The organism is Streptomyces sp. NPDC001709 (assembly GCF_053596375.1).
In genome coordinates this window covers 1-55768 of the sequence record NZ_JBSFGB010000001.1, presented here as the reverse complement: position 1 = coordinate 55768, position 55768 = coordinate 1, and the positions used below count along the sequence as shown (strand labels likewise).

59 protein-coding genes, 1 rRNA gene and 1 pseudogene (1 of these 61 cut by a window edge) are annotated in these 55768 nt (G+C 70.2%); 41 read left to right on the top strand and 20 right to left on the bottom strand.

The window, feature by feature from the left end; all coding sequences use genetic code 11:
• From ACWC0C_RS00305 to ACWC0C_RS00290, 4 genes are all read left to right on the top strand, one after another.
• Nucleotides 1-899, top strand: the 3' portion of a protein-coding gene (locus tag ACWC0C_RS00305) for a hypothetical protein (protein WP_450860463.1). Its footprint begins 826 nt before the window's first position; only the last 899 of its 1725 coding nucleotides appear in the window; the start codon falls outside the window, past its left edge; it ends in the stop codon at nt 897-899.
• Between the two features lie 385 nt (nt 900-1284).
• The gene (locus tag ACWC0C_RS00300; protein WP_450860462.1) at nt 1285-2571 is read left to right on the top strand and encodes a zinc ribbon domain-containing protein; all 1287 of its coding nucleotides are present in this window, start codon (nt 1285-1287) and stop codon (nt 2569-2571) included.
• Nucleotides 2572-2586: 15 nt separating this feature from the next.
• Entirely contained in the window at nt 2587-2964 is a 378-nt protein-coding gene (locus tag ACWC0C_RS00295) for a hypothetical protein (RefSeq protein WP_450860460.1), read from the top strand.
• 73 nt (nt 2965-3037) lie between these two features.
• Nucleotides 3038-3400: a DsrE family protein gene (locus tag ACWC0C_RS00290; RefSeq protein WP_450860458.1), complete on the top strand. Its 363-nt coding sequence runs from the start codon at nt 3038-3040 to the stop codon at nt 3398-3400.
• A 4-nt stretch (nt 3401-3404) separates the two neighbouring features.
• On the opposite strand, the gene ACWC0C_RS00285 is transcribed toward ACWC0C_RS00290, so the two are convergent.
• Nucleotides 3405-3668 carry a DUF3099 domain-containing protein gene (locus ACWC0C_RS00285; protein ID WP_449197553.1) on the bottom strand — a complete coding sequence of 88 codons (264 nt, stop codon included), beginning with the start codon at nt 3666-3668 and terminating at the stop codon, nt 3405-3407.
• A 145-nt stretch (nt 3669-3813) separates the two neighbouring features.
• On the opposite strand from ACWC0C_RS00285, the gene ACWC0C_RS00280 reads away from it, so the two are divergent.
• The 5 genes from ACWC0C_RS00280 to ACWC0C_RS00260 all read left to right on the top strand — a co-directional run bounded on the left by ACWC0C_RS00280 (nt 3814) and on the right by ACWC0C_RS00260 (nt 7149).
• Complete coding sequence (locus ACWC0C_RS00280) at nt 3814-4557, top strand: LmeA family phospholipid-binding protein (RefSeq protein ID WP_450860456.1); 744 nt, start codon at nt 3814-3816, stop codon at nt 4555-4557.
• 197 nt (nt 4558-4754) lie between these two features.
• The gene (locus ACWC0C_RS00275; RefSeq protein WP_449197551.1) at nt 4755-4862 is read left to right on the top strand and encodes an Ms5788A family Cys-rich leader peptide; all 108 of its coding nucleotides are present in this window, start codon (nt 4755-4757) and stop codon (nt 4860-4862) included.
• A 122-nt stretch (nt 4863-4984) separates the two neighbouring features.
• Nucleotides 4985-5830, top strand: a complete 846-nt coding sequence (locus ACWC0C_RS00270; RefSeq protein ID WP_450860453.1) for a sulfurtransferase — start codon at nt 4985-4987, stop codon at nt 5828-5830.
• Nucleotides 5831-5860: 30 nt separating this feature from the next.
• Complete coding sequence (locus ACWC0C_RS00265) at nt 5861-6151, top strand: DUF1416 domain-containing protein (RefSeq protein WP_043502058.1); 291 nt, start codon at nt 5861-5863, stop codon at nt 6149-6151.
• 404 nt (nt 6152-6555) lie between these two features.
• A complete protein-coding gene (locus ACWC0C_RS00260) occupies nt 6556-7149 on the top strand; it encodes a hypothetical protein (protein ID WP_450860451.1) in 594 nt (197 codons plus the stop codon).
• A gap of 69 nt (nt 7150-7218) precedes the next feature.
• On the opposite strand, the gene ACWC0C_RS00255 is transcribed toward ACWC0C_RS00260, so the two are convergent.
• From ACWC0C_RS00255 to ACWC0C_RS00245, 3 genes are read right to left on the bottom strand one after another with little or no spacing between them, the layout of a single operon-like run.
• Nucleotides 7219-8445, bottom strand: coding sequence for a hypothetical protein (locus tag ACWC0C_RS00255; RefSeq protein ID WP_450860449.1), 1227 nt, complete (start codon nt 8443-8445; stop codon nt 7219-7221).
• Between the two features lies 1 nt (nt 8446).
• Nucleotides 8447-8701 (bottom strand): MoaD/ThiS family protein, encoded by a 255-nt coding sequence (locus ACWC0C_RS00250; protein WP_449197546.1) that lies wholly within the window; start codon nt 8699-8701, stop codon nt 8447-8449.
• A 47-nt stretch (nt 8702-8748) separates the two neighbouring features.
• Nucleotides 8749-9600, bottom strand: coding sequence for an alpha/beta hydrolase family protein (locus tag ACWC0C_RS00245; RefSeq protein WP_450860447.1), 852 nt, complete (start codon nt 9598-9600; stop codon nt 8749-8751).
• 180 nt (nt 9601-9780) lie between these two features.
• On the opposite strand from ACWC0C_RS00245, the gene ACWC0C_RS00240 reads away from it, so the two are divergent.
• The 6 genes from ACWC0C_RS00240 (at nt 9781) to ACWC0C_RS00215 (ending at nt 15392) form a co-directional block, all read left to right on the top strand.
• A complete protein-coding gene (locus ACWC0C_RS00240; protein WP_449197544.1) occupies nt 9781-10569 on the top strand; it encodes a response regulator transcription factor in 789 nt (262 codons plus the stop codon).
• A 116-nt stretch (nt 10570-10685) separates the two neighbouring features.
• Nucleotides 10686-11708, top strand: a complete 1023-nt coding sequence (locus tag ACWC0C_RS00235; protein WP_449197543.1) for a LacI family DNA-binding transcriptional regulator — start codon at nt 10686-10688, stop codon at nt 11706-11708.
• A gap of 132 nt (nt 11709-11840) precedes the next feature.
• A complete protein-coding gene (locus ACWC0C_RS00230; protein WP_450860445.1) occupies nt 11841-12836 on the top strand; it encodes a S1C family serine protease in 996 nt (331 codons plus the stop codon).
• Nucleotides 12837-12867: 31 nt separating this feature from the next.
• Nucleotides 12868-13110 carry a hypothetical protein gene (locus ACWC0C_RS00225; RefSeq protein WP_450860444.1) on the top strand — a complete coding sequence of 81 codons (243 nt, stop codon included), beginning with the start codon at nt 12868-12870 and terminating at the stop codon, nt 13108-13110.
• 84 nt (nt 13111-13194) lie between these two features.
• Nucleotides 13195-13929 (top strand): response regulator transcription factor, encoded by a 735-nt coding sequence (locus ACWC0C_RS00220; protein ID WP_055706594.1) that lies wholly within the window; start codon nt 13195-13197, stop codon nt 13927-13929.
• Nucleotides 13926-15392 carry a sensor histidine kinase gene (locus ACWC0C_RS00215; RefSeq protein WP_450860442.1) on the top strand — a complete coding sequence of 489 codons (1467 nt, stop codon included), beginning with the start codon at nt 13926-13928 and terminating at the stop codon, nt 15390-15392. The genes ACWC0C_RS00220 and ACWC0C_RS00215 overlap by 4 nt, the downstream gene beginning before the upstream one ends.
• A gap of 24 nt (nt 15393-15416) precedes the next feature.
• Here the strand turns inward: ACWC0C_RS00215 and ACWC0C_RS00210 are convergent, their stop codons facing one another.
• Complete coding sequence (locus tag ACWC0C_RS00210) at nt 15417-15905, bottom strand: MarR family winged helix-turn-helix transcriptional regulator (RefSeq protein ID WP_450860440.1); 489 nt, start codon at nt 15903-15905, stop codon at nt 15417-15419.
• Between the two features lie 107 nt (nt 15906-16012).
• Between ACWC0C_RS00210 and ACWC0C_RS00205 the strand changes: the two genes are divergently transcribed.
• The 11 genes from ACWC0C_RS00205 to ACWC0C_RS00155 all read left to right on the top strand — a co-directional run bounded on the left by ACWC0C_RS00205 (nt 16013) and on the right by ACWC0C_RS00155 (nt 27252).
• Complete coding sequence (locus tag ACWC0C_RS00205; RefSeq protein ID WP_450860439.1) at nt 16013-16903, top strand: NmrA/HSCARG family protein; 891 nt, start codon at nt 16013-16015, stop codon at nt 16901-16903.
• Nucleotides 16900-17382: a MarR family winged helix-turn-helix transcriptional regulator gene (locus ACWC0C_RS00200; protein ID WP_450860437.1), complete on the top strand. Its 483-nt coding sequence runs from the start codon at nt 16900-16902 to the stop codon at nt 17380-17382. Before ACWC0C_RS00205 ends, ACWC0C_RS00200 begins: the two co-directional genes overlap by 4 nt.
• Before the next feature lie 10 nt (nt 17383-17392).
• Complete coding sequence (locus ACWC0C_RS00195) at nt 17393-18658, top strand: ATP-binding protein (protein WP_450860435.1); 1266 nt, start codon at nt 17393-17395, stop codon at nt 18656-18658.
• Entirely contained in the window at nt 18655-19782 is a 1128-nt protein-coding gene (locus ACWC0C_RS00190; protein WP_450860434.1) for a tetratricopeptide repeat protein, read from the top strand. Before ACWC0C_RS00195 ends, ACWC0C_RS00190 begins: the two co-directional genes overlap by 4 nt.
• A gap of 131 nt (nt 19783-19913) precedes the next feature.
• Nucleotides 19914-20840, top strand: coding sequence for a mycothiol synthase (gene mshD / locus ACWC0C_RS00185; protein ID WP_450860432.1), 927 nt, complete (start codon nt 19914-19916; stop codon nt 20838-20840).
• 92 nt (nt 20841-20932) lie between these two features.
• Complete coding sequence (locus ACWC0C_RS00180) at nt 20933-21319, top strand: GntR family transcriptional regulator (protein ID WP_450860430.1); 387 nt, start codon at nt 20933-20935, stop codon at nt 21317-21319.
• A complete protein-coding gene (locus tag ACWC0C_RS00175; RefSeq protein ID WP_450860428.1) occupies nt 21316-22212 on the top strand; it encodes an ABC transporter ATP-binding protein in 897 nt (298 codons plus the stop codon). The genes ACWC0C_RS00180 and ACWC0C_RS00175 overlap by 4 nt, the downstream gene beginning before the upstream one ends.
• Complete coding sequence (locus ACWC0C_RS00170) at nt 22209-23216, top strand: ABC transporter permease (RefSeq protein ID WP_450860426.1); 1008 nt, start codon at nt 22209-22211, stop codon at nt 23214-23216. The genes ACWC0C_RS00175 and ACWC0C_RS00170 overlap by 4 nt, the downstream gene beginning before the upstream one ends.
• Nucleotides 23217-23353: 137 nt before the next feature.
• Nucleotides 23354-25711 (top strand): RNA degradosome polyphosphate kinase, encoded by a 2358-nt coding sequence (locus ACWC0C_RS00165; protein WP_450860424.1) that lies wholly within the window; start codon nt 23354-23356, stop codon nt 25709-25711.
• Complete coding sequence (locus ACWC0C_RS00160; RefSeq protein ID WP_450860422.1) at nt 25692-26804, top strand: CHAD domain-containing protein; 1113 nt, start codon at nt 25692-25694, stop codon at nt 26802-26804. The genes ACWC0C_RS00165 and ACWC0C_RS00160 overlap by 20 nt, the downstream gene beginning before the upstream one ends.
• Before the next feature lie 19 nt (nt 26805-26823).
• Nucleotides 26824-27252 carry an NUDIX hydrolase gene (locus ACWC0C_RS00155; RefSeq protein ID WP_450860421.1) on the top strand — a complete coding sequence of 143 codons (429 nt, stop codon included), beginning with the start codon at nt 26824-26826 and terminating at the stop codon, nt 27250-27252.
• A gap of 92 nt (nt 27253-27344) precedes the next feature.
• On the opposite strand, the gene ACWC0C_RS00150 is transcribed toward ACWC0C_RS00155, so the two are convergent.
• Together ACWC0C_RS00150 and ACWC0C_RS00145 are read right to left on the bottom strand one after the other, a co-directional pair.
• Nucleotides 27345-27674 carry a hypothetical protein gene (locus ACWC0C_RS00150; protein ID WP_449197527.1) on the bottom strand — a complete coding sequence of 110 codons (330 nt, stop codon included), beginning with the start codon at nt 27672-27674 and terminating at the stop codon, nt 27345-27347.
• 147 nt (nt 27675-27821) lie between these two features.
• A complete protein-coding gene (locus tag ACWC0C_RS00145) occupies nt 27822-28016 on the bottom strand; it encodes a hypothetical protein (RefSeq protein ID WP_449197526.1) in 195 nt (64 codons plus the stop codon).
• A gap of 143 nt (nt 28017-28159) precedes the next feature.
• On the opposite strand from ACWC0C_RS00145, the gene ACWC0C_RS00140 reads away from it, so the two are divergent.
• Both ACWC0C_RS00140 and ACWC0C_RS00135 read left to right on the top strand, forming a co-directional pair.
• Nucleotides 28160-29032, top strand: a complete 873-nt coding sequence (locus ACWC0C_RS00140) for a hypothetical protein (RefSeq protein WP_449197525.1) — start codon at nt 28160-28162, stop codon at nt 29030-29032.
• Between the two features lie 101 nt (nt 29033-29133).
• The gene (locus tag ACWC0C_RS00135) at nt 29134-29301 is read left to right on the top strand and encodes a hypothetical protein (RefSeq protein ID WP_449197700.1); all 168 of its coding nucleotides are present in this window, start codon (nt 29134-29136) and stop codon (nt 29299-29301) included.
• Nucleotides 29302-29304: 3 nt separating this feature from the next.
• On the opposite strand, the gene ACWC0C_RS00130 is transcribed toward ACWC0C_RS00135, so the two are convergent.
• Entirely contained in the window at nt 29305-29649 is a 345-nt protein-coding gene (locus ACWC0C_RS00130) for a metal-sensitive transcriptional regulator (protein WP_449197524.1), read from the bottom strand.
• 233 nt (nt 29650-29882) lie between these two features.
• Between ACWC0C_RS00130 and ACWC0C_RS00125 the strand changes: the two genes are divergently transcribed.
• Both ACWC0C_RS00125 and ACWC0C_RS00120 read left to right on the top strand, forming a co-directional pair.
• Nucleotides 29883-30503, top strand: a complete 621-nt coding sequence (locus ACWC0C_RS00125; protein ID WP_030941586.1) for a DUF47 domain-containing protein — start codon at nt 29883-29885, stop codon at nt 30501-30503.
• A gap of 7 nt (nt 30504-30510) precedes the next feature.
• Nucleotides 30511-31509, top strand: a complete 999-nt coding sequence (locus ACWC0C_RS00120; protein ID WP_449197523.1) for an anion permease — start codon at nt 30511-30513, stop codon at nt 31507-31509.
• A gap of 182 nt (nt 31510-31691) precedes the next feature.
• On the opposite strand, the gene pstB is transcribed toward ACWC0C_RS00120, so the two are convergent.
• The 4 genes from pstB to pstS all read right to left on the bottom strand — a co-directional run bounded on the left by pstB (nt 31692) and on the right by pstS (nt 35829).
• Nucleotides 31692-32468, bottom strand: a complete 777-nt coding sequence (pstB, locus tag ACWC0C_RS00115; protein WP_449197522.1) for a phosphate ABC transporter ATP-binding protein PstB — start codon at nt 32466-32468, stop codon at nt 31692-31694.
• A 49-nt stretch (nt 32469-32517) separates the two neighbouring features.
• Nucleotides 32518-33579: a phosphate ABC transporter permease PstA gene (gene pstA, locus ACWC0C_RS00110; protein WP_449197521.1), complete on the bottom strand. Its 1062-nt coding sequence runs from the start codon at nt 33577-33579 to the stop codon at nt 32518-32520.
• The gene (gene pstC, locus ACWC0C_RS00105; RefSeq protein WP_449197520.1) at nt 33576-34583 is read right to left on the bottom strand and encodes a phosphate ABC transporter permease subunit PstC; all 1008 of its coding nucleotides are present in this window, start codon (nt 34581-34583) and stop codon (nt 33576-33578) included. The genes pstA and pstC overlap by 4 nt, the downstream gene beginning before the upstream one ends.
• 115 nt (nt 34584-34698) lie before the next feature.
• Nucleotides 34699-35829 carry a phosphate ABC transporter substrate-binding protein PstS gene (gene pstS / locus ACWC0C_RS00100; protein WP_449197519.1) on the bottom strand — a complete coding sequence of 377 codons (1131 nt, stop codon included), beginning with the start codon at nt 35827-35829 and terminating at the stop codon, nt 34699-34701.
• A gap of 366 nt (nt 35830-36195) precedes the next feature.
• On the opposite strand from pstS, the gene ACWC0C_RS00095 reads away from it, so the two are divergent.
• Complete coding sequence (locus tag ACWC0C_RS00095; protein ID WP_450861114.1) at nt 36196-37752, top strand: FAD-binding oxidoreductase; 1557 nt, start codon at nt 36196-36198, stop codon at nt 37750-37752.
• Between the two features lie 102 nt (nt 37753-37854).
• Here ACWC0C_RS00095 and ACWC0C_RS00090 read toward each other — a convergent pair whose 3' ends face one another.
• From ACWC0C_RS00090 to ACWC0C_RS00065, 6 genes are all read right to left on the bottom strand, one after another.
• The gene (locus tag ACWC0C_RS00090; RefSeq protein WP_449197518.1) at nt 37855-38559 is read right to left on the bottom strand and encodes a phosphatase PAP2 family protein; all 705 of its coding nucleotides are present in this window, start codon (nt 38557-38559) and stop codon (nt 37855-37857) included.
• Nucleotides 38560-38732: 173 nt separating this feature from the next.
• Nucleotides 38733-39677, bottom strand: coding sequence for a C40 family peptidase (locus tag ACWC0C_RS00085; protein WP_450861112.1), 945 nt, complete (start codon nt 39675-39677; stop codon nt 38733-38735).
• Nucleotides 39678-39790: 113 nt separating this feature from the next.
• A complete protein-coding gene (locus ACWC0C_RS00080) occupies nt 39791-41512 on the bottom strand; it encodes a serine/threonine-protein kinase (RefSeq protein WP_450860416.1) in 1722 nt (573 codons plus the stop codon).
• Between the two features lie 46 nt (nt 41513-41558).
• Nucleotides 41559-42323 carry a trypsin-like serine peptidase gene (locus ACWC0C_RS00075; protein ID WP_450860414.1) on the bottom strand — a complete coding sequence of 255 codons (765 nt, stop codon included), beginning with the start codon at nt 42321-42323 and terminating at the stop codon, nt 41559-41561.
• 71 nt (nt 42324-42394) lie between these two features.
• On the bottom strand, nt 42395-42556 hold the full coding sequence (locus ACWC0C_RS00070; RefSeq protein ID WP_450860412.1) for a hypothetical protein: 162 nt from the start codon (nt 42554-42556) through the stop codon (nt 42395-42397).
• A gap of 473 nt (nt 42557-43029) precedes the next feature.
• Nucleotides 43030-43950, bottom strand: coding sequence for an oxidoreductase (locus ACWC0C_RS00065; RefSeq protein WP_450860410.1), 921 nt, complete (start codon nt 43948-43950; stop codon nt 43030-43032).
• Nucleotides 43951-44021: 71 nt separating this feature from the next.
• Here ACWC0C_RS00065 and ACWC0C_RS00060 point away from each other — a divergent pair, with 71 nt between their 5' ends.
• The 9 genes and pseudogenes from ACWC0C_RS00060 to ACWC0C_RS00020 all read left to right on the top strand — a co-directional run bounded on the left by ACWC0C_RS00060 (nt 44022) and on the right by ACWC0C_RS00020 (nt 54238).
• Nucleotides 44022-44627 carry a TetR/AcrR family transcriptional regulator gene (locus ACWC0C_RS00060; RefSeq protein WP_450861111.1) on the top strand — a complete coding sequence of 202 codons (606 nt, stop codon included), beginning with the start codon at nt 44022-44024 and terminating at the stop codon, nt 44625-44627.
• Nucleotides 44628-44872: 245 nt separating this feature from the next.
• Nucleotides 44873-46240, top strand: a complete 1368-nt coding sequence (locus ACWC0C_RS00055; RefSeq protein WP_450860408.1) for a S53 family peptidase — start codon at nt 44873-44875, stop codon at nt 46238-46240.
• 213 nt (nt 46241-46453) lie between these two features.
• A pseudogene (locus ACWC0C_RS00050) lies at nt 46454-46729 on the top strand (hypothetical protein); the annotation flags it as partial.
• A 379-nt stretch (nt 46730-47108) separates the two neighbouring features.
• Nucleotides 47109-47417, top strand: a complete 309-nt coding sequence (locus tag ACWC0C_RS00045) for a hypothetical protein (protein WP_014673544.1) — start codon at nt 47109-47111, stop codon at nt 47415-47417.
• 141 nt (nt 47418-47558) lie between these two features.
• A complete protein-coding gene (locus ACWC0C_RS00040; RefSeq protein ID WP_450860406.1) occupies nt 47559-48395 on the top strand; it encodes a hypothetical protein in 837 nt (278 codons plus the stop codon).
• Nucleotides 48385-49722: a hypothetical protein gene (locus tag ACWC0C_RS00035; RefSeq protein WP_449197511.1), complete on the top strand. Its 1338-nt coding sequence runs from the start codon at nt 48385-48387 to the stop codon at nt 49720-49722. The genes ACWC0C_RS00040 and ACWC0C_RS00035 overlap by 11 nt, the downstream gene beginning before the upstream one ends.
• Nucleotides 49719-51278: an SCO6880 family protein gene (locus ACWC0C_RS00030; RefSeq protein ID WP_449197510.1), complete on the top strand. Its 1560-nt coding sequence runs from the start codon at nt 49719-49721 to the stop codon at nt 51276-51278. Before ACWC0C_RS00035 ends, ACWC0C_RS00030 begins: the two co-directional genes overlap by 4 nt.
• A gap of 14 nt (nt 51279-51292) precedes the next feature.
• A complete protein-coding gene (locus ACWC0C_RS00025; RefSeq protein ID WP_450860404.1) occupies nt 51293-52705 on the top strand; it encodes an ATP-binding protein in 1413 nt (470 codons plus the stop codon).
• A gap of 12 nt (nt 52706-52717) precedes the next feature.
• On the top strand, nt 52718-54238 hold the full coding sequence (locus ACWC0C_RS00020; protein WP_450860402.1) for a type IV secretory system conjugative DNA transfer family protein: 1521 nt from the start codon (nt 52718-52720) through the stop codon (nt 54236-54238).
• A gap of 7 nt (nt 54239-54245) precedes the next feature.
• On the opposite strand, the gene ACWC0C_RS00015 is transcribed toward ACWC0C_RS00020, so the two are convergent.
• Nucleotides 54246-54812: a GNAT family N-acetyltransferase gene (locus ACWC0C_RS00015; RefSeq protein WP_449197507.1), complete on the bottom strand. Its 567-nt coding sequence runs from the start codon at nt 54810-54812 to the stop codon at nt 54246-54248.
• A 53-nt stretch (nt 54813-54865) separates the two neighbouring features.
• On the opposite strand from ACWC0C_RS00015, the gene ACWC0C_RS00010 reads away from it, so the two are divergent.
• Complete coding sequence (locus ACWC0C_RS00010; protein ID WP_450860400.1) at nt 54866-55417, top strand: cysteine hydrolase family protein; 552 nt, start codon at nt 54866-54868, stop codon at nt 55415-55417.
• 76 nt (nt 55418-55493) lie between these two features.
• On the opposite strand, the gene rrf is transcribed toward ACWC0C_RS00010, so the two are convergent.
• Nucleotides 55494-55610 (bottom strand): 5S ribosomal RNA (gene rrf, locus ACWC0C_RS00005).
• Between the last annotated feature and the right edge of the window lie 158 nt (nt 55611-55768).

Here is a 55768-nt window from a genome sequence, read left to right as displayed (position 1 = left end):
GGCCGACACCGACAGCCTGGGCCGAACAACTCACCACCGCCGCCGCCACGGCATCAACCGCCCCGCCCAAGAAGGCCGTTGGCAAACGGCCGGCTGGACCACCACCCCCGCCACGACCGAACCCGCCAGGGGCGAACCCGCCAGGGCCGAACCCGCCCCCTGCCAACGTCCAGGCGCTCAAGGTACTTGCCGCCGTCGCCACGCTCATCGTGATCGTCGTCGCGTTCGTGGCCGCGCACGCGCACAAGGACTCCAGTTCCGCGTCGAGCAGTTCACCGCAGCCCACTTACTCCCAGGACTACACCTACAGTCCGTCGCAGGACCCGGGCTACGACTCCTCCAGCAGCGACAGTGGCGGCAGCGGAAGCAGCGGCTACGACGGCGGAGTGACAACCGACCCCGGCACCACCCCGCCCAGCGCCGAGGACCTGGCGTTCAGCGAGGTCTCCACCGACGACTGCCTGAGCAACTACACCAACAAGGACACGGACTGGACGCCCTCCACGCCGTCGACGACCAGCTGCTACGACACCGGCGCCTACTTCCGTGTGACGTCGGTCGAGAAGTACGGGGGCTGCACCTCCGACGACATCACCTGGTACCACGACAACAACGACGGCTCCGAGACGAACCTCTGCCTGGACCGCAACTACGCGACCGGCCAGTGCATGTTCGCCCGTGCCGAGGGCCAGTCGCTCTCCATGTACTTCAATGCCGCCACGCCGTGCGAGGCGAACATCCCGAGCGACTACCAGTACACCGTCAAGCTCACGCAGGTGTACCCCGGCGGTGCGCCCGACGACGCCTGCGGCAACGACAAGCTCTGGAAACCGGACAACAGCAACGCCGTCCTCTGCGGGAGAGCCATCTACAAGCTCCACGGCCTGCCCGACATGTAGTACTCGACTCGGCGATAACGGGGGAGCCATGACGACTTCGGGTAAATGTCCCGGATGCGGGCAGGACACGGGAACATGGGCCACACGCTGCGGCGCGTGCGGAACGTCCCTGAACGCCCAAAGCGCGTCCGGAGCCGGGCAACCCGCCGCAGCGCCGCGACCATCCTCCGCGCCGACCACCTTCCCAGCACCTTCACCGCCGGCGTCCGGGGCCGCAGGGACCTCCACCTGGAGAGGCCCGCAGTCCGGTTCCCCTGCCTCCGCCTCCTCACCCCGGTGGGGCGGGGGCCAGGACGTCACCCGGTACCTGTGCGCGGCGGCGTACCTGAACCGCCAGTACGCCGAGCTGCTCATCAAGCAGGTATCCGCGGAACCCCACCTGGGCGTGGCACCGGCCCCGGCGTGCGACATCCCCGTGGTGCTCCACCACGCCTACCTGGCCAACGCACGACGCCACATACGCGATCTCCTGCTCGCTCTCCTGCTCGCGCTGACCCTGCTCTTCTACGCGGGAGTCCAGGACGCCGGGCTCACCCTGCTGGTCCTGTTCGTCGCCTGGGTGACGGTCCTGTCCTTCGAGTTCTCCACCCGGTACGGCAGGCACCTGCAGAGCCTGCGTCCGAACCGGTTCGACCCCGCGGCCGCGCCCCCCGCGCCCAACAGTGACATAGCGGCGCGCCTTCTCCAGATCGGCGCGTACGCCGGCGGGAACGTCACCGCGTACAGCGGCTACTCGCCCTTCATCGGGTACGGGATCCCGCTCGAGTCATGGTCCCTGGCGTTCGACGTCACCGCCCCGGGCCCGCAGGGTGGCACGCCGCAGGACGTGGACGTGACGGAGCTCTACGAGCACATCGCCCGGCGCCTCGGCACCCTGGCCCTGCCCTCCCTGGAGATCGAGGAACGGGTCTTCGTCGAAGGGGCGACCCTCATCGGGGACCCCCGCTTCCTCCCCGACCCGCTCGGCAGGCCCGTCCACCGGATCGGCCAGGGCCAGTTGAACGCGCTGAAGCGTGCGCCCGAGGAAGGCGCCCGCCCCTATCTGGCCGCGCATTCCACGGGGTGGGGCGGCCAACTGGTCACATCGCTGTTCCTGCGCTTCACCCGGTCCGACTCCAACCTGTGCGTGGAAGCGGTCCAGACGGTGCTGCCGCCCCTCGAGGACCGCTATCAGGTCATCGACACCCTCATGCCCCACCCGTCACTGCGGGAAGTGGGCGAGCTGCTGTCCGAGACACTGGTGAGCACCCCGTTCCTGATGCTGGCCTCCCCCATGCGCGCGGCCATCGGCTTCTCCCCCGACTTCGGGATCCGCAAGCGCGTGCGCAAGCAGAACGAGCGCATCACCGCACTGCGCCACTTCGACTACGGGGCACGCCTCGGCGTCCGTGAGCAGGCCGCGAAGTCGACTCATCACCGCCACTTCCAGAAGTCCGACAGCGGCATGGCGCTGAAAGTGATGGAAAAGCGCACCCTGGACGCGCTCGTCGAGTTCGCCGAGGCACGGGGCATCGACGTGAGCGAACTGATCCAGCGCCAGGAAACGATCATCAACAACGGCATCATCGCGACCCAGGGGTCGACGGTGTCGTCCAGCTCTGTCGTCTCGGGCAGCAGGTCGCGGGTCTCCATGCGCATTCTCAACAAGATCCCCCTGATCAACACGGACTGACGTCAGGAGAACGGAATGCACAAGAACAACGGCATCATCGCGACGGGCGGCTCGAACGTCACCGGGAACGCCGTCGCCAGCGCCGAGAACGCCAAGGCCGACGTCAGCATCCGGGACAGCGTCCTGAACCAGTCGGGAAACGACCCGCGGCGCACGCCTCAGGAGATCGGCGACCTGTTCACCCGGCTGATCGACGAACTCGGCCAGTCCGAGCACCCGGACCGCGCCGACCTGATCGAGGCCGCACAGGACGCGCGCGACGAACTCGGCTCGGAGACACCCCGAGTGGGCAAGCTGAAGCTGCTCTCACGGGCGATCGTCGACGCGGTGCCGGGGTTCACGGCGCTGACCTCCTTGGCGGTGACGATCGAAGAGGCCATCCGAAGGATGTAGCACCGTTCCCGGGCGTACGCCTCGGGACCTGGAGTTCGTCCAGCCCTCGCCCTGTCGCGGCTACGCTTCCCGTATGACCAAGAAGCTCGTGATCAAGGTGACGGCGGGGGCGGACGCCCCGGAGCGCTGCTCGCAGGCGTTCACCGTGGCGGCGGTGGCCGTGGCCAGCGGGGTCGACGTGTCGCTGTGGCTGACCGGGGAGTCGTCCTGGTTCGCACTGCCGGGGCGGGCGGCCGAGTTCGAGCTGCCGCACGCGGCTCCGCTGCCGGATCTGATCGAGTCGGTCCTGGCCGCCGGGCGCATCACGCTGTGCACCCAGTGCGCGGCCCGGCGGGAGATCACCGAGAAGGACGTCATCAAGGGCGTGCGGATCGCGGGCGCGCAGGTCTTCGTACAGGAGACGCTGGCGGACGACACCCAGGCGCTCGTCTACTGACCGCTCACCGCCTGGGGGGCTTCTTGCCGTCCAGTTCGTCCCACCACTCGTCGGACTGGGGATCGCCGGAGGGGTCGTCCCACCAGCGGTCCTCCGGGCCCCGCCGGTTGGCGATCATCGCGGCGACCGGCGGGATGATCATGGCCACCACGCACATGCCGACGGCCGCCGGGACCGACCAGATACGCACGACTCCCCACGCCAGGACGAAGAGCCCGATGCAGGTCCCCATCATGGCGAAATAGATGTGACGCCGCCGTGCGTACATACGTCCAGGGTAGGCCGGGCGGTCCCTGTCACAACTGATCCACAAACGCGACTGGGCCGAGCCCCGCCCGGTTACCGTGGCGTAGTCGTCACCGCACGGCACCTCGCACACCGCACACCGACCGCCGACCCGGGGGAAACACCACATGCGCGCCCTGCGAATACTCCTGATCCTCGTCGTGATCCTGGGCGGGCTGTTCGTGATCGCGGACCGGATCGCCGTGCACTTCGCCGAGGGGGAGGCCGCCGACAAGCTGAAGTCGACGGAGAACCTGGCGTCGACGCCGGATGTGAGCATCAACGGGTTCCCGTTCCTCACCCAGGTCGCGGGCGGGTCGCTCGATGACGTCGAGGTCGGGATCAAGAATTATGAGGCCGCCACCGGCACCGCCGGGAAGACGGTCCGGATCGACGACCTGAAGGCCGACATGAAGGGCGTCTCCTTCTCCGGCGACTACAGCTCCGCCACCGCTTCCTCCGCCACCGGCACCGCGACGATCTCGTACTCCGAACTGCTGAGGACCGCCAAGCCCGAGCCGACCGAGGTCGTCCCCGGCCTCAAGGCCCGGGTCGTCAGTCTCTCCGACGGCGGCAACGGCAAGATCAAGGTCACGGCCAGGCTGACCGGCGCGCTCGGCCCCCTGCCGGTCAACCAGACGGTGTCCGTGCTCAGCACCGTGACCGTGGAGAACGACAAGGTGGAGGTCCACGCCGACTCCCTGCCCAAGTTCGCCGCCGCCGCAATCGCCGAGAACCGCATCCGGGAGATCACCGACTTCCAGCAGGCCATCAGCCGGCTGCCCGGTGGCATCAAGCTGGACAAGGTGCAGGCCGCCAAGGACGGCGTGCAGATCACGGTGAAGGGTTCCAACGTCAGGCTGGCTGGGTAGGAACACCGCCGGCGGACGACGATCGTCCGACTGGCGAGACGGTGGCGTCCGTACCGTAGATACGGAGACGGACGCGAGCGCCCGGGAGGCCGCGAGGCGGCCACCGGGCGCTTTCTCATCCCACTATACGGACGATCGTGTCTCGCGATATGACACACCGGTGACACGCCCACCCGGACGTCCCTACGATCGGGCCCATGCGGTACACGACGAGCGTCCTCCGGCCGCGGGGACAGGCGAATCTCACGAAGCGGCGGGCAGTCGACCTGTGCCGCGTCGCCGCCATGCTCTGTCGCCCCTTCTGAGCGAAAGTCCCCGACTTCCGCATCCCACCGCCGCCCTGCTGGAAGGGCACCCGTGCGCCACTCGGTCGCACACCCCTCTCTACTCGCGCGCCCCGCCGCAACTGCCCCGGAGGAGAAAGAGCATGAGCCGCACCGACGTCCTGGTCGACGCCGACTGGCTGCAGCAGCACCTGGACGACCCGGCCATCGCCATCGTCGAGGTGGACGAGGACACGTCCGCCTACGACAAGAACCACATCAAGAACGCGATCCGCATCGACTGGACCAAGGACCTCCAGGACCCGGTCCGCCGCGACTTCGTCGACCAGGAGGGCTTCGAGAAGCTCCTGTCGGGCAAGGGCATCGCCAACAACCACACGGTGGTCCTCTACGGCGGCAACAACAACTGGTTCGCCTCGTACGCCTACTGGTACTTCAAGCTGTATGGCCACGAGAACGTCAAGCTCCTCGACGGCGGCCGCAAGAAGTGGGAGCTGGACGCCCGCGAGCTGGTGGCCGGCGACGAGGTCCCGGAGCGCGCCAAGACGGAGTACCGGGCCAAGCCGCAGGACACCTCGATCCGCGCCTTCCGTGACGACGTCGTCGCCGCGATCGGCTCGCACAACCTGGTCGACGTGCGCTCCCCCGACGAGTTCTCCGGCAAGCTGCTCGCCCCGGCGCACCTGCCGCAGGAGCAGTCGCAGCGTCCGGGGCACGTCCCGAGCGCCAGGAACATCCCGTGGTCGAAGAACGCCAACGACGACGGCACCTTCAAGTCGGACGAGGACCTGAAGGCCCTCTACGCCGAGGAGAGCGTGGACCTCGCCAAGGACACGATCGCCTACTGCCGCATCGGTGAGCGCTCGGCCCTGACCTGGTTCGTGCTGCACGAGCTGCTCGGCGTCGCGAACGTCAAGAACTACGACGGTTCCTGGACCGAGTACGGCTCCCTCGTCGGCGTGCCGATCGAGCTCGGCGCGAACAAGTAAGACCCCCTCAGACCCCTCAGGAGAAACAGCATGTGCGGAGCGAAGGCCGGCGGCCCCGACGCCTCTACGATCAAGCCCGGTGAGACGACGATCCAGGGTCAGGTGACCCGTGACGGCGAGCCGGTGACGGGCTACGTCCGTCTGCTGGACTCGACCGGCGAGTTCACCGCCGAGGTCCCGACCTCGGCGACCGGTCAGTTCCGCTTCTACGCGGCCGAGGGCACGTGGACCGTACGCGCGCTGGTGCCGGGCGGCACGGCCGACCGCACGGTCGTCGTGGCGGAGAAGGGCGCGCTGGCCGAGGTCGCCATCGCGGTCTGAGTGGGCCTAGCGGGCTCAGTGACGGTCGAAGGGCCGCACCCCTGGGGTTGGACGCCAGTGGGGGTGCGGCCCTTCGGCATGCGCGGCCTCGGCATGCGCGGCCCTTCGGCGTCCGCTGTTAGCGCACCTCGCCTCTCTGAGGCCGCAACGACACGCGCGCCGCCGGGGTGGCGACTTGTCATACGATCATTCAAAAGGACTAGTGGTCTGTCAATTTCCCTGTTTTCAGGCCCAGTTGATACGACCTCAGCGGATGAAGAGTGGCAATCACATGCCACAAATCCCTCGATTGATGCACAAAAACCCAGTCTCGGGACATTCCCGACATGACAGCCATAGCGGTCGATGAATACGTTCCATTCGACCGGCCTTCGAGTCGGCGTCTCAGAGACTGGAGAAACACCATGAAGATCACTCGGACCAACATCGTCACCGCCGCTGTCGCGGGCGCGGCGGCCCTGGCGGCGACCGGCGTCACCTACGCCGCGGCCGCCTCCGCGCCGGAGGCCGCCCCCGAGGCGGCCCCGGCCGCTGCCGCCGCCGCACCGTTCGGTGGCGCCGGCGCCGGCGGGGGCAACAACAACAACTCGAACAACAACAACAACAACGGCAACAACAACAACGGCAACGACGACGAGGACAACTGGGGCAAGGGCGGCGAGGGCCGCGGCGAGGGCGGCCACTGGGGCGGCGGCAGGATCCAGATCAACGAGCGGTCCTACTCCAGCCACCCCGGCGACTGCGTCACCGTGGTCAGCGGTCTCGGCGCCCGGACGCTGAACATCCGCAACGACAGCGACAGCCGCGTCGAGGTGTTCCGCGGAGCCGTGTGCGACAACGGCGCCCCCGTCGCCGAGGTCGGCCGTCACAGCCAGAGCGACGGCGTGCGCGTCGGCGACGTCGACGGCATCAAGGTCAAGGACGGCGTCGTCGGCAGCTTCCGAGTGGTCGGCCACGAGCACCACGAGCACGAGTTCGGTGGCGGCGGCGGGAAGTAACCCAGAACTCGCCGTATGACACATGGAGCCGCGGCCCGCCGCAATCGGGCCGCGGCTCCAGGCTTGTTTCTACCCGAGCGCCCGCCCCAGCACCCATACGACCGGCGCGGCAGCCGACAACGGCACCGCCACCCCGGCCGTGAAGTGCACGAACCGCGACGGATAGTCGTAGCTGGCCACGCGATGGCCGATCAGGGCGCAGACCGCGGCGGCCAGACCCAGGAGCGCACCCTTGGCCCCCAGCCCGGTCACCCCGCCCACGGCGATCCCCGCGCCCGCCGCCGCCAGCAGCGAGACCACCACCGACGGCACCGTGGGCAGCGGCAGGGCCCGTGCCACGACCGCCACCGCCACCGCCGCCGCGCCCACGGACACCGCGTGCGGGTCGGCGCCCAGATACCCGGTGGCCAGTACCGACAGCGCCGTCGAGACGACCGTGGCCATCAGGCCGTACATCCGCTCGTCCGGCGAGGCGTGCGAGCGCAGCTGCAGGACCAGCGACAGCAGGACCCAGACGCCGAGCGGGCCCAGGATCGCGGCGGGCGCGTCATCGCGGCCCGCGGCGAGCACGGCCACATCGGCGGCCAGCCCGCCCGCGAAGGCCAGGGCGATGCCCTGCCGGGCCGGCCACATGCCGTTCAGCCGGAACCAGCCCGCCGCCGTCACCGCCTGGAGCACCACGAGCGGGAGGAGGAGCGCGTACGAGGCGATCGGCGCCGTCGCTGCCAGCAGCAGTCCGAGCAGGGCGGTCAGCAGCGCCGGCTGCGTACCGGGCTCGATGATCGGCGAACGGCCCTCCAGCCGCGCCCGCTGGGCATCCGTGATCCGCGCGTTGCCGGCGACGGTGGCGGGGCCGTAGGCCGGCTCGGACTCCGGTACGGCTTCCGGGGCCTGGGGCTGGGCCTGCGCCGGCACGGGCGCCGGTGCCGGTTCGGGGTGCGGCTCAGGCATCGGCTGCGGCGCGGCCCCGTACGGCTCCGCGTACTGCTGCTGCTGATACGGCTGCTGGTACTGCTGCTGCCCCGCGAACGAGCCCCCGTACGAACCCTGGGACGAACCCTCGGACGAAGCCTCGGACGGCTGCGGCGGCAGATACGCCGTCTCCGACGCCTGCGCGGGCATCTGCATCGACGCGTGCGTCTGCGTGTCCCAGGTCTGGCCCTGCCACTGCTGGGTGAGCTGGGGGTCGTAGCCCTGCTGCTGATCGTGCCCCGGCCACTGCTGCTGGTAGGGGTCGTAGCCCTCGTAGGGGCCGCCCTGATAGGGCTGTCCGCCCTGATACGGCTGGTCGCTCATCTCACCCTCCTGCGAACGGCGGGAGCACCTCGACCGTGCCGCCCTCGGCCAGCCGTACCGTCTCATGCGCGCGGGTCCCGACGGGGTGACCGTCGACGAGGAAGGAGCATCGCAGCAGCACGCGCGTGAGTTCACCGGGGTGTCGCGCGCGCACGGCGGCCAGCGCGTCGGCGAGCGTGTCCGCCTCGTACGGCTCCTCGGCGACCTGGGCCGCGGCCTTGGCGGCGGCCCAGTAGCGCACCGTGACCTTGGGCATCTGTTTCCTCAATCGACGGCAAGAAAAGAAATAAGAGTGCTGTCAGGCTAGCCCGCCCGGGCCGCCGCCCAGTCCGCGATCCGGGCGAGCAGGGCGTCGTCCGCCGCGTGCTCGGCGTGGCCCATGCCCGGCTCCACCCAGAGTTCCCCGTGGTCACCGGCCGCCTCGGCGAGCATCCGGGGGTGGTCGAGGGGGAAGTAGCCGTCCCGGTCGCCGTGCACGATCAGCAGCGGGGTCGGGGCGATCCTCGGCACCGACTCCACCGGGGAGAGCGGGACCGGGTCCCACTCCCGGTGGTGGATGCGGGTGCGCAGGCCGTAGCGGCCGACCAGGCGGCCCTCGGGACGGGTGACCAGCCAGTGCAGCCGGCGCATGGGCGCCGTGCCCCGGTAGTACCAGCGGGCCGGGGCGCTGACCGAGACGACCGCGTCGACCGTGCCGGGGTTCAGGGCCGCGTGCCGCAGGACCACCGAGCCGCCCATGGAGAAGCCGACGGTGGCCACGCGCGCGTACCCGAGGCCGCGGGCCCACTCGACGGCGGCGGCGAGGTCCAGCACCTCCCGGTCACCGACCGTGGACCGGCCGCCGGAGCGCCCGTGGCCGCGGAAGGAGAAGGTGACGACGGCGCCGTGACCGCGCAGAACCCCCGCCACCCGTCGTACATGCGGGCGGTCCACGTCCCCGGTGAACCCGTGGGCGATGACGAACGCCAGGTCACCACTGGCCGAACGGAGGGTGTCCGGCGGGGTTTCGTATACGACCGCGCCCGGGTCGTATACGGAATCGACCGGAACTCCGTCGGCGGTGCGCAGAAACGTCCGAATAGGGCCCTGTCTGCCCGTCTCAGGATTCGGACGAACGGTGGAACGTGCCACATGACCTGCCGGACCGTTGCTCATGTGGGCTATTCTGCTGGGCAGAGGACTCGGGCAGCGCAGCCCCCGGGTCCTTTTGTGCTTTCGGAAGCGTTGTATACGAAGCGGGAAACCTCAGGTGACCGCCGGTGTACGGGGCCTTCGGGATCGCAGAGCAGTGCCCGTCCGCACACGTCCTCGCAGGGACCGAGGAGGAACCGACGTATGAGTTCTCTGCTGCTGCTGACCAACGCCCTCCAGCCGTCGACGGAGGTGCTGCCCGCCCTCGGCCTGCTCCTGCACAACGTGCGGGTGGCCCCGGCGGAGGGCCCCGCCCTGGTCGACACCCCGGGCGCCGACGTGATCCTCGTCGACGGCCGCCGCGACCTGCCCCAGGTGCGCAGCCTGTGCCAGCTGCTGCGCTCCACCGGCCCCGGCTGTCCGCTGATCCTCGTCGTCACCGAGGGCGGTCTCGCCGCCGTCACCGCCGACTGGGGCATCGACGACGTGCTGCTCGACACCGCAGGCCCCGCCGAGGTGGAGGCGCGGCTGCGGCTGGCCATGGGCCGGCAGCAGATCGTCAACGACGACTCCCCCATGGAGATCCGCAACGGCGACCTCTCCGTGGACGAGGCGACCTACTCCGCCAAGCTCAAGGGCCGGGTCCTGGACCTGACCTTCAAGGAGTTCGAGCTGCTGAAGTACCTCGCCCAGCACCCGGGCCGCGTCTTCACCCGCGCCCAGCTGCTGCAGGAGGTCTGGGGGTACGACTACTTCGGCGGCACCCGTACGGTCGACGTCCACGTACGGCGGCTGCGCGCCAAGCTCGGCCCGGAGCACGAGTCGCTGATCGGCACCGTCCGCAACGTCGGCTACCGGTTCGTCACCCCCGAGAAGGGCGACCGGGGCGGCGAGGACGCCAAGGCCAGGGCCGACCGGGCAGAACGGGCCAAGGCCGAGGACGCGGAGGCATCCGCCGTCCAGGACGGCGCCGAGGTCCACGCGGAGGTCTAGTTCCGGCCCGTTTCCGCCCGGCAGGTGTGGCGGGCGACTGGGCAGGGCATTGCTTCCGCACATCCAAGCAGTGATACGCCCTGCCCAGAACGGGTCAATCCGCGTAGACTCCGCGCGTGGCGAAGGTGACTCGGGATGACGTGGCACGGCTGGCTGGAACCTCTACGGCCGTCGTCAGTTATGTCATCAACAACGGACCCCGGCCGGTCGCCCCGGCCACGCGCGAGCGTGTCCTCGCGGCGATCAAGGAACTGGGATACCGCCCGGACCGGGTCGCCCAGGCCATGGCCTCGCGCCGCACGGACCTCATAGGCCTGATCATCCCGGACGCCCGCCAGCCCTTCTTCGGCGAGATGGCGCACGCGGTCGAGCAGGCCGCCTCCGAGCGCGGAAAGATGGTCCTGGTCGGCAACACCGACTACATCGGTGAACGCGAGGTCCACTACCTGCGCGCCTTCCTGGGCATGCGCGTCTCCGGGCTCATCCTCGTCTCCCACGCCCTGAACGACCTGGCCGCCGCCGAGATCGACGCCTGGGACGCCCGGGTGGTGCTGCTGCACGAGCGGCCCGAGGCCATCGACGACGTGGCCGTGGTCACGGACGACCTGGGCGGCGCCCAGCTCGCCGTACGCCACCTGCTGGAGCACGGCTACGAGTACGTCGCCTGTATGGGCGGCACGGCGGAGACACCGGCCGTCGGCGACCCGGTCTCCGACCACGTCGAGGGCTGGAAGCGGGCCATGGACGAGGCGGGCCTGTCCACCGAGGGCCGGCTGTTCGAGGCGCCGTACAACCGCTACGACGCCTACCGCGTCGCCCTGGACGTCCTCTCCGGCCCCGACCGGCCGCCGGCGATCTTCTGCTCCACCGACGACCAGGCGATCGGCCTGCTGCGAGCCGCGCGCGAGCTGCGCATCGACGTGCCCGGCAAGCTGGCGGTGGCCGGGTTCGACGACATCAAGGAGGCGGCGCTGGCCGACCCGCCGCTGACCACGGTCGCCTCCGACCGCTCGGCGATGGCCCGGGCGGCGGTCGACCTGGTGCTGGACGACGGGCTGCGGGTGGCGGGCTCGCGGCGGGAGCGGCTGAAGACGTTCCCGTCCCGGCTGGTGGTGCGGACGAGCTGCGGCTGCGGCTGATTCCGGCACGCCTCCGCTGATTCCGGTACGCCTCTGCGCCGGGAGCATCTTTATATCGGGCAAACGAGGTTCTGCCGGGCTTCTCAGCGAGCACTCAGGAAGCTCTCATGGTCACCGGGGAGGCTACTAGTCATGACCGAGAGCCAGGGTGCACACACCCAGCCGCAGCAGCACAGCTACGCCGCTCCCGTGAGCCCGGAGTGGCCGCCCCCGCCGCCGTACGAGCCGGCCACGGGCCTCGCTCCCCACAAGCGCGGGCGCAACCGGGGTCCGGTCGCCCTCCTCGCGGCCGTCGCGATCGTGGCGGCGGCGGTCGGCGGCGCCACGGCGTACGGCTTCCAGGAGCTGACCAGCAAGGACACGGTCGCCACCGGCGGTACGACCACCCATGTGGTGCCGTCGAGCAAGAGGGGCGACGTCGCCGCCATCGCGGCCGCGGTCAGCCCGAGCGTGGTCGAGATCAACGCGACCCTCGGCAACGGCTCCTCCACCGGCTCCGGCGTGATCATCTCGTCGAACGGCGAGATCGTCACCAACAACCACGTCATCTCCGGCGCGCAGTCCATCAAGGTGCGCACCAGCGACGGCAAGAGCTACACCGCCGACGTCGTCGGCACCGACAGCTCCAAGGACCTCGCGCTGATCAAGCTGCGCGGCGCCTCGGGCCTGAAGCCCGCCTCGCTCGGCAACTCGTCGGGCGTCCAGGTCGGCGACGCGGTCGTGGCGATCGGCTCCCCCGAGGGCCTGACCGGCACGGTCACCAGCGGCATCGTCTCCGCCCTCAACCGGGACGTGACCGTGTCCACCGACGAGAACCAGGGTCAGGGCCAGGGCGGTGACGGCCAGTGGCCGTTCGAGTTCGGCGGCCGCCACTTCAACGGCGACACCGGCTCGTCCACGACGACCTACAAGGCCATACAGACCGACGCGTCCCTCAACCCGGGCAACTCCGGCGGCGCGCTGATCGACGCGAGCGGCAACGTCATCGGCATCAACTCCGCGATGTACTCGTCGAGCCAGCAGTCCTCGTCGTCCTCGGACGCGGGCAGCATCGGCCTCGGCTTCGCGATCCCCGTCAACACGGTCAAGTCCGACCTGGCCAAGCTGCGGGCGGGCAACAAGAGCTAACGCTTCACCCTCAGTCAGCAGGGAGTACGTCATGATCACCAAGGTTTCGCACCAGAACGCCGACCGCGGTCCCGCCGACATCACCCTGGCCCTCGCGGTCTCCCGCGCCCTGCACCTGCCCATCCCGGCGCCCCGCTCGCCCGAGCCGACGCCGCCCCGTGCGCCCGAGGTGGTCGGCACGCCGGTCCCCGAGCTGATGGGCCTGCGCACCGCCCCGGTCCGCACCCACCGCCGCAAGGTGCCGCTGAAGCGTCTGGCCGCGGTCCAGGCCTGAGCGTGGCAGGCTGAAAGACAGCCGTACGCCCTCGTGGCCCCCCGTACACCCCCCACCCCACCGCACCCCGAGGAATCGCGAGCGATGAGCCCCGCCGAAGGCGACCGTGACCCCCAGCGCATCCTGATCGTCGACGACGAGCCGGCCGTACGCGAGGCGCTCCAGCGCAGCCTGGCGTTCGACGGATACGACACGGAGGTCGCGGTCGACGGGGCGGACGCCCTGGAGAAGGCCACCGCCTACAAGCCCGACCTGGTCGTCCTGGACATCCAGATGCCCCGCATGGACGGCCTGACGGCGGCGCGCCGCATCCGCGGCGCCGGGGACACGACCCCGATCCTCATGCTCACGGCCCGCGACACGGTCGGCGACCGGGTCACCGGGCTGGACGCCGGGGCGGACGACTACCTGGTCAAGCCCTTCGAACTCGACGAACTCTTCGCCCGCATCCGAGCACTCCTGCGCCGCAGCTCGTACGCGGCGGCGGTGTCGGCCGAGGCCCAGGAGGACGAGGCGCTCACCTTCGCCGACCTGCGCATGGACCTGGCGACGCGCGAGGTCACCCGGGGCGGCCGCCAGGTCGAACTGACCCGCACGGAGTTCACGCTCCTGGAGATGTTCATGGCCCACCCGCGCCAGGTCCTCACCCGCGAGCAGATCCTGAAGGCGGTCTGGGGCTTCGACTTCGAGCCCTCCTCCAACTCCCTCGACGTCTACGTCATGTACCTGCGCCGCAAGACCGAGGCGGGCGGCGAGCCGCGCCTCGTGCACACGGTGCGGGGAGTCGGATACGTCCTGCGCCAGGGCGGCGCCGAGTGAACAAGCTGCTACGACGCTACCGGTCCCTGCCGATCAGGGCCCGGCTGGCGATGCTGGTCGCGGCGGCGGTGGCGTTCGCGGTGGCGGCGGTTTCGGTGACGGCGTGGTTCATCGTGCAGGGGAAGCTGTACGACCAGCTCGACGACGATCTGCAGAAGTCGCTGCGGGGCGCGGGACAGCTCGAACAGCTGAACTTCAGCCTCTCCAACTGCACCGACAGGCCCGCGGCCGGCGGGATCTTCCAGGACAGGTACTCCCAGGTAGTCACGGAGAACGGCAAGGTCTGCCTCATCGGGGGCGCCTCGGGCAAGATCAAGGTCACCGAGGCCGACAAGGCAGAGATCAAGGCCCTCGACAGCACTATCTACTTCCGTAACGGAGTCGACGGCGAGGGCAACGAGCTTCGCGTGCTCACCCGCCCCTTCCTCCCCACCTCGACCGCGAGCGGCGCACGCGGGCCCAACATCGGCGTACAGGTCGCCGTCCCGCTACGGAACACCGAGAAGACCCTCAACGACCTGGCGCTCGTCCTGCTCCTCGTCTCGGGTATCGGCGTCATAGGAGCCGGTGCCGCCGGCCTGGCGGTCGCCCGTGCCGGGCTGCGCCCCGTCGACAAGCTCACCGAGGCCGTGGAGCACGTGGCACGGACCGAGGACCTGACCATCCGCATCCCCGTGGAGGACGACAGCGAGGACGAGGTGGCCCGGCTTTCCCGCTCGTTCAACTCGATGACCGCGTCCCTGGCCAGCTCCCGCGAACTCCAGCAGCAGCTGATCGCCGACGCCGGCCACGAGCTCCGTACGCCCCTGACGTCGCTGCGCACGAACATCGAGCTCCTCACCCGCAGCGAGGAGACGGGCCGTCCGATCCCGCCCGAGGACCGCAAGGCGCTGCTCGCCTCGGTGAAGGCGCAGATGACCGAACTGGCCGCGCTGATCGGCGACCTGCAGGAGCTGTCCCGCTCGGAGGGCCAGCGGGGCGAGCGCGTGCAGGTGGTCTCCTTCCAGGACGCGGTCGAGGCGGCGCTGCGCCGCGCCCGCCTGCGCGGCCCGGAGCTGACGATCGCGGCGGACCTGGAGCCCTGGTACGTCCGGGCGGAGCCGTCCGCGCTGGAGCGGGCGATCGTCAACATCCTCGACAACGCGGTGAAGTTCAGCCCCGACGGCGGCACGATCGAGGTACAGCTCGCCAAGGGCGTCCTGACGGTCCGCGACCACGGCCCCGGCATCCCCGAGGACGAACTCCCGTACGTCTTCGACCGCTTCTGGCGCTCCCCCAGCGCCCGCGCCCTCCCCGGCTCGGGCCTCGGCCTGTCCATCGTGGCCCGCACGATCCAGCAGGCGGGCGGCGAGGTCACCCTCTCCCACGCGCCCGGCGGCGGCACGACGGCAACGGTACGGCTCCCGGGCGCACCGACCCCGCCACCGGAGGCCCCGGAGACGGCCGGGACACTGGTCGGCTGATCGAAGCCGGTCCGCCGGGTCGCCTCAGTCCGGCTTGGGCATGGCGCGCAGGCGCTCGATCTGGGTGCGGCTCAGGTCGTTCGCGCGGCGCATGTGGTGGGTGATCGCCCTCAGTTCGTCCTCGGTGTGGTCGTCGAGCAGGCTCTGCCAGGTGCGGCCCAGCTCGTCCCACACCGCGGCGACGCGGGCGACGCGTTCCGGCACCGGGGTGACCAGCACCCGCCGGCGGTCCCGCGGATCGGACGCGCGGGCCACATAGCCGCCGCGTTCGAGCCGGTCCACCAGGCGCGTGGCCGAGCCCGTGGTGAGGCCGGTCATGTCGGCGATCTGCCGGACCGTGAGCGGCTCCGGCTCGGCCGTCAGCAGGCTCAGGGCCTGCAGGTCGGTGGGGTGCATGCCGAGGTGGTCGGCTACGGCCTGGTTGAACAGCACGTACGACGCGTGATAGCGGCGCGACTCCGTCGACAACTCCTCGTACAGCCGGGCCCGGCGTGGGTCCGTCGCGTCCGTCACGTGGCTCGCCTCCAAAAAACACTGCGCGGCGCAGTAAACACCCTGCTACTCTCCTGCGTGGCACAGCTAATGCGCCACACAGCAATACTAGCCATCGGGAGAGACCCATGCTCACCGTCGCCGTCACCGGAGCCACCGGCGCCCAGGGCGGAGCCACCGCCCGCGCCCTCCTGGCCGCCGGCCACCGTGTCCGCGCCCTGACCCGCCACCCGGACGCACCGCCCGCCACCACCCTGCGCGCCCTCGGCGCCGAGATCCGCCACGCCGACTTCGAGGACCGCGCCTCCCTCGACGCCGCCCTCACCGGTGCGGACGCGCTCTTCGCCGTGACCACCCCGTTCGGCACCGACACGGACACCGAGGTACGGCAGGGCAGGGCCCTCGTCGACGCCGCGGCGGCCGCCCGCCTCGGACACGTCGTCCTGACCTCCGCCGCGCACGCCGACCGCGGCACCGGTGTCCCGCACTACGACAGCAAGCACCAGGTCGAGCGCCATCTGCGCGCTTCCGGCGTGCCCTGGACGGTGATCGCCCCGGCCGCGTTCATGGACAACTACGCCGGTGGCTGGACCCTGGCCGGACTGCGCGAGGGCGTCTTCGGCTGGCCCATGCCCGCCGGCCGGCCCTTCGCCCTCATCCCCGCCGCCGACATCGGCGCGTTCGCCGCACTGGCCCTGGAGCGCCGGGCCGACTTCACCGGCCGCCGTATCGACATCGCGTCCGACACCCGCACCCCGGCACAGATCGCGGCCGCCCTGGCCACCGCCACCGGCCGCCCGATCTCCCACCACGAGGTCGCCCTCGACATCGTCCGCAGCCACTCCGCGGACCTCGCGGCCATGTTCACGTACTTCACCACGACCGGCCTGGACGTCGACGCCGCCGCCCTGCGCCGCGCCTACCCCGAGATCGCCTGGCACACCTTCACCGACTGGGCCACCGAGCAGAACTGGCCCGCCCTCCTGACCGAACCCCACACCGAGGGAACCCCCGCGTGAAGCCCATCGGCTACTGGCTCAACCGCACCGACAAGGCCCTGACCCGCGCGCTGAACGGCGTGCTGTCGGAGTTCGGCCTCACCCGCCTGGACTGGCAGGTCCTCAACGTCATCCGCGACACCACCCCCGAGGCCGGCGACTCCGACGTGCTGTCGGTACTCGCCGCCAACGCGGACGCCCTCACACTGAGGGCCGCCGTCGACGCCGTACTGACCGGCGGCTGGGCGACCCGCCCCGCACCGCACCGGCTGGCCCTCACCCCCGCCGGGCACCGCCGCCTGGCCTCCGTCACCGAGCGGGTGAACGCCTTCCGTGACCTTTCCATGACCGGCATCTCACCGGACGAGTACCGCACCGCCGTCCACGTCCTGGAACGCATGACCCACAACGTCGAGGCGGGCGGCAACCCTTCCCTCCCCGAGTACAAGAACACCGGCCCGAGTGCGGGGGGTCGTAGCTCTGTCAGAGGGGCTCCGTAGGCTGGGGCCCATGCCGGAAGACTCCCCGCTGATACACAGCCTGCGCACGGCCGTTGCCGCCGCGCCCGCCGATGTGCCGCTCCGACTGCACCTGGCCGACCTGCTCCTGAGTGAGGGTCAGTCCGACGCCGCCATCGCCGAGGTGGCCGTCGCCCTGCAGCACGCTCCCGGTGACGCGCAGGCACGGCAGCTCATGGCCCGCGCCATGGGAGCACCCCAGCAGCCCGCCGCGCAGGCTCCCGCCACCCAGCCGACCGCACCCGAGCAGCGGCGCAGCCCCTTCGACTGGAAAGCCGCCGAGGAGCAGGTCGTCGACGTCGTACCGCCGCGCTTCGTCGAGGCGGAGGCCCCGATGCGGGCGGACGGTGACGACGACCCCGGGGACGCCGAGGCCTGGGACGTGGAGCGGCCCGGCGGGGTGCGGCTTGCCGATGTCGGCGGGATGCAGGAGGTCAAGGACCGGCTGGAGGCCGCCTTCCTCGCGCCTCTCCGCAATCCCGAGCTGCGGAAGCTGTACGGGAAGAGCCTGCGCGGCGGGCTGCTGCTGTACGGGCCGCCGGGATGCGGGAAGACCTTCATCGCGCGGGCCGTCGCCGGGGAACTCGGCGCCTCCTTCCTGTCGGTCTCCGTCAACGACGTGCTCGACATGTGGACCGGCAACTCCGAGCGCAACATGCACGAGATCTTCCAGACCGCGCGGCGGCAGGCGCCGTGTGTGGTGTTCCTGGACGAACTCGACGCGCTCGGCGCCAAGCGCAGCCGTACCGCGCACAGCGCGATGCGGAACACCGTCAACCAGCTGCTGACCGAGCTGGACGGGATCGACGCGGGCGCGAACGAGGGGGTGTTCGTGCTCGCCGCCACCAATGTCCCCTGGGACGTCGACAACGCGTTGCGGCGGCCGGGGCGGCTGGACCGGACGCTGCTCGTGCTGCCCCCGGACACGGCCGCCCGTGAGGCGATCCTCCGGTACCACCTGCGGGAGAGGCCCATCGAGAGCATCGACGTGGCCAAGCTGGCCAAGGTCACCGAGGGGCTCTCCGGGGCCGACCTGGCCCACGTCTGCGAGGCCGCCGCCGAGCGCGCGCTGCTCGACTCCGCCCGGACCGGGACCGTACGGATGATCGGGATGAAGGACCTGCTGGCGGCTGCCAAGGAGGTCGTACCGTCCTGCGACCCGTGGTTCGCCGCCGCCCGGAACGTGGCGATGTTCGCCAACGAAGGCGGCATGTACGACGACCTCATCGCCTACCTGAAGAAGCGGCGGAAGCTGTGAGCAACACCGGTCTGCACCCGGCTCTGGAGCGGGCCGACGCGCTGTACGAACTGCGGCGCTACGACGAGGCGAAGGCCGTGCTCGGCCGGCGGCTCGCCGAGGATCCGGAGGACGTCGGCGCCTTGGTCCGGCTCTCCCGCTGCCATCTGGCCGGAAAGGACGAGGCCGCACAGGCACTGGAGGCGACCGAGCGGGCGCTGGCCATCGACCCGGAGCACATCGGCGCGCTCCTCCAGCACGCGCGCGCCCTCCAGTCCAACTCCCGCATCGTGGACGCCGAGGCCCCCCTGCGCGAGGTCATCCGCCTCGCCCCCGAGTACTGGTACGGGTACGCCCTGCTCGGCGACTGGCTGTACCGCATACGGGCGCTGCGCTTCGGAGTCGCCAACGGCGGCTCGATCACCCACGAGGCCATGGTCGGCTTCCTCCAGGAGTCGGACGAACTCGCCCTCACCGCCGTACGGTTGGCGCCCGAGGAGGTCCACCCGTACGAGGTGCGCTGGCGGATCGCCCGGATGGACGACAACCAGGAGGTCATGGACGAGATGGACCAGGTCATCCTGCGTCTCGACCCGAACCACCCCGAGGCCCTGGCCCGGCAGACGAAGAAGGCCGCCACCGCACCCGGCGTCAAGGCCGCCGAAGCCGCCACCCTCTATGCCGACGCCCTCGCCGCCACCCCGGATTCCCCGGACCTTCAGCAGGGCCTGGACCACGCCTCCTACCGGTTGCTGCGCGGGATGCGCTGGCTCGCCCTGCTCAGTCTCGGATTGGCCGGCACCATGCTCGACCTGTGGACCAAGCAGGGGCAGGTCCCGCGCGAACTGCCCGTCCCGCTCGGGCAGCGGCTGTGGTACGTCGTGCCCGTCGGCGCCCTCTGGGCCGTCGGTGCGCTGCTGCGCTACCGGCGGCTGCGGATGGGCGTCCGCTACAACCTCCGCTCCCTGCTCCACCGCCGCCGCTGGCCCCGGATCGTCCTCGGCCAGGCCGCCTGGGCCGTGCTGTGCGCCCTGGTGATCAGCCAGGTGCCGTGGGCCGAGCGGTCGGTGCCGCGGATCGTCTTCTGGGCGGGGCTGGTGCCGACGCTGGCGACCATCTGGTTCGACCGCAGGAAGACCACCTGAGCGTTTCCCGTGATTTACGCCGGTGAATTCCGATAAGGAAAACATCACGACATTCGGAATCCGGGAAAAGCCAATTCCGGCGAGAACCCAATTAAAGAGCTTTTATGGAGAGCCTGCCGTACCCTCTACGCATGAGCAGCGACGACACCGTACGAGCCTTCCCCGCCCGCTCCATCGAGACCTACTCCGCGCTCACCCCGGACCGGGCCGAGGCCGTGCTGGCCCTGCTCGCCGAGGCCGCCGGGATCGACGGACAGCAGCCGGTGTCCGAGCAGGGCCGGCTGCAGCTGCGGGGAGGTACCCGCGAGGGCGTCTCGCATCTGCTGCTGACCGTCGGCGGCGAACTCGTCGGCTACGCCCAGCTGGAGGACACCGACCCGGTGGAGGCACCGGCCGCCGAACTCGTCGTCCACCCCGCGCACCGCGGCCACGGCCACGGCCGGGCGCTCGGTTCCGCCCTGCTCGCCGCCTCCGGCAAGCGACTGCGGGTGTGGGCACACGGCGGGCACCCCGCCGCCCGGCACCTCGCCCAGGTGCTCGGCCTGACCCTGTTCCGTGAACTGCGCCAGATGCGGCGGCCGCTGACCGATCTGCAGCTGCCGGATCCGGTGCTGCCGGAGGGCGTGACCGTGCGCACCTTCGTGCCCGGCAAGGACGACACGGCCTGGCTCGCGGTCAACGCGGCCGCCTTCGCCCACCACCCCGAGCAGGGCTCGCTGACCCAGCGCGACCTCGACGACCGCAAGGCCGAGCCGTGGTTCGACCCGGCCGGGTTCTTCCTCGCCGAGCGGCGTGGGGAGTTGATCGGCTTCCACTGGACCAAGGTGCACGCCGAGGAGGGCCTCGGCGAGGTCTACGTCCTCGGGGTCCGCCCCGGCGAACAGGGCGGCGGCCTCGGCAAGTCCCTCACCACGATCGGCCTGCGGCACCTGGCCGGCCAGCAACTGCCGACCGCGATGCTCTACGTCGATGCCGACAACCAGGCGGCGGTGTCGGTGTACGAGCGGCTGGGATTCGCCACGTACGAGACGGATTTGATGTACCGCACGGAAGCCTGACATAGAGCTACACAAGGGGCGGCCGGCTTGACGGCCGCCCCTTCCTTGCACCACCCTTTCACTACTCAATTAGTGAAAGGGTGGTTCAACGCGTGGTCGAATACCGCATCGACCGGCACAGCGGGGTCGCCACCTACGTCCAGATCGTCCAGCAGACCAAGCAGGCCCTGCGCATGGGCCTGCTCCAGCCGGGAGACCGGCTGCCCACCGCACGTGAGGTCGTGGAGGCCACCGCGATCAACCCCAACACCGTCCTGAAGGCGTACCGGGAGCTGGAGCGGGAGGGGCTGGTGGAGGCGCGCCGCGGGCTCGGCACCTTCGTGCGGCGCGCGCTCGGCACCACCCCGGTCGACCCCTCCCTGCGCACCGAGCTGGAGGCGTGGGCCGAGAAGGCACGCGTCGCGGGGCTGGAGCGGGACGACGTGGCCGCGCTCTTCACCGCCATACTCGACCGGCACTTCCAGGGAGAACGTTCATGAGCGACACCGCGATCGAGGCGACCGGCCTCGGCAAGCGCTTCGGGCGCCGGGGAGGCTGGGCGCTGCGCAACTGTGCCTTCCGGCTGCCCGCCGGGCGGGTGTGCGCGGTCGTGGGGCCCAACGGCGCCGGCAAGTCGACGCTGCTCGCCCTCGCCGCCGGGCTGCTCCCGCCCACCGAGGGACAGGTGCGGGTGCTCGGCACCAGCCCGGCCGCGGCCCGCCCGCGGGTCGGCTACGTCGCCCAGGACAAGCCGCTCTACCCGCAGCTCACGATCGCCGAGATCCTCCGCATGGGCGCCGACCTCAACCCCGGCCACTGGGACACGGCCGTCGCCGAGCACGTCGTCGCGGCCGGCGACCTGGAGCCGGGGGCCCGCATACGCTCCCTCTCCGGCGGCCAGCGCACCCGCGTCGCGCTCGCCCTCGCCCTCGGCAAGCGGCCCGAACTGCTGCTCCTGGACGAGCCGATGGCCGACCTCGACCCGCTGGCCCGGCACGAGCTGATGGGCACACTGATGGCCCAGGCCGCCCAGTACGGCACCACCATCGCGATGTCCTCGCACGTCGTCGCCGAGCTGGAGGACTCCTGCGACCATCTGCTGCTGGTCGGTGACGGCGGGATCCGGCTGGCCGGGGAGATCGACGACCTGCTCGCCGTCCACCGCCGGGTCAGCGGCGCCGCCGACCCCGCCGCCCTCGGCGGGCACGCCGTGGTCGAGTCCCGGGTCACCGGCCGCCAGCTCACCGCCCTGATCCGCCCGGCCGGACCGCTGCCCGCGCACTGGCGCACCTCGGCGCCCTCGCTGGAGGAACTGGTCCTCGCCCACCTGCGCAATCCGGAGGCCCCCGCCTTCACCACCGCTCCGGCCGTCACCGAGGAGAGTGCCGCGTGACCATCGCCATGACCGCCCCCACCGTCACCCGGCCGCGCACGGCCCGCTGGCTGCTGCGCCTGCACCGCCCCGCGCTGTACGGCTGGGCCGCCCTGGTGATCGTCCTCACCGCGGTGCAGCTGGCCCTGGCCGGTCCGCTCGCCGACGCGGCGGCCGGGGGCTGGCGGCAGTTCCACGCGTGCACCGACATGATGACGTGCCGCTACGACCAAGCCGCGATCCTGCGCTACAAGGACTACTACGACTACGCCACCTACGCCCTGGACGCGCTGCCCTTCCTGGTGGCCGCCTGGGCCGGCGCCGCCCTGACCGGCCGGGAAATGGAGACCGGCACCGCCCGGCTGGCCTGGACCCAGGGCACCTCCCCGGCCCGCTGGCTCACCGTCCGGCTGGCCGTCCCGGCGGCCCTCACCGCCGCCGGCACCTGTGCGCTGTCCTGGCTGCACCACCGCGCCTGGTCGGCGGGGCTGGGCCGGATCGGCTCCGCCAAGCGCTGGTACGACCTCGCGACCTTCCACGCGGGCGGTCCCACCACCGCCGCGCTGACCCTGACCGGGCTGGCGGCCGGCACCCTGGCGGGCCTGGTGCTGCGCCGTACGCTACCCGCGCTGGTCGTCGGCACGCTGGTCACCGCGGGCGTCGCCGGCCTGGCCCAGCAGCTGCTGCCCCACCTGTGGCCGGCGGTCACCCGGATCGGCACCCTCCACCAGGGCTACCGCGGTGACGGCATCATCGTCGACCAGGGGCTGGTGACCAGGACCGGCGCCCATGTGTCCTGCGGTTCCGGGGCGTGCGACCGCGCCTATGCGGACGCGGTCGGCTACTTCAACACCTATCACCCCTACTCTCACTACTGGCCCCTCCAGCTCACCGTCAGCGCGCTGTTCCTGGCGGTCACCGCGCTGCTCGCGCTCGCCTCCTACCTGGTGCTGCGCCGCCTGACCGGAGCGCTGCGGGCGGCCGGGACGGCCGGGGAGGCGAAGGGCGCCCTCGTCACCGCCTGATCGCCGTCGGATGCGCGGCCCCGAGCCCCGCCGGGGCGCTCCGAGCCGCTGCCAGGACGTGCGGGAGCCGCCCCGCGCTATCCCGCACGTCATGTCTCCGTAACCATTGATTCAGCCAAGCTTGCGACGCTCGGCCAATGAAGCCCGCCGTGCCAGAGCCTTCGCCGCCCCCCGAGGGGCCCGCGCCGAACGGTGTCGTGACGCTCCCGCTCGCTCGTTCCGACGCGCCCGTGAGACCCGTGGCGCGGAAGAATGGTGTCATGAGTCAGCAAGACGCCCAGGCACCGGTCCAGCACGCCCAGCCTTCCGTGGGTTCCATAGCCGCCCACCGCCCGCACACCGTGGCCGCCCCGGCCTCCTCCGACCTGGCCCCCGACATCGATGCCGATCTCGATGCCTACGAGGAGTCCCAGGTCGACGGCGCACCCCTGCCCCAGGGCCGCTTCCTCGACCGCGAGCGCAGCTGGCTGGCCTTCAACGAGCGCGTCCTGGAGCTCGCCGAGGACCCGAACACGCCGCTGCTGGAGCGCGCCAACTTCCTCGCGATCTTCGCCAGCAACCTGGACGAGTTCTTCATGGTCCGGGTGGCCGGTCTGAAGCGCCGCATCGCGACGGGTGTCGCCACCCGCTCCGCCTCCGGCCTCCAGCCCCGCGAGGTGCTGGAGATGATCTGGGCCCGCTCCCGTGAGCTCATGGCCCGGCACGCCGCCTGCTACCACGAGGACGTCGCCCCCGCGCTCGCGGAGGAGGGCATCCACCTGGTCCGCTGGAGCGAGCTGACCGACAAGGAGCAGGCCCGCCTGTTCACGCTCTTCCGGCACCAGATCTTCCCGGTGCTCACCCCGCTGGCCGTCGACCCCGCGCACCCCTTCCCGTACATCTCCGGCCTCTCCCTGAACCTGGCCGTCGTCGTACGCAACCCGGTCAGCGGCCACAAGCACTTCGCGCGCGTGAAGGTGCCGCCGCTGCTGTCCCGTTTCCTGGAGGCCACGCCGGGCCGGTACGTCCCCATCGAGGACGTCATCGCCGCGCACCTGGAGGAGCTGTTCCCGGGCATGGAGGTGCTGGAGCACCACACCTTCCGGCTCACCCGCAACGAGGACCTGGAGGTCGAGGAGGACGACGCCGAGAACCTCCTCCAGGCCCTGGAGAAGGAGCTCATGCGGCGCCGCTTCGGCCCGCCGGTGCGCCTGGAGGTCGAGGAGTCCGTCGACCGCGAGGTGCTGGACCTGCTGGTCCGCGAGCTGAAGATCTCCGAGGCCGAGGTGTACCCGCTGCCCGGCCCGCTGGACCTCACCGGCCTCTTCCGCATCCACGGCCTCGACCGGCCGGAGCTGAAGTACCCGAAGTTCGTCGCGGGCACCCACCGCGACCTGGCCGAGGTCGAATCGGCGTCGGCACCGGACATCTTCGCCGCCCTGCGCCAGCGGGACGTGCTCCTGCACCACCCGTACGACTCCTTCTCCACCTCCGTGCAGGCCTTCATCGAGCAGGCGGCCGATGACCCGGACGTCCTCGCGATCAAGCAGACCCTGTACCGCACCTCCGGCGACTCCCCGATAGTCAACGCGCTGATAGACGCCGCCGAGGCCGGCAAGCAGGTGCTGGTCCTGGTCGAGATCAAGGCCCGCTTCGACGAGCACGCCAACATCAAGTGGGCGAAGAAGCTGGAGGAGGCCGGCTGCCACGTCGTCTACGGCCTGGTCGGCCTGAAGACGCACTGCAAGCTGTCCCTGGTGGTCCGCCAGGAGGGCGAGACCCTGCGCCGCTACAGCCACGTCGGCACGGGCAACTACCACCCGAAGACGGCGCGCCTGTACGAGGACCTCGGCCTGCTCACGGCCGACCCGCAGGTCGGCGCGGACCTCTCCGACCTGTTCAACCGCCTGTCCGGCTACTCGCGCCGCGAGACCTACCGCCGCCTGCTGGTGGCCCCCAAGTCCCTGCGCGACGGCCTGGTCTCGCGGATCGACAAGGAGGCCGAGCACCACCGCGCGGGCCGTCCGGCCTTCATCCGCATCAAGGTCAACTCGATGGTCGACGAGGCGGTCATCGACGCCCTCTACCGCGCGTCCCAGGCGGGCGTACCGGTGGACGTGTGGGTGCGCGGCATCTGCGCGCTCCGCCCCGGCGTCACCGGCCTGTCCGACAACATCCGGGTCCGCTCGATCCTCGGCCGCTTCCTCGAGCACTCCCGGGTGTTCGCCTTCGGCAACGGCGGCGAGCCCGAGGTGTGGATCGGCAGCGCCGACATGATGCACCGCAACCTCGACCGCCGGATAGAGGCCCTGGTCCGCGTCGTCGACCCGGCCCACCGGGCGGCCCTCAACCGGCTGCTCGACACCGGCATGTCCGACTCGACCTCCTCCTGGCACCTCGGCCCGGACGGCGAGTGGACCCGGCACGCGACCGACACGGACGGACAGCCCCTGCGCAACGTTCAGGAGATGCTCATAGACGCCCGGAGGCGCCGGCGTGGCACAGCAACACCTTGACCCGACGGACCCCACGGCCGAGGTGCTGACCGGGGACGCCCTCGCGGCGTATCTGCGCGGCCAGGCCACGGAGTTCCTCCGTGCCCTGCGCCTGCACCGCGAGACCGGCGGTACGAACGGGGGGGCCTCCGCGCGCGATCGGTCGAGCGCGGGGGAAGGCGGCACGCAGCAGTCCGTCGACGCGGCGCGTGCCCTGCGCCGCTCGGCCCGCCGCATCAGCGGCAGCCTGCACACCTTCCGCCCCCTCCTCGACCCCGACTGGTCCGAGGAGATCCGCCCCGAACTGGCCTGGCTCTCCGGCACGCTGGGCCTGGAGCACGCGTACGAGGCCCGCCTGGAACGCCTGTTGCTGGCGCTGCACCGGTTGTCGGGGGCAGCGGTCCTGCCCGCCCAGGCAGTCGACGTCGTAGCCGCGGGCAGTCGTGCCGCTCCCGGCCCCGGCGCCCCCTCGGCCCCCACCCCGGAACGCGGCAACCTCACGGTAGGCGCGGCAAAGGCAGGCGCCCTGCTCGAACGGCAGCTGACCCTCGCCCGTACAAGGGCCCACTCCACAGCCCTCCAGGCACTGGGCTCGTCCCGCTTCCACGCCGTCGCGGACAAGGTCGCCGTACTGGCCAGCGAGGTCCCCCTCACCGCCACCGCCCCCACCACCGGTCTCCACCCCCTGGCAGCCGCTGCGGAGGAACGGCTGACAGACGCCGTCACGGCCCTCCCCCTGGTCGTCGCGGGCCACCCGTACAACGCGGAGGCCCTGGTCCACGGCCTGTCGCCGGACCCGACCCCGCACCCCCAGGACGGCCCCTGGCACCAGGTCCGCCTGCTGCTGCGCCTGCACCGGTACGCCCAGGAGGTGCTGCACGCGGGCAACATGCCGGTGGACGTACGGCTGCTGGCGGCGGGGCAGGCCCTGAACCGGCACCGGGACGCCTCGGAGGCGGCAGCGGCGGCGGCGCAGGCCGCCCGTACGCCACGGATCGCCCCGGCGACGGCGTACGCGCTCGGTGTGCTCCACGCCGACCAGCGGCACGAGGTGGAGGCCGCCAGGTTCGCCTTCCAGCAGGCATGGCAGAAGCAGATCGTCAACGCACCCTGAGTTCCCGCGAGGAGGCGGTGTGAGCGACACCCTGGTACGAGCGGCCGGCTGCGTGCTGTGGCGCCGTTCCGTCTCCGGCGGCGTCGAACTGGCCTTGGTCTTCAGGCCCAGGTGGTCCGACTGGTCCTGGCCCAAAGGGAAGATCAAGAAGAGGGAGACGGCCCGCGCGGCCGCCCTGCGCGAGGTGGAGGAGGAGACAGGACACACCTGCCGCCTCGGGTCGGGTCTGCCGCCTTCCCGCTACGTCGACAACGCGGGCCGGGAGAAGGAGGTCGAGTACTGGGCCGCGGAGTCGACCGGTGGAGCCTTCACGCCCAACAGCGAAGTGAGCGAGTTGGTCTGGCTGTCGCCGGACGAGGCCCGCGACCGCCTGACCTACGAGCGGGACAGGGAGCTGATCCCTGCGGCTCTCGTGGCCATCGGCATCGATCGGGACCGGGGGGACTGACCTGCCGGACATGGCCGGCCGAGCACACGCCCGACCGGCCATGACACAGATCCGCCACCTCTACCGCGTGGTGTCAGGGCGTCTCTGCCGCCTCAGAAGCCGACGCCGACACCGGCAGTGGTGCGCGAGGGCTTGTACTTGTGGTCGCCTTCGAACTCGGCCGTGTAACCACTGGAGAGCGCCTGGACCCACTGCAGAGGCTGCCCGGCGTGCTGCCCGGCGTTGGTGTGTACCTCGCCATTGGCATCGGTGAGGTCGGTGGCGACCTCCTTGCCGCCGACGTAGAAGTGGATCATCTCGCCCTCGATGCCCTCGCCGTCCGCGTCCGTGAGACGGCAGAGGACCGTGTCGCCGGCGAGCCGGCCGAGGTGGCCGGTCGCGTCACTGGCCTTGAGCCTGGTCGGCTTCTTGTCCTTCGGCATCGCACTACACCTCTTCTCTTCCCCCGTCTGGTGATCCCCCTCCGCCCTCAGGGTTACCTGGCGCATATGCGCCTGCCATACGCGTTAGCCCGTTCGAGTGAGCTGGTGACCCGTGCGCATGCGGGACCACGATGAAGAAACCGCAGGTCAATCGGCCTGCAGGCGGGTGAGGTGTCCCTCCCCGTCCGTGCGGGCCTGGCTGCGGGCCCTGCGGGCGGGGCCGCGCCAGCCGCAGCTGCAGCGGGCCACGCAGAACCGCCCCTGTTCGGTCGTCGTCGTGAGGTGTTCCTGCCCCGGCCGGGTGCCGTCCGGCCCGTCCTGCTCCGCCCCTGAGACTGCCACCCCGACAACGTTACCCACCCCGCGGTAAAGGGATCGCACGGCCGTCCTCACACCCCGGCGGCGCGTGACGGCGCCCCCTACCCGTCGTTAACCGGACGACAGGGGGCCCGTGACGGACGTACCGGCTTGGGGGTAGGCAGGCGATGGATCGGCGGCAGCACAGGAGCGTGGGCAGGACGGTCGTCGCGGTCGGCATCATGCTCGGCCTCGGGGCGGGTGCCACAGGCTGTTCCGGCCTCGGCGCCGCCGCCGAGGACGTCAAGGGCGGGGGCGATCCGGTCGCCCTCCTGCGCCGGGCCGCCGACACCCTGGGCGGCGCGGACGGTTCCAAGGCCACCACCTCCATGGAGATGGCCACAGGCGGCACCCGGGTCACCATCCGCGGCAAGGGCGTCTACGACTTCCGGCACCGGCTCGGCCGGCTCACGGTGGTCCTGCCCGAGGACCCGGCGGGCACCGCCGAGCACCAGCCCATCACCGAACTCCTCGCTCCCGGGGCCCTGTTCATGAAGAACCGGGGCGCGGGCGTGCCCGCCAGCAAGTGGGTGCGGGTGGACACCGCCACGCTGTCCGACGGCAATCTGGTCACCGGCGGCGCGACCGACCCGTACGCGGCGGCCGAGGTGCTGCGCGGGACGCGGACGGCGACCTACGTCGGGCGGACCGAGGTCGGCGGGACGTCCGTACGCCACTTCCGGGGCACGGCGGACCTGCGCAGCGCGGCCCGCCAGGCCTCCGCCGAGAACAGGGAGCCATTGGCCGCGGCGGCGAAAGGGTTCGCCACGGCCGAAGTGCCGTTCGACGCCTATCTCGACGACGAGGGCCGCATCCGCAAGCTCCGGCAGCACTTCAGCTTCGTCAACGGCCGGCAGCAGACCCCCGTGGCGGTCGCCTCGACGACCCTGCTCTACGACTTCGGCGCCCCCACCGACGTACGGCTGCCGCGCCCGGCGGACATCTACGCCGGCCGGATCGCGGAGGACGGGCACACGGACGAGAACAGGGGCGGACACTAGTCCGGGGTACCACCCCGTAAGTAGCCCGTCCGTGCCATGCGCGGTGTGTGGAGGGCTGCCTACTCTAGGAAGTCGGTAACGGCAGAGAAGAGGTGAGGCGAGTGGCTCCCGTCGGCGGTACGGCGGTGCAGGACCACGTGGCCCTCGCCGAGATCGAGCTGTGCGGAGAGCTGATCATCGCGGCCTCCGCGGCCGAGGACCGGCTCAGCCTGGAGAGCATCGACGAGGTACTGCGGGTGGCCGAGGAACGGGAGTCCTGGGAGTCCTGAGGTTCAGGACCGCAGCAGGCGGCCGATCGCCTTCGTCGCCTCGTCCACCTTGGCCTCGATCTCGTCGCCGCCCTTGACGGCCGCGTCCGCCACGCAGTGGCGCAGATGCTCCTCCAGCAGCTGCAGCGCGAAGGACTGCAGCGCCTTGGTGGAGGCGGAGACCTGGGTGAGTATGTCGATGCAGTACGTGTCCTCGTCGACCATTCGCTGCAGCCCGCGGATCTGCCCCTCGATCCGGCGCAGCCGCTTGAGGTGCTCGTCCTTCTGCTTGTGATAGCCGTACGTGGCGGATGTGTCGTGGCACGTGTCCCCGGCGGGGGCCGTGGCGCCGGCCTCGGTCGTCGTCATCGCGGGCCCTCCATCTCGGGACGACAATTGCGATCACAATTTTGATCACAATTGCGGGTACATACCCCTACTGGGTATATGGTAACGAACTTTCGGGGGTAAGGAGCCCTTGGTACGCCCCTGTGCTGATCACTCTGCCCGATGGGCGACACTGGGATGCGGCCCATTAGCCGTGGCCGGATGATGCGCCTAGCATCAGCCTGACCGAAACCGAAGCACCCCGAGGACCCCACGTGCGCTTTCGTCTGACCCCCAGGGAGACGAGCTTCTACGACATGTTCGCCGCATCCGCGGACAACATCGTCACCGGCTCGAAACTCCTGATGGAACTGCTCGGGGCGGACGCACCTGCCCGAGCCGAGATCGCAGAGCGTATGCGGGCCGCGGAACACGCGGGTGACGACGCCACACACGCGATCTTCCACCAGCTGAACTCCTCGTTCATCACGCCGTTCGACCGCGAGGACATCTACTCCCTCGCATCCTCCCTCGACGACATCATGGACTTCATGGAGGAGGCCGTCGACCTGGTCGTCCTCTACAACGTCGAGGAGCTGCCGAAGGGCGTCGAGCAGCAGATCGAGGTGCTGGCCCGGGCCGCCGAGCTGACGGCGGAGGCGATGCCGAACCTCCGCACGCTGGACAACCTCACCGAGTACTGGATCGAGGTGAACCGCCTGGAGAACCAGGCGGACCAGATCCACCGCAAGCTCCTCGCGCACCTCTTCAACGGCAAGTACGACGCGATCGAGGTGCTCAAGCTCAAGCAGATCGTGGACGTCCTGGAAGAGGCGGCGGACGCGTTCGAGCACGTGGCGAACACGGTGGAGACCATCGCCGTCAAGGAGTCCTGAGGCGTCGATGGACACCTTCGCCCTGGTCGTGACCATCGCGGTCGCGCTCTTCTTCACATACACGAACGGCTTCCACGACTCGGCGAACGCGATCGCGACGTCGGTGTCGACGCGTGCCCTGACCCCGCGCGCCGCGCTGGCGATGGCGGCGGTGATGAACCTGGCCGGTGCCTTCCTGGGCTCGGGGGTCGCCAAGACGGTCAGCGAGGGCCTGATCGCGACGCCCGCCGGCTCGGCGGGCATGGGCATCCTCTTCGCGGCGCTCATCGGCGCGATCACCTGGAACCTGATCACCTGGTACTTCGGCCTGCCGTCCTCCTCCTCCCACGCCCTGTTCGGCGGCCTGGTGGGGGCGGCCCTGGCGGGCGGTACGGCGGTCCACTGGAACGGCGTGCTGGACAAGGTCATCATCCCGATGTTCCTGTCGCCGGTGGTGGGCCTGATCGTCGGTTACCTGGTCATGCTGGCGATCATGTGGCTGTTCCGCCGGGCCAACCCGCACAAGGCCAAGCGGGGCTTCCGCATAGCGCAGACGGTCTCGGCGGCGGGCATGGCGCTCGGGCACGGCCTCCAGGACGCCCAGAAGACGATGGGCGTGGTCGTGATGGCACTGGTGATTTCCGGCCACGAGACGTTCGGCGACCCGATCCCGGTCTGGGTGAAGCTGGTCTCGGCGGTCATGCTGTCCCTGGGCACCTACGCGGGCGGCTGGCGCATCATGCGCACCCTGGGTCGCAAGATCATCGAACTGGACCCCCCGCAGGGCTTCGCGGCCGAGGCCACCGGCGCCTCGATCATGTTCGGCACCGCCTTCCTCTTCAAGGCCCCGATCTCCACGACCCACGTCATCACCTCGGCGATCATGGGCGTAGGCGCGACCAAGCGCGTCAACGCCGTCCGCTGGGGCGTGGCCAAGAACATCGTCATGGGCTGGTTCATCACGATGCCGGCGGCGGCGCTGGTCGCTGCGCTGGCTTTCGGCGTGGTGAAGCTGACGGTGCTGTAACCGCCCTTCCTTTCCCACCCGCCCACCCGTCTCGGCCGGCTGAAATGCCGGGCAAGGGGGTGGGCGTTCCTCATCTCCGTCCGTAGGCGCAACGCAATGGGCCCGCCCCCGGGAGCCAGGGGCGGGCCCTCTTGCGTCCTCGCGGTGGCACCGCCATGCAGCACCGCGAGGGGATCAGGGGATCAGCCGAAGCGGCCCGAGATGTAGTCCTCGGTCGCCTGCACCGACGGGTTGGAGAAGATCCGCTCGGTGTCGTCGATCTCGATCAGCCGGCCCGGCTGGCCCACCGCCGCCAGGTTGAAGAACGCCGTACGGTCCGAGACACGCGCCGCCTGCTGCATGTTGTGCGTCACGATGACGATCGTGAAGCGCTCCTTCAGCTCACCGATCAGGTCCTCGATGGCGAGGGTGGAGATCGGGTCCAGCGCGGAGCACGGCTCGTCCATGAGGAGGACCTTCGGCTCGACCGCTATCGCCCGCGCGATGCACAGACGCTGCTGCTGGCCGCCGGAGAGACCCGAGCCCGGCTTGTTCAGGCGGTCCTTCACCTCGTTCCAGAGGTTCGCGCCCTTGAGCGACTTCTCGACGATGTCGTTCAGCTGGGTTTTCTTGTAGTTGCCGTTCAGGCGCAGACCCGCCGCCACGTTGTCGAAGATCGACATCGTGGGGAAGGGGTTCGGGCGCTGGAAGACCATGCCCACCTCACGGCGGACGGACACCGGGTCGATCCCGGCGCCGTACAGGTCCTCGTCGTCCAGGAGCACCTTGCCCTCGACGCGGCCGCCGGGGGTGACCTCGTGCATCCGGTTCAGCGTGCGCAGGAACGTCGACTTGCCGCAGCCGGAGGGGCCGATGAACGCCGTCACCGAACGCGGCTCGACGGTCATCGAGATGTCTTCGATCGCCTTGTGGGAGCCGTAGTAGGCGGTCAGTCCGCTTACGTCGATTCGCTTGGCCATGTCTTCTACTTCACTTCCGGAGATTCAAGCTCGGTCGCTGTTGGCCGCGTCAGCGACCGGTCTTCGGGGCCTTCCAGCGGGCGATGCCGCGGGCCACCAGGTTCAGGATCATCACGAAGGCGATCAGCGTGAGGGAGGCCGCCCACGCACGGTCGTAGGCCGCGCTGGCACCCGCGCTCTGCTGGTACTGCTGGAAGATGTACAGCGGCAGCGACGCCTGCGCACCCTCGAACGGGTCGTTGTTGATGAACGGGTTGCCGAACACCAGCAGCAGCACCGGCGCGGTCTCGCCCGCGATACGGGCGATGGCCAGCATGACGCCGGTGGTGATACCGCCGATGGAGGTCGGCAGGACCACCTTCAGGATGGTCCGCCACTTCGGCACACCGAGCGCCAGCGAGGCCTCGCGCAGCTCGTTCGGGACGAGCTTGAGCATCTCCTCGGTGGAGCGCACAACGACCGGCATCATCAGGATGGCCAGGGCCAGCGAACCGGCGAAGCCGAACGGCTGCATCTTGAAGATGAGCATCAGCGACAGGATGAACAGGCCGGCGACGATCGACGGGATACCCGTCATGACGTCCACGAAGAACGTGACGGCCTTGGCGAGCTTGCCCCGCCCGTACTCCACCAGGTAGATCGCCGTGAGGATCCCGATCGGCGCACCGATGACGGTGGCGAGGCCGACCTGCTCCAGGCTGCCGATGATGGCGTGGTAGATACCGCCACCGGGCTCGGAGTCGGCGACGACGCCCATGGAGTGGGTGAGGAAGTAGACGTCGAGGACCTTCACACCGCGCGAGACGGTCGTCCAGATCAGGGAGACCAGCGGGATGACGGCGAGCAGGAAGGCGACCCAGACGAAGGAGGTGGCGATCCGGTCCTTGGCCTGCCGGCGGCCCTCCACCTTGGAGGCGATGCCGTAGGTGCCGAGGACGAAGAGGACGGCGGCGATCAGACCCCACTGGACCTTGCTGTGCAGGCCGCCGATCAGGCCGATGACCACGGCCAGGAGGATCGATCCTGCGGCGATGGCCCAGGGGGACCACTTCGGGAGGCTGGCGCCGCGCAGCGTGCTGGGGCGCTTGTCGGTCACGGCTGCGGTGCTCATGCGTTGGCCCCCGAGTACTCCTTGCGGCGGGCGATGATCATGCGCGCCGCGCCGTTGACCACCAGGGTGATGACGAAGAGGACGAGACCAGAGGCGATCAGCGCGTCCCGGCCCTGCTCGGTGGCCTCGCCGAACTTGCTGGCGATGTTCTGGGCGAAGGTGCCGCCGCCCGGGTTCAGCAGGCTGGCGTGGATGACGTAGTCCGGGGAGAGCACGGTGGCGACGGCCATCGTCTCGCCGAGGGCGCGGCCGAGGCCGAGCATGGACGCGGAGATCACACCGGAGCGGCCGAAGGGCAGGACGGCCATGCGGACGACCTCCCAGCGGGTGGCGCCGAGGGCCAGTGCGGCCTCCTCGTGCATCCGCGGGACCTGCCGGAACACCTCACGGCTGACGTTGGTGATGATCGGCAGGATCATGATCGCCAGCAGGATGCCGACGGTGAGCATGGCGCGGGGGGCGCCGCCGTCCCAGGAGAAGATGCCGGTCCAGCCGAGGTAGTCGTTCAGCCAGCCGTACAGGCCCGTCATGTGCGGGACGAGGATGAGGGCACCCCAGAGGCCGTAGACGATGGACGGCACCGCGGCGAGCAGGTCGATCACATAGGCGATGGGACCGCTCAGCCGGCGCGGGGCGTAGTGCGTGAGGAACAGCGCGATCGCGACGGCGATCGGGACCGCGATGGCCATGGCGATGACCGAGGAGACGATCGTGCCGAAGGCCAGCACCGCGATGCCGAAGCTCGGCGGGACCAGGTTGGTGTTCCACTCGAAGGTCGTGAGGAAGTTCCCGTGGTCCTTGCTGATCGCGAGGGAGGCACGGTAGGCGAGGAAGACCGCGATCGCGGCCATGATCACCAGCAGCAGGATGCCGGAGCCACGGGACAGGCCGAGGAAGATGCGGTCGCCGGGGCGGCTCGCGCCGCGGGCGTTGCGCTTCCGCTCGGCCGACGAGGGCTGGGGCGTGGGGGGAGATGCGTCGGTTGTCTTGGTCGATATGTCCATCGGGTTCTCCGGTCTGCGGAGCCGGCCGCCCAGGTGGGGCGGTGGCTCATGGCGGCGGTGCACCGGACGGTGCGGCCCGGGCCCTGTCGGGCACGGGCCGCACTCTCGGATCAGGTCAGCTCAGGCCCGCGATGGTGGTGCGGACCTTGGCGATGATCTCGTCGGGGATCGGGGCGTAGTCGTTGCTCGACAGCACCTTCTGACCGTCCTCGCTGGCGATGTAGCCGAGGAAGGCCTTGGTGGCGGCCAGGGTGTCCGCCTTGTTGCCCTTGTCGCAGACGATCTCGTACGTCACCAGGGTCATCGGGTAGGCGTTCTCGGCCTTGGTGGCGTAGTCCAGCTTCAGCGACAGGTCCTTGCCGGTACCGACGACCTTGGCGGCCGCGATGTCGGCGGTGGCGCTCTCCACGGAGGGCTTGACCGGGGTCTTGGCGCCGGTGTTGATGGCGACGGTGGTCATGTCCTTGGCGTAGGACAGCTCGAAGTAGCCGATCGCGCCGGAGTTCTGCTTGACGCCCTGAGCCACACCGGCGGAGCCGGAGGCCGCCTGGCCGCCCTGCGCCTGCCAGGCCTTGCCGCCGGAGTACTTCCAGTTGTCCGGGGTGGTGGCGATCAGGTACTTGGTGAAGTTGTCCGTGGTGCCGGAGTCCTCGGAGCGGTGGAAGGCCTGGATCTTCAGGTCGGGCAGCTTCGCGGACGGGTTCAGCTTCTTGATCGCCGGGTCGTTCCAGTTCTTGATCTTGCTGTCGAAGATCTTGGCGATCGTCGGGGCGTCCAGGACCAGGTTGTCGACACCCGGGACGTTGTAGCCGAGGGCGATCGGGCCGCCGACCATCGGCAGGTCGATGCCCTGACCGCCGGAGCAGACCTTCTTGGAGGCGGTGACATCGTCCGGCTTCAGCGCGGAGTCCGAACCGGCGAAGGCGAGCTGGCCCTGGTTGAAGGAGGTGACGCCGGCGCCGGAGCCGCCACCCTTGTAGTTGATCTGCACGCCACAGGCCTGGGAGAACTCCTTGACCCAGGCGTCGATCGCGTTCTTCTGCGCGGAGGAGCCGTCGGCGAGCAGCTGACCCTTGGCGTTGTCGCACTTGATCGAGGAGGCGTTGGTGGAGCCGGACGGGTTGCCCGAGGCCTTGCCACCGTTGCCGGTGTCGTCGGAGCCGCACGCCGTCAGGGCCAGGGCGCCGGAGACGGCGATCGCACCGAGCGAAAGGGCGCGCAGCCGGTTCTTGCGCTGAAGCTTCACTTTCGGGAGTTCCTTCCAGGAGCCGCCGCGGGCGGCGGCGTGCGAGGTATCGAGGGTTGTGAGCGCTCATATGGCCGAGCGCATTCCAACCGCGCTCCGCACCGTGCACGGCCGAAATTAGGCAGAACAGGTGAAGCCGCCGATGGCCGGAAGTGAACGGCGGGTGAACCCCTGCCGTCGGCCCGGTTAGGTCACGGAATGCTTACGGGGAGGGCACGCCCCGGTTCCGACGGCCGGGTTAAGCGCACGCGTCTTCGACGTTCGATTCCCTGTGTGCGAACTGTTACGAACCGACCCGCCCACACGGTCGTCTCACCCCACGTAGGGCCAAAGAGGCCCGGGAAAGGGTGACAGACGACGATGAGCATGGAACGACGTACGTTCATCGCGGGCGGCACGGCCGCGCTGGCCGCGACCGCGCTGGCCGGCTGCAGCTCGGGCTCGGGCAGGTCCACCACGTCGGCCGCCACCGGCTCATCGTCGCTTACGTCCCTCAAGACCACCAGCGCGAACGCCGCCGCGAACTGGACGGCCCTCGCCCATTCCCTGGACGGCACCCTGATCCGGCCCGGCGACGCGGCCTGGCAGACGGCCCACCAGCTGTACAACACCCGCTTCGACGGTCTGAAGCCCGCCGCGGTGGCCTACGTGGCGCACGCCGACGACATCCGCACGACCCTCTCCTACGCCCAGGCCCACAACATCCGGGTGTCCATACGCAACGGCGGCCACTCCTACGCCGGCTACTCCTCCGGCGACAACCGCCTGATCCTCGACGTGTCCAAGCTGAACCGCATACGGGTCTCCGGCGGGACGGCGGTCGTCGGCGCCGGCTCCAAGCTGATCGACGTCTACCGGGCGCTGGCCGCGAAGGGCGTGACCATACCCGCGGGCTCCTGCCCCACCGTCGGCGTCTCCGGCCTGGTGCTCGGCGGCGGTCACGGCGTCGCCTCCCGCGCCTACGGCCTGACCTGCGACAGCCTCACCCAGGCGACGCTGATCACGGCGGACGGCAGCCAGGTGACGGCGAACGCGTCGTCCCACTCCGACCTCTTCTGGGCGCTGCGCGGCGCGGGCAACGGCAACTTCGGCGTCGTGACGGAGCTGCAGTTCAAGACCCACCCGGCCCCGCAGGCGGTGACCGCGTACATGACCTGGCCGTGGGCCAAGGCCGCCGCGGTCCTGAAGGCCTGGCAGGAGTGGGGTCCGAGCCAGCCCGACGAGATCTGGTCCTCCCTCCACCTGTCCCGCTCACCGGGCGGCACGCCCACGATCTCGGTGGCCTGCTTCTCCCTCGGCACCTACGGCGAACTCCAGAACGCGGTCGACCGGCTCGCCCACCAGGCCGGCGCGAACGCCACCTCCGTCACCCTGCGCCGCCGCGGCTACGAGGAGGCGATGGAGATCTACGCCGGGTGCTCCTCCCTCTCCACGGACGCCCAGTGCCACCTGCCGGGCTCCACCCCCGGCCGCTCCCCGCAGGGCCGCCTGGGCCGGGAGACGTACGCGGCCCGCTCCGACTTCTTCGACCGTTCCCTGTCGGCGGCGGGCATCCAGACGGTGCTCAGGCAGATCGCCTCGGTCCGGGGCGGCGGGGGCAGCATCGCCTTCACGGCCCTCGGCGGCGCGGTCAACCGCGTCTCCCCCACGGCGACGGCCTTCGTCCACCGCCGCTCCCGGATGCTGGCCCAGTACATCGCGTCCTGGGGCGCGGGGGCCTCCGGCGGTTCGGCCCAGTCCTGGCTGACGTCGGCCCACGACGCGATGAAGCCGTACGCCTCCGGCGCGGCGTACCAGAACTACACCGACCCGACGCTGACGGGCTGGAAGAAGGCGTACTACGGCGATGCGGCGGGCCGCCTGGGGAACGTGAAGAAGCAGTACGACCCGAAGAGGTTCTTCTCGTACGCGCAGGGGTTGTGAGACGGGGACGTGGGGGCCGGCTGAGCTGATGGTGCGGCTGCGGGCGCGGGTGGGCTGGTCGCGCAGTTCCCCGCGACGCCGGGATGATCCAAACGGCAGGGCCTACGCCGCGAGGTCCCGTTCCTCGGACTCCACCGACGAACGGGCGGCCGGAAGCAGCGCACCCCCACCCGCCCCGCTCACCGATCGGCGCCGTACGACCCACCCCGCCCGGGCAGACCGCTCCACCGCCCGCATCAGCGGTGTGAGCAGCGCCATGGCCAGCGGGGACAGCAGAAGGACAACGGCCGTACCGAGCGCGAACCCGCCGACGACGTCCGTCGGATAGTGGACGCCCATGTACACCCGGCAGAACCCCTCCACCAGCGCGAGCCCGATCCCGGCGATGCCGAAGCGGCGGTTGGCGATGAAGAGGCCCACGCCCAGCGCCATGGTGAGGGTCGCGTGGTCGCTGACGAAGGAGAAGTCGGTCTTGCCGGAGACGAGGACGTCCAGCCCCTGGTGTTCGACGAAGGGGCGGGGGCGTTCCACGAACCCCCGGATCGGGACGTTCACCAGCACGGCGATGCCGGCCGCGAGCGGCGCCCACACCAGCGCGGCGACGGAGGACGCGGCATCCTCACCGCCCCGGCGCCGCACGGACCACCAGCACCACAGGATCAGCAGGACCATGGCGAGCAGCAGGCCGTACTCACCGACGAACGCCATGACCCGGTCGAACCAGTGCGGGGCGTCCTTGGCCAGGCCATTGATGTCGTAGAGCAGTTCGACGTCGGGGTTCGATCCGGATTCGGCGAGTACAGCCATGGTGCTGTTGGCCCCTTCGTCGTCTACCGGACGCACCCGGTGTGCGTACGTCAACAGGAACGCACGGCCCCCACCAATACGTTCCACTCTCCACTGAATGATCACGCAGACGTTATCGAAGAGAGACTCATCACCGCAGCTCAGGGGGTTGTTTCACGCTATGTCACACCGCCTCAAACCGTCGTGGGGAGCGCTTTTGCGCCATCTTCGGTGACGCGGGTCGCACCGAAGTAGTCGGCGGTGTCGATGGGGTCGAACCGGATGACGGCTCCCGTCCGCGGCGCATCGATCATGTATCCGCCACCCACATAGATCCCGACGTGGTGGATGGCCCGCGAATCGTTGCGGTCGGTGGAGAAGAACACGAGGTCACCCGGCAGGAGCTGGTCCCGCGAGGGATGCGGCCCGGCGTTGTACTGGTCATTGGCCACACGCGGCAGCGTGATCCCGACCTTCGCGTACGCGGCCTGCGTCAACCCCGAACAGTCGAACCGGCCACCCTGGTCGGCACTCCCCTCCCCACCCCACAAATACGGCGTACCCAACTTGCTCTGCGCGAAGGCGATGGCACCGGCGGCCTGTTGGGTGGGGTCGATACGCGTGACGGGGGCGGCGAAACTCTGTGACAGGCTGCGGATCCGCTTGACGTAGTCCTGCGTCTCGCTGATGGACGGAACCCCGCCGGCCCTTATCACGCGGTAGGCCCCTGCGTTGTAGGCGGCGAGCATGTTGTCGGAGACGTTGCCCGGCACGTCCTTCACGTACTTCGCCAGCTCGCAGTCGTACGAAGCGGCCGACGGAATCGCGTCGTTGGGATCCCAGATGTCCCGCTTCCCGTCCCCGTTGCCGTCGATGCCGTGGGTGGCCCATGTGCTGGGGATGAACTGGGCGATGCCGCGCGCGTCGGCGGGGCTGACGACGGTCGGGTTCCAGCCACTCTCCTGGTACAGCTGGGCGGCGAGCAGGGCCGGAGTGAGGGCCGGGCAGAGATGGCCCCACTTCTGCACGAGCGACTTGTAGGCAGCCGGCACGGCCCCCTTCGCAAGCCCCCGGCTTCCCGAGGTGACTCCGTTGAGGAGGTTCCCGGCGACGACGTACACCCCGACGACGAGCAGCATGACGAAGCTCAGCCCGAGCCCGACGGCCGCCCCACCAACCACCCATACCTTCCGCACGGTTCAACTTTCCCCCATGCTTCGCCGGTTCAGAACGCTTTCCGCGTGAAGTGGCGTCATTTCACAGAGAAGCCGCCGCACATGATGCTGCTGTAGTCGTCGGGCGTGCGGATGTGGTGCCATTGGACGGTCCATTCACCGCGGTCGTTGGTGAGCGGAATGGCGGGCAAGGACTCCTTCCCGCCCTGCTGCCAGGAACGGAAGTCGTCCGGATAGGTGAGATACTTCCAGGCGGACTTGTCGCCGCCGTAGAGGTCGATGGGCTTGCTGGTGTACCCCAGCCTCACGTTGTCGATGAGCACGCCGGGGGCGGGCTTCCCGGTGCTGGGGTCGATGTCGTGCGGCGGCTTCACGCTGACGGTCACGTAGTACGGGGCGTGGGTCTCGGACTTCGGGGTCCAGGAGTAGACGTTGTTCCAGAACCCGATCTTCACCTTGTGGTCGAGGGTCAGGCGCACCCCGCTCTTGCCGGGGTCATCGGGGTCGGACACGGAGGTGCTGAAACCCTCGGGGGCACGCTCCTCGGCCGGCAGCAGGCACTGCGCGGTCGACGACCGCCAGAACGTGCGGTCGATGTTCTGGGCCGCGTACCCGGGCGCACCGCCCTTGCCGTCGGCCGCCTTGGACGCCGTCGCCCGCGGGCCGGACGACCTGGCCGGCGAACTCGACGAACCCCGCCCCCGCGCGGTGTCCTTTCCGTCCCCCTGCTGGGCGAGCACCACGGCCGTGGCCGTCCCGACACCCACCACGAGCCCCACCGCCACGGCCACCATCCACCGCTTCCCCTGGCGTCGGCTCGGCGGGGCCAACTGGGTGGGCGTGTTACCGGGTGCGACGTATGGCGCCGGCCCCACCGTCGGCAGGTCGTGCGGCCCCGCCGGCGGAGCCACCGGCTGCATTACCGGCAGCGTCGGGGTCTGCGGCGCGGCCTCGCCCAGTGCGGCGAGGCCGACGTAGAACGGATCCTCCACGAGCGCGGACCGTACCCCGCACCGTGCGATCACCTCGGCGAGCCCCGGCCGCGCGGCCGGGTCCTTGGCCACGCACGCCTCGATCAGCGCGGCCAGCTCCGGTGTGACACCGGCCAGGTCGATGGGCTCATGGACGGCGCGGTAGCTGACCCCGCTCGGGTCGCCGGCGCCGAACGGGGCCCGGCCGGTCGCCGCATAGGCGAGCGTGGCACCGAGGGCGAACACGTCGGCCGGCGGTCCGACCTCGTTGCGCAGCAGCACCTCGGGTGCGGTGAAGCCGGGCGTACCGGGCGCGACCCCGGCGTCGGTGAGCGCGGTCTGCCCCGCACCGCGGGCGATGCCGAAGTCGATGAGCTGGGGCCCCTGCGCGGCGAGGATGACGTTCTGCGGCTTCAGGTCCCGGTGGGTGACGCCGTGCGCGTGGACGGCGGCGAGTCCCTCGGCGAGCGCGGCGAACAACCCCCGGCAGGTCTCCGCCGGCAGCTGACCGCGTTCCGCGACGGCCTTGGCCAGGGTCGGCCCGGCGACGTACTCGGTGGCCAGCCAGTAGGGCGCGCTCTCCAACGAGGCGTCAATCAGGTTGGCCGTGTAGGCGCTTCGCACCGCCCTCGCGGTCTCCACCTCGCGCCGGAAGCGTGCCAGCGCCTCGGGGTGCTCGGTGATCTCGTCCCGGATCACCTTGACGGCGACGAGCCGCCCACCGGGCGACCGCCCGAGATAGACCTGGCCCATCCCGCCCGCTCCGAGCCGCGCGAGCAACGTGTGCGTACCTATGTGCGATGGATCCTGGGGTCTGAGTGCGTCCACCGCACAGACCTTGCCACAAAGATCAGTTGGGCAGGCCCCGAAGCCCTCAGCGCTCGCTGGTCGCGTCCTTGTACAGCTCCGCCGCCCCGCTCCCCAGCACCACGCTGTACGACACGTCGTCGGTGTCGCCGCCCTCCTCGTGGCCGCCGAGGATGCCGACGACCTGGTGGTCGCCGTTGATCCAGGGGCTGCCGCTGGTTCCGGCGGTGAAGGCGGGGCAGTCGATGCGCTGCTGGGTGCGGCTGTCCCGCCGCGGCTTGTTGGTGCAGCTGATGGGCTCCTCACGGGAGTCGGGGTAGCCGATGACGGTCACCGCGGTGGCGCCGGTGGTCGTACCGGTGACGAACCGGTTGGCTCCGACCACCCTTTCGATCCGCTTGCCGTCCGGCCCGGCCACGACGGCGAAGGCGAGGTCGCTGTCCTCGTCCTGGTCCTTGGACCACCCGTCGGGCAGGATCCGCCGCGCCACCTTCCACACCCCGTACGGCGCCTTCCCGTTCCGGTAGCCCGGCACGAACACCAGGTCGTCGTCACCGCTCACGCAGTGCGCGGCGGTGGCGATGAGGTCGCCCTGCGGGCTGTGCACGACGGAGGCGGTGCAGTAGTGGCCGCCGACCAGCTTGTCGGCCCGGTCCGCGCCGAACAGCGCCCCGATCCGCGCGCTCTGCGCGGACGCGCCGACCCGAGCGGTGATCCCGTAGGGGCCCGGCTCGTTGGCGGTCGCCACGGACGCCGAGGTCAGGGCGAGCATCACCACAGCGCCGAGCAACGCGGGACGCGAGGTGACCGTGATGCGTGAGATGCGCTTCATCAGTGCTCACTGTCCCCCACGAACGTGAGAAACCCGCTCCGACTTAACTGAGATTTTCCTGTGAAACCTCCCTACGGCCGCCGAGCTTCGTCGTAGACCGGGAAGTCACCGGTGCCGACTTCGATTCCGAACGGTTCGGGCAGCGGGACGGGCTCCCAGGGGAGAACGATCAGATCCGGCGTCACATAGTCGTCCGGGTCGTCGGGGAGGGCGATCGAGGACACCTCGTACACCTCTCCTCCGCGACCTCGCGCAGGTTCCCCGGCCGGGGATGCGGACCGTTCCAAGTGCCGGACGACACGGACATGGCTCGCTGCCTCCGTTCTTCCGCCTCACTGGCGCCTTCGGCCACGCGGGCGGGTTCGGTGGGAGGTCCGACGTCCCGCTCAGCGTCGTACCCACGGTACTGGGCGGCCTCTGGTCCCGCCTCTACGTCACGCACACCCACTGTCACCATGGCACCTCCCTTCACACTCCGATCAGCAATGATTACATTACGTCACGGGTCTGACAGTCCGCCCACAGCAGCTTTCCGCGTCCTCCGGTACGGCGGCCTCCCCGTCGCTCCGTGTGAAGAGGTAAGCCGTCCTCTTCCGGCCCCCCACACACACCAGGTGATCGTCCACGAGGCCGCTGCGGTCAGGTGGACGCCGATGAGCGAGGACAGCTCCCCCGGCGTCAGCCCGGAAGGACAGGCACAGCTCGGTCAGCCGACCGGCTTCAGTCCCCACCGCACGCCCGTCAGCTCCTCCGACAGCGTCCACAGCCGGCGGGCCGCCTGCGGGTCGCTGGCCGCAGCGCTGCGGCCGACCAGGGTCGGGGCGCCGCGCATCTCGCCGAGGCCGGCGGGGCCGACGTACGACGCGCCGGGGAGGTCCTGGCTCGCGGCGTAGAGGGTGGGCAGGGCGCCGGCCTTGTCGCTCTGGGCGAGCAGCTTGTTGGTGACCGCCATGGCGCCCCTGAGCAGGGGGTTCGCATGGTGGCTCTGGAGGTTGGTGGCCGCGTAGCCGGGGTGGGCGGCGAGGGCGCGGACGGCGGAGCCGGACTCGGCGAGGCGGCGCTGGAGTTCCAGGGTGAACAGGAGGTTCGCCAGCTTGGACTGGGCGTAGGCGCGGGTCGGGGTGTAGCGGCCGCGCAGGTTGACGTCCTCGAAGTGGATCACTCCGTCGCCGAAGCGGTGGGCGCCCGAGGACACCGTCACCACCCGGTCCGTCACGTAGGGCAGGAGCAGGTTCGTCAGCGCGAAGTGGCCCAGGTGGTTCGTGCCGAACTGCATCTCGAAGCCCTGCTTGGTGCGCTGCTCCGGCAGCATCATCACGCCCGCGTTGTTGATCAGCAGGTCCAGCGGGCGGTCCCAGCCGTCCGCGAACTCCCGTACCGAGTCCAGGTCGGCCAGGTCCAGGCGGCGCACCTCGGTGCTGCCGCTCACCTTCGCCGCGGCGGCGCCGCCCCGCGCGAGGTCCCGTACGGCGAACACCACGTGCGCCCCGGCCCTGGCCAGGGCCTCGGCGGTCACCAGGCCGAGGCCGCTGTTGGCGCCGGTGATCACGGCCGTACGGCCGGTCAGGTCGGGGAGGTGGGTCGCGTTCCATGAGCGCGCGGTGCGCGCTTCGGTCGTATCAGCCATACCCCGAATGTAGACATCGCCAACAAAGCTGTCAACGACAACATCCCGATACGATGGTGCGCATGCCGCGCATGTCCTCCGTTCCCGCGAATCGCCCCTACCATCACGGAGACCTGCGCGCCGCCCTGCTCAAGAGCGCCGAGCGCACCCTGCGCGAGAAGGGGGTCGGCGCCCTCTCGCTGCGCGAGCTGGCCCGGGACACCGGCGTGAGCCACGCGGCCCCCGGCCGGCACTTCAAGGACAAGCAGGCCCTGCTCGACGCCCTCGCGCTGGACGGATACGAGCGCCTGAACCGTGCCCTGGGCACCGCCGCCCCCCAGCCCGGCCTCGGCTTCGAGGGGCGGATGGCGGCGCTCGCGCGCGCCTACCTCGGCTTCTCCGTCGAGAACCCCGAGCTGCTGGAGCTGATGTTCGCGCGCAAGCACGACCCCGACAGCTCCGACCGGCTCGCTGCGGCCGTCGACGAGTCCCTCGGCTCCTTCACGCGGATGATCGCCGACGCCCAGGAGCGGGGCGAGATCGTCGCCGGCGACCCCGAGCGGATCACCATGGTCGCGGCCGCGAGCCTGCACGGCCTCGCCGCCCTCATCGCCAGCTGCGCACTGGACGCCGAGGAGGCCATGAACGGCCTGGACGAACACGTCCATCTCCTGCTGCACGGCCTGAAGCCCCGCTGACCCCGCCCCGCACGGAACCTGTGCGCCGGGTCAAGCCACCCCCAGCACAGCGCCAGCACACCGCAATTGATCGGTAAGCCCCCAACCGCCTTGAGTAACGCGGAAGTCAGAATTCCGAAAGCCCCTTGTTGTCGCGTACTCAACAAGCGAGGGTCGGACCCGGGCCGCCGCCCCCACCGGTCACCCCACTGGTGGTCCCCCACACCCGCAGGCCTCTGTCCACCCCACTTCCAGGAGGCTGTACCTTGCGTACGACCACCCCCGACTCCCCCCACATACGCGGCAGATGGGCCCGGATCGGCTCGGCCGCCATCGGCGCCGCCGCGCTCGTCGTCGCCGGACTCGGCACCGCCGCCCAGGCCAGCGCGGACAGCGCCGCCACGAGCCACAAGGTGAGCGCCAAGGCCGTCGCCGCCCAGGTCGCCAAGGCCCACGTGCGCTACGAGAAGGCGTGCGGCGCCACCCCGAAGAAGGGCTACGCCGCCTGCGACGCCCTGCGTGTCACCGGCGGCACCACCGCCTTCATGGAGAAGCAGGCGGCCCTGAAGGGCATCGCCCCGAAGACCATCTCCCCGAAGGCCTCCTCCGACTCCCCGACCGGCTACGGCCCGAGCGACATCCAGTCGGCGTACGGCCTGACCGACGCCGCGTCCGCGAGCGGCTCGGGCGAGACCGTCGCCATCGTCGACGCCTACGACGACCCGAACGCCGAGTCCGACCTCGCGGCCTACCGCTCGCACTACGGCCTGCCGGACTGCACCACCGACAACGGCTGCTTCACCAAGGTCTCCCAGACCGGCTCCACCACCTCGCTCCCCTCCGCCGACAGCGGCTGGGCCGGTGAGATCTCCCTCGACCTCGACATGGTCAGCGCGACCTGCCCGAACTGCAACATCCTCCTGGTCGAGGCCAAGTCCGCGTCCGACGCCAACCTGGGCACCGCGGTGAACGAGGCCGTCAAGCTGGGCGCCAAGTTCGTCTCCAACTCCTACGGCGGCTCCGAGTCCTCCTCCGACACGACGTACGACACCTCGTACTACAAGCACCCGGGCGTCGCCATCACCGCGAGCGCCGGCGACGAGGGCTACGGCGCCGAGTACCCGGCCGCCTCGCGGTACGTGACCGCCGTCGGCGGCACCGCGCTCAAGACGTCCTCCGACAGCCGCGGCTGGAGCGAGTCCGTCTGGAACACCTCCAGCACCGAGGGCACCGGCTCCGGCTGCTCCGCCTACGACGCCAAGCCCGGCTGGCAGACCGACAGCGGCTGCTCCAAGCGCATGATCGCGGACGTGTCCGCCGTGGCCGACCCCGCCACCGGCGTCTCCGTCTACGACACCTACGGCTCCGACGGCACCGGCTGGAACACCTACGGCGGCACCAGCGCCTCCGCCCCGATCATCGCCTCGGTCTACGCCCTCGCCGGCACCCCGGGCAGCGGCGACTACCCGGCGCAGTACCCGTACAACGTGGCCGGCACCTCCGCCCTCAACGACGTGACCAGCGGCAGCAACGGCACCTGCTCGACGTCGTACTTCTGCACCGCCAAGTCCGGCTACGACGGCCCGACCGGCTGGGGCACCCCGCAGGGCACGAGCGCCTTCGGCGCGAGCTGAGCCCCACGCGCCCCACGCGCACCGCATGACCACCCCGTCGGGTCACGGGGAGCCGCCGGATGAGGGGGACGTGGGGTCCCCTCGGCGGCACGGAGCGGAAGACGGGCCACGGCAGCCGGCCGCGGCCCGTTTTCCCTGTCCAACTCCCTTGAGACGACTGTGAGTCGAGCCAAGTGAACGGAATGCTTCGGCAAGGCGGACGCCAGGATCCCAGCGACCGCCTCCACCCCCTCCGGCTACGGCCCCTCCGACCTCCAGTCGGCCTACGGCCTCACCTCCGCCGCCGCCTCGAACGGCTCCGGACCGTACGTCTCCAACAGCTACGGCGGCTCGGAGTCGTCGTCGGACACGTCGTACGACTCCTCGTACTTCAACCACCCGGGCGTGGCCATCACGGTCTCCGCCGGTGACGAGGACTACGGCGCCGAGTACCCCGCGGCCTCGAAGTACGTGACGGCGGTCGGCGGCACGGCCCTGTCGATGCGAAGCCGAGCCGGCAGACGGACACCGGCCGGGGCACCCCACAGGGCGTGACGGCCTTCACCGGCTGACCTGACGTCACCTCCGCGATGCACGGGCCCCGCCCATGAGAACATCATCCCGACGCTTCACCCGACCGGCCGTCAGAAGCCGCGCCAGGTCGTAAGGAAGGACAACGACGGAACCACACGACAGGTTCCGGTCGGACCTCGTTGCCCGGCGTGACCTGCCGTGATACACAGAGTGACCGTGCGAGCTATTCGTACGAAACCCGCCAGTCAATGACGTCAAGTCGACATACGTTGGCGACGTTGTCGGCGACAATGAGGCCTGACCTCTGCACACCGCAGGGGGCCAATGGAACTACCCACCAGGGGCGGTGACTTACATGCTCTTTGCGGCCGACAAGGGAGACATCAACACCATCATCGGCGGGATCGCTCCGGACTGGGGCCCCTTCGGCAGCCTGGGCAACGAGGCCAAGGTGATGATCGAGGTGGTCATGGCCGTGGCCATCCTCCTGTGCCTCGGCATCGCGGTCTGGGGCGCGGCCAAACAGCGCATCGGCGCGACCGCCCTGCGCGACACCTTCAGCGCGGAGCAGGGCAAGGGCCTCATCATCGCCGGCCTGACCGGGGTCTTCATCATCGGCTCCCTCGGCACCCTGTTCACGATCGTGTACGGCATGGCGGTCTGACCCCGCCCTCCCCTCTTCTCCCTCCGGCTGAGGTTGCGTCCCCCTGATGTCGAGTCACCACACCGCGCCCGCGCGGGAACCAGCACGGCTACCGTCGTATGCCTACGAGGGTGCCTACGAGGGTGAGGGAGCGCGCACGCCATGAACCCCGGAGACGAACAGCCCTACACCGACTACGGCGGCGACACGGGCCACACCCGAACCCGCCTCCCCGAGGGCGACCCCTACGGCGGCGCCCCCCGCCGCACCCCGCGCCGCTCCTCCTCCCGCAGCCTGGTCACGGTCGTCGGCGTAGTCGTCCTCCTCATCGCCGCAATCGCATTCGCCAACAGAGGAGACCACACCTCCGGCAACAGCTCGACGGCAAAGGGCTCCCAGCCCCAAACCTCAGCGACAGCCCCCTCAGGCACCCAACCGGTCACGACGAAGACCGGCACCATCCCCTCGGGCTTCGCCCATACGGAGCAGGGAGCACAGAGCGCGGCGGCGAACTACGCGGTGGCGCTGGGCTCGGCCGACATGTTCAACACCGCGCGGCGGCACGAGATCGTCGAGACGGTCTACGCCCCGGATGTCGCGGGTGCCCGGCAGTCGGCGATGGACAGTGCGTACTCCAGCCAGGAGTTCCTCTCCAACATCGGACTGACGAACGACGGCACACCGCCGAAGGGCCAGACGTTCGTCTCCCGAGTCATTCCCGCAGGTACCAAGGTCGTCTCGGCACAACCGGACCAGACCACGGTCGAGGTCTGGTACACCTCGCTCTTCGGCCTCTCGGGTGATGCCTCCAAGAACCCCGTGACGGAGAGCTGGTACACCGCGACGTACGTTCTCAAGTGGGCCGGCAACGACTGGAAGATCTCGAGCGACCAGCAGAAGGACGGTCCCGTTCCTGTGGGCCGTGACCAAAGGGCGTCCACCGCTGACGACATGACGAAGGCCGTCGAGGAATACGGAGGGTTCACGTATGCCCGCTAACCAGCGCGGCCTCAAGATCGCGACGGTCCTCGGCACGGCCCAGACGGTCACCGTGCTGCTCGCGACCCGAGCCTTCGCCGCCCCTTCCCCGTCCCCCACTCCGTCCCCCACGAAGAGCAGCGATCCCTGTGCCCTGATCCGTGACGCCGCCAAGGAGTTCTGCGAGAAGGACAACGGCTCCAAGGGCTCGTCCGGCTCCACCAACGCCCCCCTCGGCGACTCGCTCGACCCCTTGTCCTCCCTGGCCAAAGGCTGTGCCGAGGCCGCTTCCTGGACCATCGACAAGCTCAGCAAGGCCGTGAAGGAGACGGCCAACGTCGACTTCACCAACCAGAAGTTCCTGCAGCAGTACGCCGTCGTCTTCGCCGCGTCGACGATCCTGACCCTCCTGCTGTGGCTGCTGGCCGTGGCCAAGCGAGCCGTGCGGGGCGTGCCGCTGACCACCGCCATCTCCGAAGCCGTCGGCTTCCTGTGGCTCACCGTGCTCGCCTCCGCCTTCACCCCGCTGATCCTCTACACCGTCGTATCGGCGACGGACGGCGTCACGGACGTGCTCGCCAAGGCCACCGGCGACCAGGCCGACACGTTCTTCGGCACCTTCTCCGGCGCCCTCGGCAAGGGCACCGACATCGGCGGCGGCCCGATCATGCTGATCGTCGTCTCCCTGGTCAGCATCCTCGCCGCCGGCGTCCTCTGGCTGGAGCTGGTCATCCGCGCCGCGCTCCTCTACGTCGGCGCCCTCCTCGGCACCGTCGTCTACGCCGGGCTCGTCGACAAGAACCTGTGGGGCCACGTCCGCCGCTGGGCGGGGATCATGATCGCCGTCATTCTCGTCAAGCCGGTGATCGTGATCGTGCTCGGGCTCGCCGGCGCCCTCTCCTCCGGCAAGGGCCCCGACTCCTTCTCCGCCGTCGTCTCCGGCCTCGCCATCATCCTGCTCGCCATCTTCGCCAGCGCGATGATCTACCGCTTCGTCCCCGGCTTCGGCGACGACATCGCGAACGGCCGCAACAACCGCATCATGCAGGGCGCCGAGAGCAAGGCCGCCGCCGTCATCAGCTCCCCCGCCACCCTCGTCGCCCAGGGCATCAAGACCCACAGCTCCCGCGCCGACAGCAACGGAGCAGCGGCAGGGCAGGGCAGCAGCACCCCCCGCCCCGCCAACCCCGCCACCGGCGGCGTCGCCGCCCACAGCAGCCGTACCCCCACCGGGGGCGGCGGAGCCGTCCCCTCCGCCACGCCCGCGCCCCGCGCGCCCAGCCCCGCCAACACCCCGCACGCCGGCAACACCCGCAACATCAACCGCACGGGAGGTGAAGGGCGTTGACGACCCAGTCCCACCTGTCCCATCCGGTCACGCCCCGCCGTACATATCTCATCGGCCGCGCCCGGCCGAACGCGATCATCGGCCGGAACCGCGAGTCCGGCGAGATCGCGCTGATCATCGCGGGCGCGTTCCTCGGCATGATGTGCGGCCTCCTCGTCCCGGTCCTGTCCCTGCGGATCGTGCTGCTGATGGGCTTCCCGCTGCTCGCACTCGCCGCGGTCTACGTGCCGTACAAGCGCCGCACCTTCTACAAGTGGTTCGAGATCAACCGCAGCTACAAACGGAGCATCAAGGGCGGCCACGCCCGCTACCGCTCCAGCGTCATGGAGGCCGGCACCCGGCTCGACGGACGGGAGGTCGAGATCGGGCCGCCGCCCGGGATCGGCCGCATCACCTGGCTCGCCGCACCCTTCGGGCCCGACGAGATCGCCGTACTGCTGCACGCCGACCGCAAGACCGTCACCGCCGCCATCGAGATCGAGGGCCCGGGCGTCGGCCTGCGCGACTCCGAGGACCAGGAGGCCCTGGTCGACCGGTTCGGCACACTGCTCAAGCACGTCGCCAACGGGGACGGCTTCGTGACGCGGCTGCAGATGCTCGCCCGCACCCTCCCCGCCGACCCCGACGCGCACGCCAAGGACGTCGCCCTGCGCGGCGACGACCGCTCCCCCGACTGGCTCCAGCAGTCGTACGACCAACTGCAGTCCATGGTGTCCACCAGCAGCGAGCAGCACCGCGCCTACCTCGTCGCCTGCATGCCCTACACCCGCGAACTGGCCGCCGAGGCGAACGCCATGGCCCGCGCCGTCCGCGCCCGCGGCAGCAAGGTGGACCGGGACGCGGGACTGGCCGTGGTCATGGCCCGCGAGCTGACCGACATCTGCTCGCGGCTCCAGGAGGCCGACATCCGGGTACGCCAGCCGCTCGGTCAGGGACGGCTGGCCTCCCTCATCCACTCCATGTACGACCCCGACCACCCCATCGACCACATCCAGGCGATGACCCAGCGCAACGCCTGGCCGGCCGAACTCGACGCCATGGAGCCCACCTACCTCCAGGCCAAGACCCGGGAGTCGGCCACCCGTGCGCCCTGGTGCCATGCCACCGCCTGGGTCAAGGAGTGGCCGATGACCCCGGTGGGTGTCAACTTCCTCGCGCCCCTCCTCGTCCACACCCCGGACGTCATCCGAACGGTCGCGGTGACGATGGATCTCGAGCCCACCGAGGTAGCCATCGAACGCATGCTGACCGAGAAGACCAACGACGAGGCCGAGGCCTCCCGTGCCGCCAAGATGAACCGCACCGTCGACCCCCGCGACATCGCCGCCCACAACCGCCTCGACCAGCGCGGCGAGGACCTCGCCAGCGGCGCCGCCGGCGTCAACCTCGTCGGCTACATCACCGTCTCCTCCCGCACCCCGGAAGCCCTCAACCGCGACAAGCGCACGATAAGAGCCTCCGCCGGCAAGTCGTACCTCAAGCTGGAGTGGTGCGACCGAGAGCACCACCGCGCCTTCGTGAACACACTTCCCTTCGCCACCGGCATCCGAAGGTAGGGGCTGATTCACCGATGCGGGATCCGCTGTCCGTCCTCACCGACGCCTTCACCTCCTTCCTCTTCGGGAAGGTCGAGACGACCCGGCCGCCGGTGCGCACCTCCACGGGCCAGGCCCAGGCGGTCTATCTGCCCACGGCCGCGCCCGGCCTCGGCGACTCCGGCGTCATCATCGGCCGCGAGGTGTACTCCGGCAAGGGCTACATCTACGACCCCTTCCAGCTCTACGGCCAGCAGCTCCCGGCCCCGCACTGGCTGGTCCTCGGCGAGTCCGGCAACGGCAAGTCCGCCCTGGAGAAGACGTACGTCCTGCGCCAGCTGCGCTTCAAGGACCGCCAGGTCGTCGTCCTGGACGCCCAGGGCGAGGACGGGGTCGGCGAATGGAACCTCATCGCCCAGCAGCTGGGGATAACTCCCATCCGGCTGGACCCCACGGCCGCCCTGGACCACGGGATCCGGCTCAACCCCCTGGACCCGGCGATCACGACCACCGGGCAGCTCGCGCTGCTCCGGACCATCATCGAGGTCGCGATGGGGCACGGCCTGGACGAACGCTCGGGCTTCGCCCTGAAGGTCGCCCACTCCTACGTCAACGAGTCGGTCCTCGACCGCCAGCCGGTCCTCACCGACATCGTCGAACAGCTACGGCACCCGGAGCCGGAGTCCGCCGAGGCGATGAACGTCGCCATAGACGACGTACGGGCCTGGGGCCTGGACGTCGCCCTGGTACTGGACCGCCTGGTCGACGGTGACCTGCGCGGCATGTTCGACGGCCCGACGACCGTGGGCATCGACCTGGACGCCCCCCTGATCGTCTTCGACCTGTCCCACATCGACCGCAACTCCATCGCCATGCCCATCCTCATGGCGATCGTCGGCGTGTGGCTGGAGCACACCTGGATCCGCCCCGACCGCAAGAAGCGCATCTTCCTGGTCGAAGAGGCCTGGCACATCATCAACAGCCCCTTCGTGGCCCAGCTGTTCCAGCGCCTGCTGAAGTTCGGCCGCCGCCTGGGTCTTTCCTTCGTCGCGGTGGTCCACCACCTGTCCGACGTCGTCGACGGAGCGGCGGCCAAGGAGGCCGCGGCGATCCTGAAGATGGCCTCGACCAGGACGATCTACGCCCAGAAGGCGGACGAGGCCCGGGCCACCGGCCAAGTACTGGGTTTGCCGCGCTGGGCGGTGGAAATCATCCCGACACTGACACCCGGCATCGCCGTATGGGACGTCAACGGCAATGTCCAGGTGGTCAAACACCTGATCACGGAGACGGAACGCCCACTGGTCTTCACCGACCGCGCGATGACCGAGTCCTCCAGCGACCTCACGGCCGACGACGCCCTGCACGCCGCCGAGCTGGAGGCCGAACAGCGGGCGGCGGCCTTCGTGGAACAGCATCTGGGCGACTCCGAGTCGACGGTGGCGTAAGGGGAGTGACGGGTGAGACCGGACCATCGCCGGGACGACCGCCGTGGAGACCACCGGGAGGGTCAGGGCGGCATCCCCGACGGCCTCCTGATCGGCATACTCGCGTTCCTCCTCGGCATGACCCTGCTGGTGTGGACGGCGACGGGCCTCGCGGCCCTGTTCACCAAGGGCGCCTGGCCCCACGGCGTCACCTTCACCCACACCCCCGTGGCCATGCGCCACCTCATCGGCGCACCCCACGACATCACCGGCGCCTGGCCGGACACCCCCGCCTCCCAGCTGTCCGGCTGGGGCCTGTTCTGGGGCCTGTTCATCGGCCAGCTGATGGTCCTGTTCGTCCTCACCGTGTTCGCGATGGGCGTGGTGGCACGGTGGCGGGCGGGGAGGGCACGGGCACGGGCCGAGAAGGCGGTGCCGGCGGCGCCGGAGCGGCAGTATGAGGTGCCGGTACCGCGTACCGAGCAGCGGTACGAGGTGACGGTGCCGCGTACGGAGCCGGTGCCGACGCAGGCCGTCCCGGCCGCCCCGCAGCCGACGGCGGCTCCACCGGATCCGGCGCCGCCGGGCCCCGTGGCCGACCTCCCGGCCGACGGCGCACGGGTGGGCGAGCGGGAAGGAATCGTCATCGCAGCCAGGGAAAGCCGTCAGACGGCCGCGACCCGGGCGATCCGCGACGCAGAAGGTCCCACCCTGATCGTCACCTCGAACCCCGCCCTCTGGTCGGAGACGAAGGACGCCAGAACCAAACTCGGCCCCACCCTCCTCTACGACCCCGCCCACCGCTGCGACACCCCGGCCCGCCTCCACTGGTCCCCCACCACCGGCTGCGACGACAAACAAACGGCACTGCAGCGAGCCACCGCCCTCCTCGCACCGGTACAGCCCACCGCGAAGATCGACCAAGCCGTGGCCGACACCGCCACAACCCTGCTGCGGAGCTACCTCCACGCCGCCGCTCTGGAGAACCGCACCATCCGCCACGTCCACCGCTGGTCCCAGGGCACCCAGATCCAGGACGCCGTACGCACCCTGCGCACCCATCCCAAGGCCGCTCCCGGCGCCGCCGGCGAACTCGAGGCCGCGCTCACCGCACACCCCGAACGCCGGGACATCGCCCAGGAATTGACCGGCCGAGCCCTCTCGGCCCTGTCCACGGTCAACATCCGCGAGGCCTGCACCCCGAACCGAACAGATGCCCTGTCACTGGATTCCTTCGTCCACGAAGGGGGCACGCTTTATGTGGTCGGTGAATCCATCGAGGACCCCCGAAGCAACCCCGGCGCGATGCCGCTGCTGACGGCCCTCGTCTCAAGCGTGGTCGAGCGCGGCCGGCGCATGGCCGAACGGTCATCCTCCGGTCGGCTCGACCCACCACTGACCCTGATCCTGGACGACATCGCGGCCGTGGCCCCGCTGCCCCAGCTCCCCGACCTGCTCGCCACCGGAACCGGCCAGGGCCTGCCGACCCTCGCCCTGCTCCGCAGCCGGGAACAGGCCCGCTCCCGCTGGCCGCACCAGGAACTACCGGTCTAGGACAGACCTAGGGCTGCCATTCGAGAACGAACTCCAACTCGTTCTGCGCCCCATCCTTCACGAACGGCACGATCACCCCGCTCGGCACGAACCCCGCCTTGCGATACGCCCCCTGGGCCCGGTCGTTGTCCTCGTGCACCAGCAGCCGCACCCGCTCCGCGCCCCGCTCCCGCGCCCACCCCACACCGGCGTCGAACAGGGCCTTGATCAGCCCGTTCCCACGGTGCTCGGCCCGGACGAACACCCCGACCACATGACCCTGCCGGCACTCGACGGCATACCCGGCCCAGTCCTTCGTCCCGGCTTCCTCGATGAGTACGGTCACCGAGCCGGCCCAGGTCCCGTCGGGCGTCTCGGCGATGAACTGCCGGGCCGCCGTGGCCCCCTCCCCGGAGCCGACCGCCCGGTCCTGCCAGAAGGCGTCGGCCCGGGCCGCGGCCTCCTCATACGTCTCCAGGAAGGCGAGGTGAGCGACCGGGTCCCGCAGCGCGTCCAGCCGCAACTGCTTCACTCGGGGCCAGTCGTCCGGTCGTATGGCGCGGATGACGTAGTCTCCGCTGGTCGAGGTGGTCATGAGGGCCACCGTAGTAGGACCCGCTGTCAGAGGCAGCCCATATTGTGGACGCCATGACAATACTGTCCGAACGGCCGCACACCGCCGTCCTCGTCATCGATGTCCAGAACGGTGTGGTGGTGCCCGGCTCGCCGAACCGCGAGGACGTCATCGCCAACATCGCCCGTCTCATCGACAAGGCCCGCGCGGCGGAGGTGCCGGTGATCTGGGTGCAGCACCAGGACGAGGAACTGGTGCCGGGCACCGAGAGCTGGGAGTTCGTCCCGGAGCTGAAGCGCCTCGATTCCGAGCCCCTCGTCGCCAAGAGCTATCGGGACTCCTTCGAGGACACCGACCTGGAGTCCGCCCTGGCGGAACGCGGAGTGGGGCACCTCCTCGTCACCGGCGCCCAGACAGACTTCTGCATCCGCTCGACGCTGCACAGCGCCCTCATCCGGGGCTACGACGCGACGCTGGTCGCCGACGCCCACACGACGGAGGACCTCACCCAGTACGGAGCGCCGGCCCCGGAGCAGGTCATCGCCCACACCAACCTCTACTGGAGCGGCCAGCACGCACCCGGCCGCCGGGGCGGAATCATCAAGGCAGCCGAAGTGACTTTCTAAAACCGCCCTGAAACGCCTGAAACCCCTGAAACGCAGAAAGGCCCACGCCTGATGGCGTGGGCCTTTCCCAAGAATTGTTCGGCGGCGTCCTACTCTCCCACAGGGTCCCCCCTGCAGTACCATCGGCGCTGTGAGGCTTAGCTTCCGGGTTCGGAATGTAACCGGGCGTTTCCCTCACGCTATGACCACCGAAACACTATGAAACTGTGAACGCCACACCGCCAATCATGGCGGGGCTGTTCGTGGTTTCAGAACCAACACAGTGGACGCGAGCAACTGAGGACAAGCCCTCGGCCTATTAGTACCGGTCACCTCCACCAGTTACCTGGCTTCCAGATCCGGCCTATCAAC

Excerpts from the sequence above, each read along its gene's own strand:
- ACWC0C_RS00295 (WP_450860460.1), top strand. The coding sequence starts at position 2,587 with ATGCACAAGAACAACGGCATCATCGCGACGGGCGGCTCGAACGTCACC.
- ACWC0C_RS00290 (WP_450860458.1), top strand. The coding sequence starts at position 3,038 with ATGACCAAGAAGCTCGTGATCAAGGTGACGGCGGGGGCGGACGCCCCG.
- ACWC0C_RS00285 (WP_449197553.1), bottom strand. The coding sequence starts at position 3,668 with ATGTACGCACGGCGGCGTCACATCTATTTCGCCATGATGGGGACCTGC.
- ACWC0C_RS00280 (WP_450860456.1), top strand. The coding sequence starts at position 3,814 with ATGCGCGCCCTGCGAATACTCCTGATCCTCGTCGTGATCCTGGGCGGG.
- ACWC0C_RS00275 (WP_449197551.1), top strand. The coding sequence starts at position 4,755 with ATGCGGTACACGACGAGCGTCCTCCGGCCGCGGGGACAGGCGAATCTC.
- ACWC0C_RS00270 (WP_450860453.1), top strand. The coding sequence starts at position 4,985 with ATGAGCCGCACCGACGTCCTGGTCGACGCCGACTGGCTGCAGCAGCAC.
- ACWC0C_RS00265 (WP_043502058.1), top strand. The coding sequence starts at position 5,861 with ATGTGCGGAGCGAAGGCCGGCGGCCCCGACGCCTCTACGATCAAGCCC.
- ACWC0C_RS00260 (WP_450860451.1), top strand. The coding sequence starts at position 6,556 with ATGAAGATCACTCGGACCAACATCGTCACCGCCGCTGTCGCGGGCGCG.
- ACWC0C_RS00255 (WP_450860449.1), bottom strand. The coding sequence starts at position 8,445 with ATGAGCGACCAGCCGTATCAGGGCGGACAGCCCTATCAGGGCGGCCCC.
- ACWC0C_RS00250 (WP_449197546.1), bottom strand. The coding sequence starts at position 8,701 with ATGCCCAAGGTCACGGTGCGCTACTGGGCCGCCGCCAAGGCCGCGGCC.
- ACWC0C_RS00245 (WP_450860447.1), bottom strand. The coding sequence starts at position 9,600 with ATGAGCAACGGTCCGGCAGGTCATGTGGCACGTTCCACCGTTCGTCCG.
- ACWC0C_RS00240 (WP_449197544.1), top strand. The coding sequence starts at position 9,781 with ATGAGTTCTCTGCTGCTGCTGACCAACGCCCTCCAGCCGTCGACGGAG.
- ACWC0C_RS00230 (WP_450860445.1), top strand. The coding sequence starts at position 11,841 with ATGACCGAGAGCCAGGGTGCACACACCCAGCCGCAGCAGCACAGCTAC.
- ACWC0C_RS00225 (WP_450860444.1), top strand. The coding sequence starts at position 12,868 with ATGATCACCAAGGTTTCGCACCAGAACGCCGACCGCGGTCCCGCCGAC.
- ACWC0C_RS00220 (WP_055706594.1), top strand. The coding sequence starts at position 13,195 with ATGAGCCCCGCCGAAGGCGACCGTGACCCCCAGCGCATCCTGATCGTC.
- ACWC0C_RS00205 (WP_450860439.1), top strand. The coding sequence starts at position 16,013 with ATGCTCACCGTCGCCGTCACCGGAGCCACCGGCGCCCAGGGCGGAGCC.
- ACWC0C_RS00195 (WP_450860435.1), top strand. The coding sequence starts at position 17,393 with ATGCCGGAAGACTCCCCGCTGATACACAGCCTGCGCACGGCCGTTGCC.
- mshD (WP_450860432.1), top strand. The coding sequence starts at position 19,914 with ATGAGCAGCGACGACACCGTACGAGCCTTCCCCGCCCGCTCCATCGAG.
- ACWC0C_RS00175 (WP_450860428.1), top strand. The coding sequence starts at position 21,316 with ATGAGCGACACCGCGATCGAGGCGACCGGCCTCGGCAAGCGCTTCGGG.
- ACWC0C_RS00165 (WP_450860424.1), top strand. The coding sequence starts at position 23,354 with ATGAAGCCCGCCGTGCCAGAGCCTTCGCCGCCCCCCGAGGGGCCCGCG.
- ACWC0C_RS00150 (WP_449197527.1), bottom strand. The coding sequence starts at position 27,674 with ATGCCGAAGGACAAGAAGCCGACCAGGCTCAAGGCCAGTGACGCGACC.
- ACWC0C_RS00140 (WP_449197525.1), top strand. The coding sequence starts at position 28,160 with ATGGATCGGCGGCAGCACAGGAGCGTGGGCAGGACGGTCGTCGCGGTC.
- ACWC0C_RS00130 (WP_449197524.1), bottom strand. The coding sequence starts at position 29,649 with ATGACGACGACCGAGGCCGGCGCCACGGCCCCCGCCGGGGACACGTGC.
- ACWC0C_RS00120 (WP_449197523.1), top strand. The coding sequence starts at position 30,511 with ATGGACACCTTCGCCCTGGTCGTGACCATCGCGGTCGCGCTCTTCTTC.
- pstB (WP_449197522.1), bottom strand. The coding sequence starts at position 32,468 with ATGGCCAAGCGAATCGACGTAAGCGGACTGACCGCCTACTACGGCTCC.
- pstA (WP_449197521.1), bottom strand. The coding sequence starts at position 33,579 with ATGAGCACCGCAGCCGTGACCGACAAGCGCCCCAGCACGCTGCGCGGC.
- pstC (WP_449197520.1), bottom strand. The coding sequence starts at position 34,583 with ATGGACATATCGACCAAGACAACCGACGCATCTCCCCCCACGCCCCAG.
- ACWC0C_RS00095 (WP_450861114.1), top strand. The coding sequence starts at position 36,196 with ATGGAACGACGTACGTTCATCGCGGGCGGCACGGCCGCGCTGGCCGCG.
- ACWC0C_RS00090 (WP_449197518.1), bottom strand. The coding sequence starts at position 38,559 with ATGGCTGTACTCGCCGAATCCGGATCGAACCCCGACGTCGAACTGCTC.
- ACWC0C_RS00085 (WP_450861112.1), bottom strand. The coding sequence starts at position 39,677 with ATGCTGCTCGTCGTCGGGGTGTACGTCGTCGCCGGGAACCTCCTCAAC.
- ACWC0C_RS00075 (WP_450860414.1), bottom strand. The coding sequence starts at position 42,323 with ATGAAGCGCATCTCACGCATCACGGTCACCTCGCGTCCCGCGTTGCTC.
- ACWC0C_RS00065 (WP_450860410.1), bottom strand. The coding sequence starts at position 43,950 with ATGGCTGATACGACCGAAGCGCGCACCGCGCGCTCATGGAACGCGACC.
- ACWC0C_RS00060 (WP_450861111.1), top strand. The coding sequence starts at position 44,022 with ATGTCCTCCGTTCCCGCGAATCGCCCCTACCATCACGGAGACCTGCGC.
- ACWC0C_RS00045 (WP_014673544.1), top strand. The coding sequence starts at position 47,109 with ATGCTCTTTGCGGCCGACAAGGGAGACATCAACACCATCATCGGCGGG.
- ACWC0C_RS00040 (WP_450860406.1), top strand. The coding sequence starts at position 47,559 with ATGAACCCCGGAGACGAACAGCCCTACACCGACTACGGCGGCGACACG.
- ACWC0C_RS00035 (WP_449197511.1), top strand. The coding sequence starts at position 48,385 with ATGCCCGCTAACCAGCGCGGCCTCAAGATCGCGACGGTCCTCGGCACG.
- ACWC0C_RS00025 (WP_450860404.1), top strand. The coding sequence starts at position 51,293 with ATGCGGGATCCGCTGTCCGTCCTCACCGACGCCTTCACCTCCTTCCTC.
- ACWC0C_RS00015 (WP_449197507.1), bottom strand. The coding sequence starts at position 54,812 with ATGACCACCTCGACCAGCGGAGACTACGTCATCCGCGCCATACGACCG.
- ACWC0C_RS00010 (WP_450860400.1), top strand. The coding sequence starts at position 54,866 with ATGACAATACTGTCCGAACGGCCGCACACCGCCGTCCTCGTCATCGAT.